The following is a 57671-nucleotide window of genomic DNA, read 5'->3' on the forward strand; positions in this document are numbered from 1 at the left end:
GTCGACCGAGTGCTGCGCGCACGGGAGGCCGACACGTCCAAGCGTGTCCGGGCGATCATTGTCTATCCCATGAACGCGCTCGCCAACAGCCAGCTCAACGAGCTGGGCAAGTTCCTGCGCGACGGCTACGGCGAGGGACACGAACCGGTGACCTTCGCCCGCTACACCGGGCAGGAGACGCAGGAGCAGCGCGAGGCGATCCGCAAGAATCCGCCGGACATCTTGCTGACGAACTACGTGATGCTGGAGCTGATGCTCACCCGGCCCGACGACCGGCGGTCGCTGATCCGGATGGCGCGTGGGCTGGAGTTCCTGGTCTTCGACGAGCTGCACACCTACCGGGGCCGGCAGGGCGCGGACGTTGCGATGCTGATCCGCCGGGTGCGTGACGCCTGCGCGGCGCCCTCGGTGCAGTGCGTGGGCACCTCGGCGACGATGGCGAGCGAAGATGTTGCCGCCGACCCGCGCTCCGTGGTCGCGGAGGTCGCGTCCGAGCTGTTCGGTACGACGGTGCCGCCGGAGCGGGTGATCGGGGAGACCCTGGTCCGCGCGACGCAGGATGTGCCGGGTCCGGTGCCCGCGACCCGGATCACGGCCCCGGACGCGCCCCGCGACTTCGCGGACCTGGTGCGTGACCCGCTGGCGTCATGGATCGAGTCCACGGTGGGACTGCGCCACGACGAGGCCACGGGCCGCCTGGTGCGGCAGCACCCCCGCACGCTGGAGCAGGTCGCCGACCAGCTCAAGGCCGAGACCGGGATGCCGTTCCCGCAGTGCACGGCAGCGATCCAGCACACCCTGGAGGCCGGCGCCCAGGCCCAAGACCCGCAGACCGGTCGCCCGCTGTTCGCGTTCCGGCTGCACCAGTTCCTGTCCAAGGGCGACACCGTCTACGTCACCCTGGAAAACGAGTCGACCCGCCACCTGACCCGTGACTACCAGCTGGAGCAGCCCGATTCGGGCGGCAAGATCCTGCTGCCGCTGGCGTTCTGCCGCGAGTGCGGCCAGGAGTACCTGACGGTGTGGCGCACCGAGCGTAGCGGCGACATCGTCTACCAGCCGCGCCGCGATGCCACCGCCACCGGAGGCAAGGCCACCGACGGCTACCTTTACGTCTCCTCCGACCTGCCGTGGCCGCACGACCCGCAGACGGCGGTGGCCGAGCGGCGGCTCCCGGACTCGTGGTTGGAGATCGACGAGCACGGGCAGGAGGCCGTGCGCCCTACGCTGCGGGACAAGCTGCCCCGCCCGGTCACGGTCGACGTCTACGGCACCGAGGGCCGAGGCGAACTGGAGGCCACCTACCTCCCCTCGCCGTTCCGGTTCTGCCTGCGCTGCGGCGTCTCCTACGAGCAGACCCGCGGCCGGGACTTCGCCAAGCTGGCCACCCTCGACCAGGAGGGCCGTTCCTCCGCCACGTCGCTGATCTCCTCCTCGATCCTGCGCGCGTTGCGGGACATCCCCGCCGACGCACTGTCGGCGAAGGCCCGCAAACTGCTCACGTTCGTCGACAACCGGCAGGACGCGTCACTGCAGGCCGGCCACTTCAACGACTTCGTCCAGGTCACGCTGCTGCGCGGGGCCCTGTACCGGGCGCTGGCCCAGACCGGACAGGAGGGACTGCGGCACGAGGAGCTGGCCGCGCGGGTCGTCGACGCGCTCGCTCTCGCCCCGCGCGACTACGCCAGGGAGCCGGACCAGGCCCCGGCGCTGGCCCGGCGTGCCGCCGCCGCGCTGCGCGATGTGATCGCCTTCCGTCTCTACCTGGACCTGGAGCGCGGCTGGCGCGTCACCATGCCGAACCTGGAGCAGACCGGCCTGCTGAAGATCGACTACGAGGACCTCGACTGGCTCGCGGCCGAGGAAGCCAAGTGGGCCGGCTGCCACGCAGCGCTGCGCGACGCCGAACCGGGCAAGCGCGCGGAGATCATGCGCGCGCTGCTGGACGAGCTGCGCCGCGCTCTGGCGATCGAGGTGGAGTGCTTCGGCGAGCAGGAGTTCGACTCGTTGCGCCTGGGCAGCGAGCAGCGGCTGATCGACGCCTGGGTGCTGTCCAAGAGCGACCGGCCGGAGGCCGGCACCGCCTACCCGCACTCGGCGGGGCGCGGGTCACGCCGTGCGGACCTTTACATGTCCGGGCGCGGAAAGGTCGGCCGATACCTGCGCCGCAAGGGCCAGTTCCCTGGCCACCCGCACCCAGTCAGTTTGGACGAGGCCCAGCAGCTGATCTCGGAAATGCTGGAGGTGCTGACCGGCGCCGGGCTGCTCGTCAAGATCATGCCGACCGCTGTCGAGGACCGGTTCCGCCGCGGCTCGGCCAGCCGCCGCTGGCAGACGGAGACCAGGCCCGGCTACCGCATCCCCGCCTCGGTGCTCGTCTGGCGAGCGGGCGACGGCACGGTCGGCGCCCTGGACCCGCTCTCGCGCACCTACAACGCCGACGACGCGCCCCGGGTGAACCCCTTCTTCCGCACCCTGTATCGCGACGCCGCGAGCGGCCTGGCCGGACTTTCCGCGCGCGAACACACCGCGCAGGTCCCCTCCGAGGTGCGCCAGGAACGCGAACGCGACTTCCGTGAGGCGAAGCTGAAGATGCTGTACTGCTCGCCCACCATGGAACTGGGCGTGGACATCTCCGACCTCAACGCGGTGTCCATGCGCAACGTCCCGCCCACCCCGGCGAACTACGCGCAGCGCTCCGGCCGCGCCGGACGCTCCGGCCAGCCCGCCCTGGTCACCACCTACTGCGCGACCGGCAACAGCCATGACCAGTACTACTTCCGCCGCTCGGACCGCATGGTGGCGGGGTCGGTCGCCCCTCCGCGCCTGGACCTCAGCAACGAGGACCTGATCCGCTCCCACGTGCACGCCATCTGGCTGGCCGAGACCGGCGTCAAGCTCGGCAGCGCCATGGGCGACGTCATCGAGATTGACGTCCCCGACGAGACCGTGCGCCGCCCCAACCCCGCGCTGCGCCTGCACGACCACGTCCGCGCCGCGCTCGCCGACCAGGACGCCCAGCGCCGGGCCGCCGCGCACGCCCACTCGATCCTGGACAGCCTGCAGCAGGAGCTGTCGGCCACTTCGTGGTGGGAGCCGGACTGGATCGAGCGGACGGTTCGTCAGGCCCCGGAGTACTTCGAGCGTTCCTGCGACCGCTGGCGCACCTTGTACCGGGTGGCCCTGGTGGACCAGGCCGAACAGAACCGCCGCCGCCTGGACCACACCCTCACCCAGCGAGCCCGCGACGCCGCCGCGAGCCGCCGCCGCGAGGCCGAGACGCAGCTCGCGCTGCTCACCAACGAAGGCGCAGACGGCAACTCGATGCTGTCCGACTTCAACCCCTACCGCTACCTGGCCAGCGAAGGGTTCCTGCCCGGCTACTCCTTCCCGCGGCTGCCGCTGGCCGCCTACATCTCGGCTGCCGGCCGCTACCGGGACGGCGACTACCTGCAGCGCCCCCGCTTCCTGGCCATCCGCGAGTTCGGACCGAGCGCGCTGATCTACCACGAGGGCGCCCGCTACCAGGTCACCCGCATCCAGCTCCCGCCGGATCTCACCGGTGACGTGGTCACCGGCACCGCCAAGCGCTGCCAGCACTGCGGCTACCACCACGCCGCCGAGGACAACGCGGACGTGTGCCAGATGTGCAACGAACTTCTCGGCGAGCCCACCACCGGCCTGCTGGAGCTGCACACCGTCTACACCACGCTGCGCGAGCGGATCTCCTCCGACGAGGAAGAGCGCCGTCGCGCCGGCTTCAAGCTGATCACCTCCTACCGGTTCCACGACCACGGAAACCGGCCCGGCCGGGTGGACGCCGCCGTCACCGACCAGGCGGGAACGCCGGTGGCCCGGCTCGCCTACGGGGACTCGGCGACCGTCCGCATCACCAACACCGGCCGCGCCCGCGCCAAGGAGGACGAGCAGCCCGGTTTCTGGCTGGACCCGGTCGAGGGGCGCTGGCTGACGGAGAAGCAGGCCCAGGAAGCTTCCGGCGACTCCAGCGAGATGCCCGCACTGGAGGACTCCGGGCAGCGCCGCAAGGTCCGCGTCCAGCCCTATGTGCAGGACCGCCGCAACATCCTGGTCCTCCAGCTCGCCGAACCGGTCGCGAAGGAGACCGCGCTGTCGCTGATGTACGCGCTGGAGCGCGGCATCGAGGCCGAGTTCGAGCTGGAGGACTCCGAGCTCACCAGCGAACTGCTGCCCCCGGACGACGGACCACGCGACCGCATCCTGTTCGCCGAGTCGGCCGAAGGAGGCGCCGGGGTCCTGCGCCGTCTGCAGGCCGAACCCGACGCCCTCGCCCGCGCTGCCCGCGAAGCCCTGCGCATCGCCCACTTCAACGAGGAAGGCGGGGACCTGGGCGGTATCAACGGCCGCAAGTGCGCCCGCGGCTGCTACGACTGCCTGCTCACCTACGCCAACCAGCTCGACCACCAGGCCGTCGACCGCCACCTCATCCCCGGACTGCTGCTGCGCTTCGCGAACGGCACCGCGCTCGCCAGCGGCGGCGGTGAGACCCGCAGCGAGCAGCACCGCCGCCTCGCGGATCTAGCCGAATCCAGCCTCGAAGGCGAGTTCATCGACTTCCTCAAGGCTGGCGGCTACCGGCTCCCCGACGAGGCCCAGACCTACATCGAGGCCGCACAGGCACGCCCCGACTTCGTCTACCGCCTCCCTGGCGCCGACGTGGCTGTCTTCGTCGACGGCCCCGTCCATGACCACGACGTCGTCGCGGTCCGGGACGCAGCCGCCGAGGAGCGCCTATTCGACCAGGGCTGGGATGTGATCCGGTTCCCCGTGGGCGCGGACTGGACCGCCATCGCCGCCCGCAAGGCCCGCTACTTCGGCACCGGCACCGGAGGCACCAGGTGACCACGACGCCTGTCACCGCACCACCTCCACGGCCTGACGACGAGACCCGAGAAGCACGGAAAGAAGCCCGATGACGATCACGTACACCCCCGGATCTCTGGTCTCCACGCGCGGCCGGGAGTGGGTGGTGCTCCCCGACACCACCGACGACATGCTGGTGCTGCGCCCGCTCGGCGGCTCCGACGACGACATCGCCGCCGTCTTCCCCGCCTTCGAGCACGTCGAGGCCGCCCAGTTCGTCCGCCCCGAACCCGACGACATCGGTGACGCGCGCGCCGCCGGACTGCTGCGCGCCGCGCTGCGCATCGGCTTCCGCTCCGGTGCCGGCCCCTTCCGCTCCCTCGCCGGCATCGCTGTCGAACCGCGCGCCTACCAGCTCGTCCCGCTGCTCATGGCCTTGCGCCAGGACGTCGTGCGGCTGCTGATTGCCGACGACGTCGGCATCGGCAAGACCGTGGAGGCAGCGCTGATCGCCAGCGAACTCCTGGCCCAGGGTGAGGCGTCCGGGCTGGCCGTGCTGTGCTCCCCGGCGCTGGCCGAGCAGTGGCAGGACGAACTGCGCACCAAGTTCGGCATCGACGCCGAACTCGTGCTCTCCTCCACCGTGCCGCGCCTGGAGCGCGGCCTGAACCTGGGCCAGTCCCTGTTCGACCGCTATCCGAACGTCATCGTCTCCCTCGACTTCATCAAGTCCGCCCGTCACCGCGAGGACTTCCTGCGGCATTGCCCCGACCTGGTCATCGTTGATGAGGCCCACACCTGTGTTGCGGCCGACCCGACCACCGCGGGCAAGCAGAGCCAGCTGCGCTACGAGCTGCTGCGCCGCCTCGCCGAGGACACCGACCGGCACCTGCTGCTGGTCACCGCCACCCCGCACTCGGGCAAGGTGGACGCCTTCCACAACCTCCTCGGCCTGCTCAAGCCGGAACTGGCGCACTCCGACATGAACCGGGAAGCCAGCCGCGTCGAGCTGGCCAAGCACTTCGTCCAGCGTCGCCGCGCCGACATCCGCCGTTTCCTCGACCAGGACACCGAGTTCCCGTCCGACCGCTTCTTCAAGGACGAGACCTACCGCCTCACCCCCGCCTACCGCGCGCTGCTCGACGACGCCATCGCCTACGCCGGAGAGCGCGTCACCGACGCGAACGGCGTCGGCAAGCGCGAGGCCCGCATCGCCTGGTGGTCCGCGATCGCGCTGCTGCGCTCGCTCGTCTCCTCCCCGCGCGCCGCCGCCCAAACGCTGCGGACCCGCTCCGCCTCCGCTGTCGCCGCCACCGCCGAAGAGGCCGACGAGCTCGGCCGCCCGCTCACCCACGACCTCGCCGACGACGAGAACCTGGAAGGCCTCGACGCCGCCCCCGGCGCCGACGCCGGTGCCGCACAGCACCGCCTCGCCGAACTCGCCGACCGAGCCGATCAGTTGGAAGGCGCCGAGCACGACAAGAAGCTCGCCGCCCTCATCAAGCACCTCAAGGCCCTGCTCGCCGACGGCTACAACCCCATCGTCTTCTGCCGCTACATCCCCACCGCCGAGTACGTCGCCGATCACCTGGGCGGCGCCCTCGGCCGCAAGACCGTCGTCCGCGCCGTCACCGGCAGCATCTCCCCACAGCAGCGCATCGCCCGCATCGAGGAGCTGGCCGACGCCACCTCCGAGGACCCCGCCGCCCGCCGCGTCCTGGTCGCCACCGACTGCCTGTCCGAAGGCGTCAACCTCCAGCACCACTTCGACGCCGTCGTCCACTACGACCTCGCCTGGAACCCCACCCGCCACGACCAGCGCGAAGGCCGCGTGGACCGGTTCGGGCAGCAGCGCGACGAAGTCCGCGTCATCACCCTCTACGGCAGCGACAACGGCATCGACGGCAAGGTCCTGGAGGTGCTGATCAAGAAGCACCGCCAGATCCGCAAGGACCTCGGCATCTCCGTTTCCGTTCCCGACGAGACCGCCAGCGGCGTCACCGACGCCATCATCGAGTGGCTGCTCATGCGAGACCAGCAGCTGGAGCAACTCCCGCTGTTCGAGGCGACGATCGACCGGCACGCCGAGGCGCTGGAGGCCGACTGGAAGTCCACCGTCGAGCGCGAGCGCGCCTCCCGGTCCCGCTTCGCCCAACAGGCCATCCACCCCGAGGAAGTCGCCCGCGAAGTCTCCTCAATCCGTGCCGCGCTCGGCGCAACCGGCGAGGTCCGCACCTTCGTCCGCGACTCGCTGCGCGCGCTCGGCGCCGACCTGCGCGGCGGCACCCCCACCGACGGCGACTTCACCGCCGCCGTCGACGGCACCCCCGCAGGCCTGCGCGACGCCTTCGCCCCCTACGTAGGCGGCCTCGCGATCACGAGCGGCCGGCCCATCCCCTTCCGCACCACGCCGGCCATCGCCCGCGGCGAAGCGGCCCTCGTCCGCACCGACCCCGTTGTCGGCGCACTCGCCGGATACGTCCTCAACGCGGCCCTCGACCGCCAGTTGCCGGAGCCTCACCGCCCCGCCCGCCGCTGCGGCGTCATCCGCACCCACGCGGTCACCACCCGGACCACCCTGCTCCTGGTCCGCTACCGCTTCCACCTCACCCTGCCCTCCCGCAGCGGCGACAAGCAGCTCGTCGCCGAAGACGCCCGCCTGCTCGCCCTCCAGGGCTCACCCGCCGACGCCACCTGGCTCACCCCCGACCAGGCCACCGCGCTCCTCGACCTCACCGCCGACGAGAACACCGCCCCCGCCTTCGCCGAATCCACCATCGAACGCGTCCTCGACGGCCTGCCCGACCTCGTGGAGGAGCTGGAGCGCCAAGGCGACGCGCTCGCCGCCGAACTGCGCGACTCGCACCTGCGCGTCCGCGAACAGACCCAGGAACTGCGCCGCGGCCTGAAGGTCATCGCCCAAAAGCCCGCCGACATCCTCGGCGTCTACGTCTACCTGCCCGCCACCACCACGCCTGCGAACGCCACCACCACCACCGCCGCCGCAGGGGGAGCCCGCTGATGTCCGCAACCGCCAGGAACCAGGTCTTCACCGCCGTCCACACCATCGGCGCCCTGCTCCCCGCCGACATGCTGCTGCGCATCTCCGAGGGCAAGGACGTCTCCGGCTCCACCCCCGCCGACTACCACCTCGTCGGCAGCCGCAACGTCCAAGACGAAGCCGAACGCCACTGGGACTACCTCAAGGGCATCTGGCGCGACCTGCGCGCCAAGCTCCCCTACGCCCCCGACGCGGCAGCCCCCGCCGACCCGACCGGCCTGGGCCAGACCCAGTGGCTCGAACCCCTCTTCGCCGAACTCGGCTTCGGCCGCCTCACCCGCACCGCGACCGGCATCCCCAGTGATGACGGCACGAAGACCTTCCCCATCAGCCACCGCTGGCAGCACGTCCCCATCCACCTCACCGCCTGGAACACCGACCTCGACAAGCGCCCGGCCCCGGGCACCGTCCCGCCGCAGTCCCTCGTCCAGGAGTGCCTCAACCGCACCGACGCCCACCTGTGGGCACTCCTGTCCAACGGCCGCCAACTCCGCCTGCTCCGCGACTCCACCGCCATGACCGGAGCCGCGTACGTCGAGTTCGACCTCGAAGCCATCCTCGACGGAGAGCTGTTCAGCGAATTCGTCCTGCTCTACCGGCTGTTGCATGTCTCCCGCTTCGAAGTAGCCGAGGGCGCTGCGGCGTCCGTCTGCCGGCTGGAGAAGTGGCGCACCGAGGCCATCGAGTCCGGTGTCCGCGCGCTCGACCAGCTCCGCGAAGGCGTCCGTACCGCCATCACCACCCTCGGCACCGGCTTCCTGCGCCACCCCGCCAACACCGAGTTGCGCGAGACCGTCGATGTCCGGGCCCTTCACTACGCGCTGCTCCGACTGGTTTATCGACTCTTGTTCCTCTTCGTCGCCGAGGACCGCGGCGCCCTCCTGCATCCCGACGCCGACGAGACCGCCCAGCGCCGCTACCGCGACTACTTCTCCTCCGCGCGACTGCGTCGGCACGCCGAACGCCGCCGGGGTACCGCCCACGGTGACCTCTATCAGGCCTTGAACGTTGTTCTGACGGGCCTGGGTTCCGAAGACGGCCGCCCCGAGCTGGGCCTGCCTGGCCTCGGCGGCATCTTCGACGATGCGGACGCCGACAAGCTGCTGCACGGCCTGAACCTCGCCAACGAGGACCTGCTCACCGCCATCCGGGCCCTCGCCATCGTCTACGACACGCAGGCGAAGCGGAACCGCACTGTGGACTACCAGCACCTCGGCGCGGAGGAACTCGGCTCCGTCTACGAGTCACTCCTCGAACTCGTCCCCAAGCACGACGCCGCGGTGCCCAGCTTCGAACTCGTCGAGTTCGCCGGCAACACCCGCAAGACCACCGGCTCCTACTACACCCCGACCTCGCTGATTGAATGCTTGCTCGATTCAGCTCTCGACCCGGTCATCAACGACGCGGTCAAGCGCGGCGAAGACAAGGCCGCGCGAGCAAGTCAGGCCGACCCGCGCGACGCGATCGTTCAGGAGCTGCTGTCCCTCACCGTCTGCGACCCTGCCTGCGGATCCGGCCATTTCCTCGTCGCCTCAGCGCGCCGCATCGCCAAGCAGGTCGCCGCCGTCCGAGAACAGAACCCCGAACCCACCGTCGGCGCGCTCCGCGCCGCGCTACGCGACGTCGTCGCCCGCTGCATCTACGGCGTCGACCTCAACCCCATGGCAGTCGAACTCGCCAAGGTGTCGCTCTGGTTGGAGGCGCTGGAGCCCGGAAAGGCACTCGGCTTCCTCGACGCCCACATCAAGCGTGGCAACGCGCTCATCGGCACCACGCCCGGGCTGCTCCAGAACGGCATCCCGGACGACGCGTTCAAGCCCATCGAGGGCGACGACAAGAAGCACGCGACGGCGCTGAAGAAGCTCAACGCCAAGCAGGCCCCCGGGCAGGAGCAGCTCTTCGAGACCGAACTGGAAGTCAAGGTCGCCAACCTGGTCTTCGCGACATCCCTGCACCAGATCTCGACCGCAAAGGCCGACGACCTCCGAGACGTGCGCAAGCAGGCCGAGGCATACCGCGAGTGGGAAAAAGACACTGCCTACCTGCATGCCCGGCACGTCGCGGACGCATGGTGCGCCGCCTTCGTCTGGCCCAAGCGTGCGGACGCGCCACAGGCCCCCACCAACGCCGTCTTCCGCGCCATCCAGAACCCCTCAGCGGCGGGCGCAACGGCGGCGGCAAACGCGGAGATTGTCCGTCTCGCCAAGCAGTACGATTTCTTTCACTGGCACCTGGAGTTCCCCGAAGTATTCCGCGTCTCGCAGACGGGGGAGGGAGTCGAGCCCGCCGGGTGGAGCGGCGGCTTCAGCTTCATCGGCGGCAATCCACCATGGGAGCACATTGAACTCAAGGAACAAGAGTTCTTCGCCGCACGCGATGCCGCGATCGCAGAAGCAGCTGGTGCCAAGCGGAAGAAGCTCATCGATCAACTCCCGATCATGAACCCCGACTTGGCCAAGGAGTTCGAGCAGACCAAGCGCCAGATCGATGGACTGCGACATTTTGCGAGCAACTCCGACATGTACCCGTTGTGTGGGCGAGGGCGAATCAAGACCGATCCCGTCTTCGCGGAGCAGGGACGGCGCCTGGTCGATCCGAGGGGTCGCTTCGGGATGATCCTGCCGACCGGCATCGCCACAGATGCCACCACGCAGCACTTCTTCAAGGACATTGTCAATCAAGGTTCACTCGTCGCGCTCTACGACTTCGAGAACCGCAGCGGCCTATTCCCAGCCGTCGACTCGCGTATGAAGTTCAGCCTGCTGTCCCTCGCCGGGCGTGCCACCCGCGAACCGTCTGCCACCTTCGCTTTCTTCCTCCAAGACCCCACCGAGCTCGACGCCCCCGACAAGCGCTTCACGCTCACGCCCGAGGAGATCACGCTCCTCAACCCCAACACCGGCACTTGCCCGATCTTCCGAGCCCGGCGCGAGGCCGAGATCACCCTAGGCATTTACCGCCGCGTCCCGATTCTCATCCAGGAACGCGATGAGCAGCACCCTCGGGGCAGTAACCCCTGGGGCGTGTCGTTCACGCAGGGCTTGTTCAACATGACCAGTGACTCGCACCTCTTCCATACCCGGGAGGAGTTGGAACGCGACGGCTGGTCCCTCGTCGGGAACGTCTTCGGGCGCGGCAACTCCCGCATGCTGCCGCTCTACGAAGCGAAGATGGCTCATCACTTCGACCACCGCTGGGCCACCTACAATCCCGACGGCACGACGCGCGACCTCTTCCTCCATGAGAAGGAGGACCCGACAACCGTCGTTGCGCCGCGCTACTGGGTCGCAGAGCACGAGGTTGACGTCAAGCTGGCCTCCAAGCATTGGGACCGCGACTGGCTCCTTGGCTGGCGTGATATCTGTCGAGCCACCGATGAACGGACTGCGATCTCCTTCGCGTTCCCCAAGTCCGGTGTGGGTAACAAGATTCCACTCATGTACGTTAGTCAGCCGCCGTGGCTTGCGGCCGCGCTAGTAGCTTGCCAGAGCTCCATCGTCCACGACTTCGCGAGCCGCCAGAAGATGGGTGGCGTCACCATGAACTTCTTTATTTGGCAGCAATTGCCGGTCCTCACGCCAGAACGTCTTCGCCCGTTTCAGAGGTTCATCCTTCCTCGAATCGTTGAGCTCACATACACCGCATATGACATGACGCCATTTGGTCGAGACCTCGGCGACTCCAGCGGTCCCTTCCACTGGGACGAGGAGCGCCGCACGGTCATCCGTGCCGAGCTGGACGCGCTGTTCTTCCTCCTCTATGGCATTGCCCGCGACGACGTGGACTACATCATGGAGAGTTTCCCGATCGTCAAGCGCAAGGACGTTGCCAAGCATGGCTCCTACCGCACCAAGGAGCTGGTACTTGACCTGTACGACCGCATGACCGCCGCCGGGCCGACCGTGGAGAACCGGCTCGCCGACCCGGATGGATTCAGCAGTCTGACCCCGCCCCCAGGCCAGGGCGAGCGGTATCCAGATGCTGGAGTCAGCTGAGCACTGCCAGTAGTCCAGGGCGAAGACCGGTCTGGAGTTACTCCCCCGACATGATCTAACGCAGAAGATCAGGAGCCGTATCCATGGCAGCCGTGACGAAGCAACGCGCCGCCGAGCTCGTACTCGGGCTCTTCACCGTGCTCGCGTCCCGCCCAGAGGGCATGCGTTCAGTCGAGGCGATCGCGGAGACCCAGCGGCTGCTGCCCCCAACTGACCAGGAATTGGCGCGCGATGGCAAGAACACCTGGAACAGGTACGAGAGCACCGTCGGATGGCAGACCTCTGGTCCGGTGAAGTACGGATGGCTGATCAAGAACAACGGCCACTGGACGCTGACGGAGGAAGGTCGGCAGGTCCTTCGGCGCTACCAGTCCGATCTGGATGGATACATGGCGGAGGACGACCGGCTCTACAAGGAGTACCTGGCGTCGCGCCCCGTCGCTGGCGGCCGCGCTTGGCTGGTTCGAGGGTCGAACGTGTCCGGCTTCGACCTCGTCCAGCGCCTCTGGCTGCCCGATGGGCTCGTATCTCTCCAGGCATCCCGACTGCGCAATGGCGCATCCGTTGAGACCAGCAAGAACTCACTGCGTGACTGGGTCGAGGAGGACTACGGGGCGGCCACCAGCTACAACCAGAAGCAAGAGCTGGTCGAGGCATTGCACACGTTCCTGTCGCGCATGCGGATCGGCGACACGGTGTGCGCGCTTTCGAGCGGGAACCTCTACTTGGGCGAAGTCGTGGGCGACGCCGTTCAGGCAGCCTCTCCGGACGGACGGTCCAACCTCCGCCGGCCCGTGCGCTGGCGGGACATCGCATATCCGTATGACGAGCTGCCCGAGGAGGTGCAGCAGAAGCTCTCCATGCAGCACGATGTCGTCGAACTGACAGCAGTGCTGGACCTGCTCAACGCCCTCGGCCTCAACCCTGAACAGATCGAGGAAGTCAAGGCAGAGGCAGTCGAGGACCCCAGCGTTGAGCTGCCAGCGCTCCCCACGCGAGAGCTGGATCTTCCGCAGCCCACCCAGGAGCTCGCCGACCGGCTGCTGATCCACAACCTCAACTGGCTTGGCGAGGTCCGCGACCTCCTCTGGGACGAGCGACAGATCGTCTTCTACGGACCACCTGGTACCGGCAAGACGTTCCTTGCGCAGGAGATCGCGGCCTTTCTCGGTGGCGGACCGGAGCAGGTGAAGCTGGTTCAGTTCCACCCGGCGTACGCATACGAGGACTTCTTCGAGGGCTTCCGACCGCGTGAGGACGCCGTGAGCGGGCAGGTCGGCTTCCGGCTTACCGCGGGTCCGCTGCGGGAACTCGCCGACTTGGCCTCTCGGGAGGGCAATCGGCACGTGCCGTACTTCCTGATCATCGACGAGCTGAACCGTGCCAACCTGGCGAAGGTCTTCGGTGAGCTGTACTTCCTCCTGGAGTACCGCAACCGGTCCGTCCGGCTGACCTATTCTGCTGAGGACTTCGCCCTCCCGCCCAACGTCTTCATCATCGGCACGATGAACACCGCCGACCGGTCCATCGCCCTCGTTGACGCGGCGATGCGCCGCCGGTTCGCGTTCGTCGAGCTTTCCCCGCGCGAGGAGCCGACCAGCGGGCTGCTGCGACGCTGGCTCGAAGACAAGAAGTACGGCAGCGAACCAGCCGACCTACTGGATGAGCTGAACCGCCGCATCGCCGACCCTGACTTCCGCATCGGCCCGTCCTACCTGATGAAAGCGAGCGTCTACCGCGACGCCGACGGGCTGGCCCGCACATGGCGCACGAAGATCATTCCGCTGCTGGAGGAACATCACTACGGAGAAGGTGTCGACATCGAAGCCCGCTACGGGCTCACCGCTCTCCGCCGCGGCCTCCATCGGGCCACTGCAAACGCCAATGCGGATTCCGCTGCGGACGGAACCACCGGACTGGCCGCGGGCGCCTTCACGGATGCGGTCCCGCCGACTCCCCAGGCGGATCCTGATGACGACGGTGCCGCGTGACACCTGGCCCCCCACTGATCGAGCTGCGTGAACACGCACGCTCGACGGCGTTTCTCCTCCCGGACGCGGTCGGACGCGCTCTCGCGGACTCCCGGATCGTGGAGGCCACGCCAGATCCTTACGAGCCGGGCTGGTGGCAGTTGAGGGCCGGCAGCACCGTGGGCGCGGCGACATTCACCGTGCCCGGGGGAGCATCGATCACACTGCGCATCACCCCGAAAGTGCGCATCGCCCGACTCTTCTTCCTCCTCGGCTACGCGCTCAACCCTAAGGGTTGGCGCGACGAGACCGTCGAAGTCGCCGAACACGCAGGGCTTGTCCCGGCACTCGCGCATGCCTACGAGCGCCAGCTCGAACGCGCCCTGCGCCAAGGCGTCCTCCAGGGCTACCGCACCACCGAGGAGGCCTCCCTGCTCGTGCGCGGACGCATTCGGCAGGCGGACCAGCTCGGCCGCCGCTACGGCCTCACGCTCCCCGTCGAGATCAGCTACGACGAGTACACCGTCGACATCCCAGAGAACCAACTCCTGCACACCGCCGCTGAGCGGCTGCTCGGCCTGCCAGGCATTCCGCGCCCGGTCCGCAGCCGACTGCTGCACCACCGTGCACGCCTCGTCGACGTCACCCCACCGGTCCGCGGTCACACGCTGCCCGAGTGGCAACCAACTCGCCTCAACGCTCGCTACCACTCCGCCCTGCACCTCGCGCGGGCCATCCTCCGCGATGCCTCCGCCGAGCACGCATCAGGCAGCCTCCGTATCGACGGCTTCCTGTTCGACATGAACAAGATCTTCGAGGACTTCGTCTGTACGGCACTACGCGAAGCCCTCCACAATCGCGGTGGCCGGACCGAACTTCAAGCCCGGGGCGTCTACCTCGACCAAGCCTCTGCCATCCGGGTGAAACCGGACTTCGTCTGGTATGAGGAGAGCGGGCGGCCACTGGCCGTCGTGGACGCCAAGTACAAGGCCGAGCGGCCGGAGGGCTTTCCCGACGCCGACCTCTATCAACTCCTGGCCTACTGCACCACGCTGGGCCTGCAGGCCGGCCACCTCGTCTACGCGAAGGGCAACGCCCCACACGCCGCGCATGACATCCGAAATGCCAACATCCGGATTCATCAGCACGTTCTTGATCTCGACCAGCCCCCGGAGCTTCTCCTCGCCGAAGTCTCCCGGATCGCCGCCGTGCTCGGGAGCCACCACGGCCCCGAACAGAGGCGGCCGCCGGACCAGTCGCATGCCTGACGAACGCGGCATCGCTCAAACGCACCCTCTTCATCCACGAGTCAAGGAGATCAAGTGCCGATCCCTCCGCAGGACTTCACAGTCCCGGATCTCGACACCGTGCTGAGCCAGGCGATCCCGTTCGACAAGGAGCGCTGGATGCCCCTGCTGCCTGACGCCACATGGTGGCCCGACGAACTGGACGCCTGCCCGGAGCACGGACGATGGCCCCGAGTCGACCGGCGAACCGTGTTCACCATCGCCCGGCGCGCCGGGACCGCCCAGGGCAACCGACACCTTCTCGTGGCCGCGCTGGTATGGGGAACAGGCACAAAGGCGCAGTCGGTGCACCGCCGCGGTCAGATTTTCGCCCACACGGCCGCGGCAGAGATCGACGCCCGACTCGGCGTCGCGCTCACGACACTCCGGGAGAAGGGAGCGGCGGAGGCGTACTGGGCGTTCAACAACGAACAGAAGATCCCGCATCTGGGACCGGCCTTCTTCACCAAGGTGCTCTACTTCGCTGGAGAAGCGGGCATTCCTGGCCCACACCATCCGCTCATCTTGGACAGCGTCGTCGCGGGAGCCCTCAAGAACCTCGGCCTTGTCCACACAGCCTGGCCTGACAACGGCTGGACAACGGCCCAGTACGGGGAGTATCTCGGCGCTCTCCACGGCCTTGCCACCGAGCGATCTGTCCAGCCGGACCAGATCGAGGCGGCCCTCTTCCACCACGGCAAGCAGGCACCCAGGGCCAGCGCCTGAAGGCGCGCTCGCCCTGCCGCTTCACGGAGGCGAGCGGCTGGGCTGGAACACCACCCTCACGCCGACACCCTCTGCGACCTGCCCCAAAGTCGCTATCGTGACGTCCATGGCCTCCACGCACCTGGTGATCATCAGCAACCGCGCCGCCCTCAGCTGGGTCGTGACTGAGCAACGCATGGCGTTCCCTGCCGGGCGCTCGAAACGGGCCCACAGACTGGAGCCTGGCGACCAGGTCCTCCTGTATGCGACCCGCGCCTGTTTCGGGAATCCAACTCGGGACGTTGGGCGGGTGATCGGGCAGGCTGCCGTGGCCAGCACCGCACAGGTGCTCACGGATCCGGTCCGGTTCGGCGAGCGGACCTTCACCGAGGGCTTCCGCCTGGACTTCCAGGGCCTAGCCCCGTTCCGTGAGGGAGTCGCGTTGCGCGACCTCGTCCCGCAGCTCGCTGTCTTCCCGGACCCGGCGACCTGGAGTGTGTGGATGCGCCGTACCGCCCTTGCCCTCCCGCCGGCGGACGCGGAACTGGTGACGGCGGAGCTGCGCCCGCTACTTCGCCCCTACGGCGAGGTGGCCGAGCAGTACCGATGGGAGCCTGCGGCGCATGCGCGATCGTGAAGCGTGCAGACTTGCCCGGAGAGCGTGAGCGAGCAGCGGGGCTGTCTACGTCAGCCTGAGATCCTGGGGTTGGCGCGTCGTGCCGGTCCAGGACAGCCCTTGGGCGTGGATCAAGACAAGGGAAGCGAGCGGGGGGCATGACCGCGGGTGAACACGCGAACGTCGTAGCGGCGAACGCGCCGATGGTGACGGTGGGGATCGACTTGGCGGGCGACACGGGAACGACGGGGGTCTGTCGCGTCACCTGGGCAGACGAGCCAGTCGTCGAGCTGCTCGCAGCGAGGAGCGACGACGACCTCCTGGCAGCGATGCGGAGCGCCGACAAGACTGGGCTGGATTCGCCGATCGGATGGCCGGTCGCGTTCACGGCCCTGCTCACCGCGCACCAGGCCGCCGACCAGCTGCCGCCCGCCCGCTCGCGCTACCTGCCCGACCATGGCGGGCGCGACGGGCTGAACAGGTTCACTCATCGCCTGACCGACGACGTGGCGTGGAAGCGCACCGGTGCGGGGAAGCAGCGCCCTCTCTCGGTCGCAGCCGACAAGCTCGGCGTCGTCGCCATCCGAGCGGTGCACCTCCTGGAACGCCTCGCCGACGCGGGCCCCGCCATTCCCCGAGACGGCTCCGGCCCGGTCGCCGAGGTCTACCCCGCGTTCGCCCTGATCCAATGGGGACTCGCGAGCAAGGACAGTTACAAGGGTCCCAAGCCCACCGCGTTCGCCGCGCGAGCAGAGATCCTCGCCGGCCTGACACAAGGACTGCGTCTCAGCCTCACTGACGACGTGCGTGACCGGTGCATTCGCAGCGACCACGATCTGGACGCTCTGATATCAGCAGTCGTTGCCCGCGCCGCAGCCTGCGGAATGACCCACCCGCCCGCGACCGAGCACGAGCACACTGTGGCCGCGGCGGAGGGCTGGATGCACCTACCCGTACGCGATCTTCCGCTCTCTGCAGTGCGGCACGGGACAGGCGCCTGAGCTGCATCGGTGCCCGCCCATCTGGGCACTCTTACGCGGCCATGCGAGAGCCCTGGCCTACGGCGAGGAGCTGCGTGGCGGCGCACGCAGGAGCGGGGGAGAGTCTGATCGACACGTCCTGCGGGCTCAACCGGGCCCATCGGCGGATCACCACTGGTCGCGCCTCGATCCGTCTCGGACAGGCCCAGATGCGGTAGAAGGACCGCGCAGGGAACGCCGCCCACCGCGTCGGCGCAGCGCGCTGGTGCTGCGCCTGGGACTATCGCCCCGGTCTCAGCGGCAAGATCGTTATGCACGGCTTGTGGATGACCCTGTGGATAAGCCGATTGGTTCGATTGTGCGAGTAGGGGTCCAACGTGCACGGATGTTGGCGACGCCGGACCAATAAGTAAGACGTTGTTCCGTCAGTTCAGTCCACTTCGTCCGCGTGCTCTTCAACTCTCCCCAGGCGCAAGTGCGCGAATGGGAGCGACGGCTCTTTGACCTGCGGTGATCCAAGATCGTCGAGCACCTCGTTCGCTCGCGCGTCCAGCGGGGTCTCGGAGTAGTGAGGCGATGCTTGATCGGCTACGGGACGGCTTGCTGGCCCCGAATTGGCCCCGAGGTGTTCCCTGCGTGCTCAGGCAGCCGCCTGACCTGCGACGTTGCATGGCGGCGGACGAGTCGGCCATGCACGCCGGGTTCTTCCGCCCCACCTTTCTGACCTGCACCGATGGGGTGGCAAACCGGTTATGACCTGCGGAGATGGCAGTCATCAGAGGCAATCAGAGGCAGTCACCCTGCTTGGCCCCCAGATTGCTGGCCCCGAAAGGGCCGTAGGTCTCGGCTGATGCTGTGAGCGCTTGCCTGCCTCCGAGCAGTGCCGGACATACGAATGCCCCCAGGAGTGGAGTCCTGGAGGCTTCGCTGGCACCGATTGGAGGTCGGTTCCGGACACCACCCGCGGTTTTGACGGGCCTCGGTGTTGGCGTCCTCGTCTTTGCGAGACAGCCCCAGAATGCCATATCCGACCCCCTCTCGGCACTCCCGAGAGCACGATTCTGCGCTCTCCGCGAGGCAGCCAGAGGCAGCCAGAGGCAGTCACCCAGAACCTTTCGGCATCCACCAGGTTTCCCAGTGCTGCTGCAGACTGTCGTCGACGGGTGAAACGAAACCGTCGCCGACACAGACCTGATCTTGCTGGGCGACCTCACCGGCCGGTATGCCGTCGGCGCCTACAGCCGGTCTGCAAGGGACGGCACGGTCGCCCTGCGAGACCATCGGCAGGGAGCTGCTGAGCACGGTCACCGGATCACCGCCGCCATCGCGTGCCACGTCGCTCGGGCCGGCGGCAGCGTCGACTCCTTTGCTCGGATGCTGCTGCACCCCGACCACGAGGGAGGTCGGCACGCTCGGACGATTTCTGCCCGCTCGGGCCACGCTCGACTGCAGGGGTACATCGAGCGGGTCTGGGCCAACGCCGTCGCCCTGGTCGGCAGCACCGGGCGACTGGGCCGGGACTCTCGTGCGAGCAACAGCGGTTGGCCGCTGTTCGCGATGTAGCCCGAATACGCCTGTCGGCCCCGACTGCCCCGAAAATTGGGACTGCCGGGGCCTCGACGGGGGCTATCTTGACTTCCATGCCCGTGCCTGCTCTGCACAACATCACCGCGCTCCACCTCTACGTGGACACGCACATCATCGACGCGACGGACGACGCCGCGACGGAGCTGCGGCGGCTGGGGGAGGAGGGATGGGTCAGCCTCAGCGTCACGGACGCGATGGACACAGAACTCGCGGACGCACCGCCCGAGAAGTGGGCCGCGCTCACCGGACTGAGCGCCCAGTACCCGGAGTCGTACGGCCCGGCCATCGTCGGTCACTCTCGACTCGACTCCTCCGTCGTCGCCAGTGAGGAGGACAAGGAGCGCTTCGACCGCGTCTTCGCCATCCTCTTCCCAGGCACCGCGGGCCCAGCAGCTGTACGGGATAACCACGTTCGTGACGCCATGCACGTCTCCACGGCCGTGCGCTACGGGGGCAACGCCTTCATCACCCGTGAGAAGAAGCTGCGGAACAAGAACGCTGTGATCGCGGAGCAGTTCGGGGGATTCCACATCTGGTCGCCAGAGGATGCTCTCGCTGAGGCAGCCGCGCGGATTCGTGGAGTCAGGGAACTTCGTCGCCGCGAGCCTTCGAGGGAGACCCTGCCTGCCTGGCCTGACGACGCGACTCTGGCTCGATGGACCAACGGGCCGTGAGGGGAGGGGAGCCTCGTGCCCGAACGGCATGATTCCCAGTCATCCCGTGGCCGCAGCAGCCCGCGCAGTCCCGGTCCAACCCCTCCCCCGTGGGGTCGGTCGGGGCCTTATCCCAGTCAGCCAAATGGCTGATCCTGCGCGCCGGTCTGCAACGCGTTCCCGCGCACTGATCGGCCTCCTCCCACCCTGGGCTTGATCTGACTGAAGGACACCGGAGGCTTCGCCTTGGTCTTCCACCTCGCAGGCTGCCCACTGAGTACAGCAGCTTGGCTTCGCCACGCCATCGCGGCAGCTGGTCGTCTCTCGGCCCCGGAGCCCGGCGAATGGGTAGAGGCTTCCGACAGAGTGTCCGCCACCAGCTTGACGGATTCACTCGCGCGCCTGGCGGAGCCGGACGACTGGGAGACGGTGACACTCCGAGTGGTCGCTGAAGACGCGGTGATCGAGAACGAGAGCCTGAAATACATGTGCACCTGTGGTGCCTATGAGGCCGACTCAGGCGCGGGTCACTAGCAGCGCTTCGCCGTGCGCCAGGCGCTCGGCGAAGTCTGTCGCCTCCGGGAAGGTAGAGGAGGAGAGGCGCAAGCCGGCCGCACTCAGCGTGGCGACCACCTTGGCCGCCAGCACGGGCCGCTCGGGCTTGTTCTCCTCCATGAGTCGGATCGACACCCACACCCTGTTGTCGTTGCCAGGGGAGACGAGTATGGGCCCGCCCGGCGCTCCGTAAGGGATCTGTGCTGTGGTGAGCGCCGCGACCGTCGCAGTGCGCGTCTCCATCGCGGTGCGGGCATCCACAGCACGCGCGGCCGTGTAGATCGCCTGGCATAGTTCACGCGCGGCGTCACGCGCTGCTGGTACGGAGATTGTGTATGGGCCGAACCTCACGGTCTCAGCCGCTGGGTCATAGCCGAAGCCCCAGAATTCACGAGCAATGTCGCGCGGGAGCTGTCCCTTGTCTCGTGCCTTCTTCTGAGGCCCGAACTTCCCCATGCCCCGTGACCACTCATCGAAGTGTTGCAGGCCATCCCGGACGTGCTTGATGCCAGGGAGGCTTGTCTCGAAGCGCTGCTCCGCCTTGTCCAGAGCCTCGATGACGCCCGGGTCCATGGAGAGGTCCGCGAGGGCCCACCGTTCCAGCGCCACGGCTGTCATGAGCTGCCGGAGGGCGTGGACAAGGAAGCGTGCGTCCATCTGCTGCGAACTGAAGAAGCCGAGCCGCGTCGGTTCCTTCATCCGCTGAGCGGTCAGTAGCACCATGTTCTTCCACCACTGCGACTCAGAGACGGCGATGGCGTACGGGGCGTCTGCTGGCGACCAGTCGGTCGGCGGCGTGCTGTTCATTGGCTAAGGATGGACCGGCCCGCCGCCTGGCGTTTGGGATTTTCGGTGTGTGTGCCGACGAGCCAGGTCGGTGTATTGCGGGCGAGCGGTTGCGGCGAGGCCCCCGAACTGCGCGGAAGGGGTGTCGTACTAGCGGAACCCGACCCGCAATGGGCGCCCCGCGTGCGGCACGGGGCAGACCAGGTCCTTCGGGAGCGCGCTCAGCGGCAGGCGGCTACCTCTGGCCCCGGCTCCTCAGGGCCGTGGCCATTGGCGGCTGGGTGAGGGTTGCCCCTTCCCGGCAATCGATCATGGAATGCCGTCGGTCTGCACGCTAGGTCGTCGGGCGCCTTTCTTCTTGCTTCGCGGCGAACAAAGCCGCCTTCCTCCCCAGCGTTCCGCCCGCCGGCCCTCCAAGCTCTCCTTTGCCGGGAGGGGGCCGGGGCGATCAGCCTCCAGGCCTGCCGGGGCGTGCGCCCGTGCGCGCAGTGCGGTCCGTAGGCGGGAAGAGCGCCGCAGGGGGCGCGTCCGCTTCGCGGACTCGGCGTATCGGCGCAGGTGGGACTGGGTTCTCCGTTGACACCCCTCCCCATATTCGATAGATTTACCTATGTCGAAAGGGGGCAGGGCAAGCCCCCGAAACTCCACCACCACACTCTGAGGGGAACCTCTGCATGAGCATCGTTGTGCCTCTATCCACCCTGGCGGCCGAGTTGCGGCCCTATCTCGACGCCAGCCTCGACGGCGCCGGCCGCCTGGTCATCGTGCTGCCCAGCAGTCGGGACCGCCTGGTCATCAAGCCGAGCGCGATCCGCACCCCGCACCCCCAACTGCTGTGGGAGGTGCGCACCTTCCTGGACACGGCGACCGGCGCGCGGGGATACCTGGACTGGCCGGACGAGCTCCCGCCCCTGGTCGCCTTCGTCCATCGGCGGGCCTTCTCCCTTGAGGAGGTCGGCCCGCAGTACCAGCTCGTCATTGACACGCTCGCTCTCCACGGCCTGAAGGCCGAGGTCATCGCCGCTGACGGCGGGGGCTACCAGATCCGGGTAGAGGTCCCCCGGCGCTGGTACCAGGCCATGGGGCTGCGGCCCGCTACCCACCTCCTGATCGGCGCGCCGGAGGTGCTGCCCGCACGGTCCCAGGAGGTTGATGGCTGGCACGTGGAGCACCACGCGCCGGGCCACTTCATCGCCGTCGTCTACGACACGATCCCGGACGGCCGCGCGGAGACGACGTGGCGTAACGCCTCGCCGACGCTGCTGGCCGAGTACCTCGCGGAGTACATCAGCACAGCGCGCTGAGCGCGCCCTGGTTCCGCTGCCTTCGCGCAGTGCGACGGCCGGACCCGGAGGGCAACCGGGTCCGGCCCTTCTCTACCGGCTCACCGACTCCGAGGATTCGCCTTGATCACCTTTACGGACCTCTTCTGTGGCGCAGGCGGCGCTTCCACCGGCCTGGTTCACGCCGGTTGGAAGCTCATTCTCGCTATGAACCACTGGTGGACCGCCATCGAGACCCACATGGCGAACCACCCGGACGCCGAGCACGCCTGCGAAAACGTGTCGACCTACGACCTACGCCGCATCCCGAAGACCGACGTTCTGTGGGCAAGCCCGATCTGCACCGAGATCTCGCCCGCCGGTGGCCGAGCCCGCGCGAAGCGCAAGCGGAAGCTCACCGTCGAGCAGATGCGGCACCTCACCGAGGAGGAGATCCGCCAGCTCAAGGAAGAGTTGGAGTCGATCCCGGATGCAGCGTTCGAGCGCACCCGGGTCACCGCCTTCGACGTGATCCGCGCGATGGAACTCCACGACTACAAGGCAGTGCTGGTGGAGAACGTCGTCGAGTTCGCGCTCGACTGGAAGCTGTTCGACCTGTGGCTCGCCATGGCGGCCCGGCTCGGCTACAACTACCAGATCGTCTCGGTCAGTTCGGCGCACGTTGGCGATGACACGAACCTGGCTGCACCGCAGTGGCGCGACCGCCTCTACATCGTCTTCACGAAGGAGGGCATCCGACTGCCGGACGTCGCCCCTCGCCCCCTGGCCCACTGCCACGAGTGCGACGAGGACGTGTACTCCGTCCAGGCGTGGCGCCCCGAGCACACCGAGACCCGGATCGGCAAGTACGGCCAGCAGTACGACTACGCCTGCCCGAACCACGACAGGCCCGTGATCGTCGAGCCGTACACCCGACCGGCAGCCGCCATCATCGACTGGACCAACCTGGGCACCCGGATCGGCGACCGCAAGCGTCCGCTGGTGCCCAGCACCATGGCCCGCATCCGCAAGGGCCTGGAACTGTACCCGGCTGACCCGTCGCTGATCACCCTCAACCACTCCGGGCACGACGGCCGCGCCTTCCGCGCCGACCAGGCTCCGCTGCCGACGCGCGCCACGAAGATCGGCGAAGGGCTACTCGTCCCCACCAGCTACTACGACCGCGCCCTGTCGAGGGCAGACCTGGCTGCGCCGCCCTTTGTGATCACCTACCGCAACCACGGTGGCGCGGCGGGCGTGGACAGGCCGCTGACCGGCATCAACGCGAAGGGCAATCACCATGGGCTGGTCATTCCCTACCGCAAGGGTTGCATCCCGAAGCCCGTCGAACAGCCCATTCACACGATGTCCACCCGCGACTCTGCAGGACTCCTGCTCACCGCCGCCGACGTCGATGACTGCTACTTCCGCATGATCCAGTGGCGCGAGCAGATGAGCGCCCAGCGCTTCCCCGCGGACTACATCGTCATGGGCGACACCCAGGAGGAGAAGACGATGCAGGCGGGCAACGCCGTGTCGTGCAACGTCGCCCAGTGGCTCGGCAATGCCCTGAGTGCGGTCCTCTAACGCCTCGCGCCGGGTCGGGTCCGTCACCCTGACGGGCCCGGCCCAGCCTGAGGCCCAGCACGTCCGACAATCACCGAAGGAAGGCGCCATGCCCACCTACAACCCCTACCCTGCCCTGACTCAGGCCCTGCGCGTCGTCGGCGCTCAGCCCGTCGTCGACTGGGGGCTGAGCGACTACATCGTCACCGTCGCCCTGCCCGACGGCCGCGAGATCGTCATCTCGCCCCCGCAGGAGCCGAGCGAACCGCACCCGCCGCGCGCCTGGACCGCCGACCTGCACGACCGTCAGGCCGACAGCGCCGAAGTCATCTACGACTCCACCGATTCCGGCCCCGATGCGGAGCATGCGGGCAGCCTCGACCCGCTGTTGAGCGCGGTCCGCAGCCACCTTCCGTCCAACTAGCCGATCCCGGCGACCACCCCGTCGGCGTCAGGAACCGTCCAACTCTGGCGCGATGCCGCCGAGGCGACTGCTCGGGCTGTCGAGGAGCCGCCGACACCGCCGAACAGCGTTGACGCCCTTCCCTATGATCGATAGATTTACCTATGTCATTGGGGGGTGTGGTGAACCCTCCGGACCCCACCTGGTGCGCGGCAGGGCAAGCCCCGCACCAGGGCCTCCACTGCCACGCGGGCGGACTGCGGGCTGCGCTCCAAGCCGCCCCGACCGAAGGGGACTTCATGGCCCACTATGTACAGACGCCGCACGGCGATCCCGGATTCGACCGCTGGGTGGCGCAGGCGATCGCCCTCACCAGGCGGCTGCGCCTCGTCGCGCCGAGCGACCGGCCGCATCCCGCGCCCCTCGCGAGCGATGCCGACGCCGACATCGAGGCGCTCGCCACCATGCTGGGCCTGCTGGCCCCGGCGCCCACGGGAAGCGGTGGGCAGTAACGGCCTGCACTTGCAGGATGGCCATCCGGCTCCATTGTGGCGACGGGACCGCGAACCGCCGCCGGTGCGGCTCGCCGCCTGGGGAGAAGTGGGGGCGGCGCGGCAATCAGCCGCGCCGCCCCCGAAGACTGGGTGGGGCCGACGATACGAACACAGGGTTCGTGCCAGCGCCGCCGAAGGCCCGCTGACTCGGGCAAACCGCCGACCCCGTTCTCCATCACCTACCGAACAACTGGGCCGAAGCCCCGCTCTTCTGCAAGGGGTGCCCACAGTGTACGGCCCACAATGCGACAGGATGGACCCACCATGACGACGACCAAAGCGCAGTTCGAGCAGCGACTCGGGGCACTCACTGGAGACTGGGTCTCCCGCACGGACCTCAGGCACCTGGCGGGCATCTCCGAGAAGACCCTCAAGCTCTGGCTCGGCAGCGAGCCGTTCACCGAGGACCAGATCCAGATCGGCCCGCGCGGCGTCCTGCTCTACGCCCGCGACCCGGCCGCTACCTGGATCAAGGGGAAGCTGTTCGAGCAAGGCAAGGACGGGAGTGCTCCGTCGGGTCCGCGACTGTCGGCCGAGCCGACGCGCATGCCGCACGCTCCCGGCGACCGGTGGCGCTGGACCGACATCGCCCGACTCCGCGGTGTCACGCCAGGAGCGGTGAGCAACCTCGCGAAAGCGTACGAGGCGCACGCCGAGCACCCGTTCCCGCCGGCGGAGGCCGACCGCAAGCGGTCAGCCGAAGCCGTTGCCGCCTGGTTCCTCTGGTACGACGAGGAGCGACCCGGATACGCGGAGCGAGGCAAGCAGGCCACCCCCAGCGCTCCCGCGGGAAGAGTGGGCGAAGTCGTCGCGATCCTGGAGCATGCCGTCGCGGCACGGCAGTCCCTTTCCGCCGAAGCGCTCGCCCGCAGCTTGGACGTGACGCCCGCCGTCGCCGCTCGCTACCTGGCCCAGGCCGAGGACGTCGTCATGTCGAAGGCGGGCCTGATCGCGCGCAGTGCCATCGCCGCCATGCTGCCCGACGCGGCCCAGCTCACCCCCCGCCAGCGAACCGACAGGGTCAAGACCCTCCTGCGACGCAAGGGCGCCCCCAGGAGCGTCCTCAGCGTCGGGAGCGCCGACTACTTCGACCGCACCGAGGTGACGCGGCTCTTGACCGCGGCCGCGAGGTGACGGCTGGGCGGCGAAAGATCCACGGCCTGCGGTGGGCGGGTGGTGTGGTCCTGTTGTGGGGTGGGTGGCCCTTCCCGGCAATCGATCATGGAATGCCGTCGGGGTCTGCACGCTAGGTCGTCGGGCGCCTTTCTTCTTGCTTCGCGGCGAACAAAGCCGCCTTCCTCCCCAGCGTTCCGCCCGCCGGCCCTCCAAGCTCTCCTTTGCCGGGAGGGGGCCGGGGGCGATCAGCCTCCGGGCCTGCCATAGCGTGCGCCCGTGCGCGCAGTGCGGACCGTAGGCGGGAGGACGACAGCAGGGGGCACGTCCGCTTCGCAGGCTCGGCGTATCGGTGCAGGTGGGACTGGGTTCTCCGTTGACACCCCTCCCCAGATTCGATAGATTTACCTATGTCGAAAGGGGGTAGGGCAAGCCCCCGAAACTCCACCATCAACACCCCAGGAGGGGACTGTGGCCGAGGCACTCAACTTCATCGTCTGGAACGAGGTCGCCGACATGCTCGGCGAGTTCGACAACGCCGCCGACGCGGACGCCTGCGTCGAGCGCGAGCAGGCCGCCTGCGCGGAGATCTGCGGGACCGACGGTCGGGACACCAACGGGAACGGCGCATTCGCCTGCGGCGTCATGTCGCCCCACGGCATCCACGTGCAGGTCGAGGACGCCAACGGCGTCGACCGCACGAGCGACCCCGCGATCCGGCTCTGACCAGCACGCCAACCCGACTCGCGCCGCAGCTGACTGCAGCGCGCACAACGGCACGGAGACCACGATGGCATTCGGCACCCCTGTGAACATGGACGACCAGACCCAGCTCCGCCCCGTCTTCGACCCCCGGCTGTACTGCTACAGCATCCAGCTCTGGGTCGACGGGCAGCCGGGCGGCATCCACGGCCTGGTGGAGCAGTTCCCCCACCCGGACGACGTGATGGACACCCTCAACGCCTTCCTGGAGGAGAACCAGATCCGCCACATCACGAGCGAGGAGTACAGCGCGCTCTGCCGCTCGCTGATCGAGGCCAAGGACGGCCCCGAGTGGGCGTTGATCCAGGCGATTGAGCAGGACCCGGAGGTGGCTGCCCTGTTCGGCTTCCTGGAGGAGGACGAGGACGGGTGCGAGAGGGAGTACGACGAGGACGAAGGGGAGATCGCGGAGTAGCCCACCGGCGCAACCTGGTGGGCCGAGGCAGGCCCTCGGCCCACCACCCAGGCCACGCGAGACGGACGGACGGGCAGTGCCCCGATCGCAGGTTCGACCCCTGCCGTGGCCGCGCACAGGCAGCACGCGGGACAGGGCAAGTCCCCGTGCGACTCCATCACCCAACGGGAGTTCGTATGAGCGGCACCAACGTGCACCGACTCACCGTCCAGCGCCGTCAGAGTGAAATCGACCGCGACGTCCGGCGCCTCTACCGGCTGGCCTACGCGGCAACCCACCTCTCAACCAGGGTCCACCACCAGATCATGACCGCCGATCGGGTCCGGGCCATCGCCGTTCGCATCAGGGCGGCTAACACCGTTGCCGTGCGTATCACCGGCCGGCCCGGCGTTGCCGATCACGCCGAAACCGAATACGCGCTCCAACTGCTCAGCGACGCCGCCGAGAGCGTTCCCGAGGTGACCGTCGAGCTGCTGTCCATCGCCCACAGGGCGCGCTCAGCGGCGCGGCAGCCCGGCCTGAAGATCCCAACCCGCTTGAACCTGGGCGACATCGCCTACGAGGCCCGAGCCATGGCCCTCGACCTGCCCTTCATTGGCCTGCCCCTGCGCAGCCCGCGCGGCCGAGCCGCACTCGCCCGAATCAGGATGCGAGCCGCCGAGTACGGGCTGACCGAGGGATAGTCCGGGCCGCAGACAACGGCTGCGCCCACAAGTCGGCGCAGCGCCAGACCACGCAACACGGAAGAGCTGCAGTCAACCATCGCAGCGCGCAGGTTCGAATCCTGCCGTGGTCACGCAGTACCCGCAACATCCGCACGGCGAGGACAGGGCAAGTCTTCGCCGCTCCACCTACCGGTCCCGGAGAGACAACCATGGAAGCAGAGCAGAACCCCGCACCGACACCGGGCGCAGCCCTGGCGAAGGCCCTGACCCACTTCTTCACCGAGTGGCCGACAGGCGGCGACGACGCCAAGGCCAGGACGACCATCACCATCACCGACCCGGGCCACCCCGCGCACACCCTGTACCTCCGCGTCGAGGAGACCAACGCCCTCACGACGCTGGTGATGAACGAGGACGCCTCCTACCGCAACAGCCACCCGGACATCGACGGCCCGTGCGGGCACTGCGGCAGCACCCGCGAGCCCGCTGGAAACGGCCCCGCCGGCGAGCCTCGGCGCCGGGCAGCCCCAGACGGACCGGACTGCGCCGGGCGGCTCCAGGAGCCGGACACGACGGACAGCAGCGACTACGCGCTCGCCACCGTCCGCCACCTCGTCCCGTGCGCGGACCAGCGCATCATCAAGGCAGCCCGCGATGCTGTCAGCCACGTCCCGCAGCTCCATGACGGCGCAGCGCTGATCGGTCTGGAGACTGGGGCCATCAGCGCGGCATACCTGGGCGGCGACTGCGCCGGGATCCCGCTCTACTGGGACGCTCGGGCCACGACGCTGGTCTACGCGGACGGCTCGCGGTTCCCGGCCGACCTGGGCGACTCGGACTACGACCGGCTCCTCACCGCTCTGAGCGAGTCGGTCCCCGCTCAGAGCGGATCGCACTTCCTGCGCGTCACGCTCGTCCGGGAGCCAGTGGGGGAGCCGATGCTCGTCACGGTCGAGGCCACCATGCACGGCCCCTACCTCGGCTTGCCAGCCACGCTGCCCCAGGACCGATCCTCCACCTACCTGTTCACCCGCCAGACCGTCTACCAGATCATCGACGACCTGGACGCGGACACCCGCGAGGTGACCGCCGCCTGGGAGGGGGACGCCGTCCGGTTCACCTGGACCACCGCCCACGACGGCGACGGTGGAACCCTCCTGGTCTTCCCCGACGCCCACCAGCGTTACCCGATCGGCCACGGCATGTGGTGCTGGGAGCCCTGGGGCAGCCAGCTCTTCGCGTCCGAGCGGCAGTACGCATTCGTCCTCGGCTGCACCACCTACGACAGCGACATCCCGAGCCCGTCCGAACCGATGGACGGCAACGACTACCTCCGGCGCAACTTCGAGTACTACTACCTCCGAGGGCGCGCGGAGGCCCGCCGCCTGACGCTCCACCGCAGCGACTCCTAGCTCCACCCGCCGCAGCGCGAGGTCCCTTCCGGCCCTACGGGTGCTGGGAGGGACCTCGCCTTTTGCCAGCCCGCAGGGGCTGGGACGGAGGTAGTGTCGAGTCTCAGCGCCTGTCCGCAAGGCGCCCTCGGGAAAGGGGAGCCCGTGACTCAGCCCGCCATGGACGAGCAGCCCATCGAAGAACTCACTCCAGAGTGGATCGACGCGGCGGTGGAGGTCGTCACGCCGGACGGATCAACCGTCGGCTTTCGCCTGAGCCGGTACGAGAAGACCACCAGAGACGGAGAACCGCTCTGGATGCTGTTCAGCACCGAGCAGCCGTGGCGGATCGAGGTCGGCGCCGGCGCGGTACTGCGCCGCACACCAAAGCCCGCCGGAATGCCGGGCCCCGCTGGGGGCTTCGGTCCCGCCCCCGTCGTCTCGCCAGCGCCGGTAACAGCTCCCGCGGCACCCACGCCAGCACCGCTGAGCCCGCAGTCGTGGGTGATCGCTCCACCCGCCGAACAGCGCTGAACCACCGCTGCGCAGCCCCGCCCTGACTGGTAACAGTCAGGGCGGGGCTGCACGCGTTCTTCGTCCCGTGCGCGCCTCCTAAGGCGTCACGGAGCCGGCCTGAGAGGTAGGTGACGGCGCCGATGCAGCCGCCGCGTCGCCGGGCGTGCCGCTGGCCTTCCGTGTCGCCTTGATCTCCCGCACCTTCGCGACAGGGATACCCAGGCGGTCGGCGACGTCGGAGGCGTTGGCCAGCTCCAACATCTCCGCCGCAGCGTCCGTCAACCTCTGCTCAAGCTGCCCGACTTGCTGCACCAGCTCGCCCCTGATCCTCGCCGTGTACTGGTCGATCCGAGCCTGCGCTGCTTCGCGGAGACCCCCGATCTGATCGTCCACCTCGAACCACGTCGTCGCCAGGTCTTCCAGGCGCTGCTCCCGCTCGCGCGCCCCCGCTGTGCGTGCCCTTGCCTTCTCGCGTGCCGCGACCGCGCGCGAGCCCCTGCGTTCCGCCATCGTCTCGTCCTCCCCAGACTGGCCGGTGCCCCTCCCCTGACTGATCACTGCACCGCCATTGTCACCCGCCAACGGCCGGTCCGGAGCGGCCACGAGCAGCCCGATCTGCTGGCGCATCGTCAGCTGCCGCCAAACCGCCGCGGATCCATGATCGTCTTCCTGTGGACAAGCCGGACCTGCGGCCGTCCCCAGGTTGCGCTCAGGAGAGCGCAACCTGGGGACGGCCTATTGCGCTGCGCGGATCGTGAAGGCAGTTGAGGTGCGTCGGCTCGGCGGCTCGGCTCGTTCCTCGCCTTCTCCACCCTCCCCTTCCACACCTCAACTGCCTTCACGATCGAAGCTCTTGCATTCACAATGTCACAAGGTATGCTGAGCATATGATGACCATTCACAAGCTGTCCGCTGGTGATGGTTACCTGTACTACTCGCGCGAGATCGCGACCGGCGACGAACGCCGCACGGGCGAGAAGAAGATCAGCGACTACTACCACGCCGACGGCAACCCACCCGGCATCTGGGTAGGCTCGGGAATCACCGAACTCGGCGTGTCCGGCACCGTTTCCGAGAGCCAGATGGCCGCCCTCTACGGTGAGGGACTGCACCCCGATGCCGACCGCATCATCGAGCGGGCCGTCGCGGATGGACTGACGTCAGCGCAGGCCATGCGGCTGGCGCGACTTGGCCGGCGCTACTACCGCTACGACCAGACTGAAGGCCCCCTGGCGGCCCAAATCCAGGACGCCTTGGAGGCGTTCGAGGCCAGGAAGGGTGAGATCGCGACCGAGGAGGAGCGCAAGCAGCAGCGCGGCAAGGTCGGCGCCATCGCGTTCCGGGCAGACTTCGGCCGCTCGCCGAAGGACGCTGAGGAGCTGAGCCGCTACATCAGCGCGAACACGGCTTGCAGCCGCCAGGCGGTGGCCGGCTTCGATCTGGTCTTCCGCAACAAGTACGCCTCCGTCCTCTGGGCACTGTGCGACGAGGACACCCGGCTTGAAGTCGAGGCGGCCCACGAGCAGGCCATCGCGGAGACGCTCTCGTGGATCGAGGAACACGCCCTCGCCACCCGCACCGGTATCAACGGCGTCGCCCAGGAGGACGTCCGCGGGGGCATCATCGCGGCGCGCTACCGGCACTACGACAGCCGCCGCGGCGACCCGCTCCTGCACGACCACGTGGTCGTGGCCAACAAGGTTTTGGGCGTCGATGGCAAGTGGCGCACCATCGACGGCAAGCTCCTCTACGCGATGGAGGTAGCCGCCAGCGAGTTCTACAACCAGCGCGTCGTCGAGGAGATGTGCCGTCGCCTCGGTGTGCAGGCGGAAGAGCGGGAAGTGACGCCAGGCAAGCGGCCGGTGGTCGCGATCTCGGGCCTGGATGACGACCTGATCGAGACGTTCAGCAAGCGCGCCCAGGACATCCGGAAAGACCTGGCGGTCCTCTTGGCGGGCTACCGTCGTCGGTACGGCAAGGAGCCCGACACCGCCGCACGAATGGCCCTGATCCAGCAGGCCGCGCAGCAGACGCGACCCAAGAAGAAGGCGGCCCGGTCGCTGTTCGAATTGCGTGCCGCATGGCGCGCGGAGGCTATCGCTCTGTTCGGCGATTCCCGCATCAACGCGCTGCTTCAGCGCTGCCGACAGGCCGTCAGCCTTGCGGACGGCGGTCGCGATCCGGTGGCGTCCCTCGACCTGGACCAGCTCGCGGAAGGCGTGCTGGGGGTTGTCTCCGAAGAGCGGGCGGTCTGGGCTGAGCGGCACGTCCTGGCGGAGGCACGGCGGCACGTCGTCCGGGCCACCAAGGGGCGCGGTGACACCCGCGGACTGGCCGAGCGCATCACGCAACTGGTGCTCAGCAACGGATCCTTGGACATCACCCCGCCGGACATCAACCCGGCCTTCGCGCCCCTGCAGCGCGCCGACGGCGCCAGCATCTACCGCCGCAAGGAGTCGCGGCTGTTCACCTCCGCAGCGATCCTGGCCGCCGAGGCACGGATCCTGGACGCCGCGCTGTCCGCCGCCATCCCCGCCGTCTCGGCGGAGGCTTTTGCAACGGCATCGAGGGCGTTCGCCGGGCCGCAGCTGGATGCCGGGCAACGGCGTCTTGTCGAGAGCTTCGCCTGCTCGGAGCGGCTGGTGCAGGTCGGCATCGGCCCCGCCGGCTCGGGCAAAACCACCGCGCTGCAGCTCGTGCGCGACGCGGTCCAGGCATCGGGTGGACGGGTGATTCCGCTCGCTCCCTCCAGCCGCGCCGCCGCCGTGCTCAAGGCCGACCTCGACGTCGACGCCCACACCCTGCACAGCTGGATCGTGCAGCGGCAGCGCCTCGCTGAAGGCAGCCGCGTCCAATACGACTGCCAGCTGCGGCCCGGCGACGTCCTCGTCATTGACGAGGCCGGGATGGCAGGCACCCGCCGACTCGCGCGCATTGTGGATGACGCCATCGCCGCCGGCGCGATGGTCCGCCTCATCGGTGACCCCGCACAGCTCGGCGCGGTCGAGTCCGGCGGCGTCCTGCGGCTGATCGCCCGCGAGGTCGGCGCCGTAGAACTGGAGCAGCTGCACCGGTTCCGCGCCGAGGGCGAGAGCGCAGCTACCCTGGCGCTGCGCGACGGCGACGCGGCCGACGCGTGGACTTGGCACCTGGCGAACGGGCGGATCGTCGGCGGCAGCAGCGAGGACATGCTCGACGGCCTGTTCCAGGCTTGGCAGGCCGACACGGAGCAGGGCCTGCTCTCCCTGATGATGGCCGACGACGACGACAGCGTCCGCGAGCTGAACCTGCGCGCCCAGAGCTTCCAGGTCGCCTCCGGCCGACTCGACCTGTCCCGCTCGATCCCCCTGCGGGACGATGCGCAGGCCGCCGTCGGAGACCTGATCGTCACCCGCCGCAACCAGCGCCGACTGCTGACGCTGGGCGGAAAGGACTGGGTCAAGAACGGCGACCAGTGGCAGATCGAGGCCCTGGACGACAAGGGCAACGCGACGGTCCAGCACACGGGACACCGCGGACGCGTGATCCTGCCCGCCCGCTACCTGCGTCGGCACGGCCAGCTCGGCTACGCCTGCACCGTTCACCGCGCCCAAGGGCTGACGGTCGACACTTCCCACGGCCTGGTGACCGCCCGGACCAGCCGCGAGTCCGCGTACGTGATGGCCACCCGCGGACGACTGTCCAACCGCCTGGCGGTCGTCACCGACGAAGGCCGGAGCATGCGGGACGTGCTCGACTCCGTCGCCCGCAGCAACAGCGCGTCGGTCTCCGCCCACGAGGCCATCCAGGCAGAGCAGGAGCGGACCTACAGCATCGGCCAGCTGGCCGCCGAGTACACCGACGTCTACGCCCGCGCGCAGTCACACCGCCTCCGCGCCCTTGCCCGCCGGGTCCTTGGCACAGCAGCTGAGGAGTTCATCGCCCTCGACGCCTGGTCGGCCGTCGAGCGCGCCCTTGCCCGGGGCGAGAACAGCGGTTGGGACGCAGGTCGCCTGCTGCAAACCGCCCACGCACAGCGGGACTTCCGCAGCGCCGAGGACCTGTCCGCCGTGCTCTCCTGGCGGATCGACGCGGTCGTCGAGGAGGGCCGACGGGCCGCCGAGCGCGCTGCTGAGCGCGAAGCCGAGGCCGGCGGCAGCCGCCCACTGCGAGACCTGACCAACGAGCAGCTGGGTCGGCTGTTCGAGCGCGCACAGCAGCGTCGCGCCGACGCGCTGGAGGAACTGCAACGCGCGGAAGCGGCCGTGGCAGGTCAGCCCCGTCCGGTCGTGGTCGACGGCCTCCCGCACCCGGCCTGGCCGCACCGCACCTACGGCCACTTCACCCGCACCCAGCTGGCCGATGCCATCGCCGACGCTCGCCAACGGAGGCGGCGGGCCGAGCGTGAGGGTGACCAGCAGGGCGAGCGCTCCGCCGCCGCAGAGCACTCGCTCCTGCGCCGGGAGCAGCGGCTTCGGCGGACGATGCGGCCGCTGGACCGGATGCGCGAGGACTGGCAGCGCGAGCCCCGCACCGGTTCCAGTCGAACGGCACACCAGCCGCTGGAGACCACCGTCGCCGAACTGACGGAGAACCTCTACCGGCACGAGGCGGCGGCGGACCGCCTGCGCCTGGCCCAGGTGATCGCGGACCGCGTGGACGCGGAACGCCGTCTTCGGACGCGGTTGCCCGACGGGCCTGCTCCCACGCCGGACCACTCCGGGGTGCTGCCGGACTGGCTGGCGCCGTCGGCAGCCCTTCGCGACCAGGACACCCCGGCCGGGTGGCGTCAACACCTCGTGGAGCGGCGGATCATCCTGGCTGAGCGGCTGCAGCACCAAGGCCTGTCGCTGTCGGCAGAGCCGCCGGCGTGGAGCCGCCCCCTGGGACCGGTCCCGAGTGCTGACGGCGAGCTGCGCGCCCTGTGGGAGCGCACGGCCGCGCTGGTCGAGGTGTGGCGTCAGCGCTACGGCCTGGACGACAACGCCATGGGATTGGGCCCGCAACCAGAGGAGCCACGAGACGCGCACGCCTGGGCCGTGTTCCAAGAGCGGGTGGAACTGGTCGGTCGCCGCACGCGGGCGTGGGCAGCAGCGGTCGCCCGCCCCGATGACCCCTCCCAGGGGATGCGCATCGCCGCCCGCACGGCCGAGAACGTGTTGCTGCGGTTGCTGGAGACGCGGGTCGCCGACGAGCAGGACCGGGGCGCGGTCTCGGCCGCGGCCGCCGCGTTCGCGGACGTGGCCCTGTTCCGTGCGATGGCCTCCGAGGAACCGGCGGAGGAGTGGGTGCAGCAGATCCCGACGCCGGACCCTGAAGACCCGGGCCAGCAGCAGCAATGGCGAGACCTGGTAACGGCCTTGGCGACCTACCGGATGGTGCATCAGACTGATTCTGCTGACCCGCTGGGCGAATCCCCGGACGACGAGGAGCAGCGCCTGGTGTGGTCGGATCTCCAGGCCGCGATGACGCTCTTCCAGCGCGCCCGGATCCAGCAGCGACTGGCCGAGATCACGGCCCTGCGCGACGCCGAGCGCGCCCACCGCGGCCTGGCTGCGCATTCGGCTACCCGCCCGGACCCTGAGGCCGCCCCCGGGCGGCGAGCCCGCCAACGCGCCGAGGACGAGCAGCAGCGTCAGCAGCGCCCCGGACCGGCTTCTGGCCCCCGTCGGGGGCCAGGTATCTGAGAATCACAGAGGAGAACGGACATGGATGAGAGCACGAACCCGCTCAGCGCCGAGCAGCGCGGGGAGCTGGCCCGCTGGGCGGCCGAGCGCGAGGCGCGGCTGGCCGCCCGCGGGGTGAACGCCCCGGAGGGGACGCTGCAGGAACGTCTTGCGGCGCTGGACGCGGAGTTCGACAAGAACCCCGACAAGGAGAACCCGCTCGTTGCGGAGAACCACGAGCTGCGGCGGCTCGTGGCGATCTACGAAGACGCCACGCGCGACCTGCTGAGCGGCAGGCTCCTGGTGCCGGCCGAGGGGTGAGCCGCTACCTCCTCATGCCGACGCCGTACCCCGCCGCTGTCTCGGGTCGGTGCTGCTGCAGCTGCGCCTCCGCCTCGGCGTGACGTCGCGCACGCGCCGAGCCGGAGGCCTGTCCTTCCAACTGCTGTGCCGCTTGCACGTTCTGGGTCGCCGCGAGCAGCAGGGCATCGACCAGCGCACGACGGACAGCAGCCTCAGCCGCGCGTTGACGTTGGTCCATCCGGATCCGGCGCTGCAACTCCACGGTGACGCGCAGCAGCTCATCCGAGGTCTGCTGAACGAGCAGGCTCCGAGCAACCAGCGCATCGTCCACCGGGCGGTCCGCATCGCGGAGGTCCCGCACCCGGTTCAGCGCCCGCTGCGTCGCCACCACCTCAGCGGCGGCCTTCCCACGGGCCGCGCTCAACTGCGCGTCGGTCATCAGCACCAGCTGCCCGGCCCCAGCGAGGCGGATCACCGAGGCCCTGGCCAGCTCGCGCGCCAACTCCTCCAATCGACCATCCACAGGACCGCCACCAGGTGGGCTGCTCATCTCCGCTCCCTTCTCCAGCCGAACATGAAGACCTACGGGCTCACAGCCCGGCCACGCGTACCGGCGGCCCCGCCGGGAAGCGCGGGGCCACCGATCGGGTGCACTTACATGCGCGGACCGTGCGGAGTGGCGCGCTGCTGCTCTTGCCGCTGCTGCTGTTCCCGCTGCTGAGCCCTGCGCCCGTCCGTCTGCTGCTGGCCGCCCTTCCCGGCGGGAGCCGTCCCGGCGCCGGGCCCCCCAGCGCCAGGGCTGCTGCTCTTGGGCCCACCCGTGGCCTTGACCGCAGCCGCCCAGGCGCTCTGCACGACGTCCTCCGGCAGTGCAGCGCCGCTGGCCGCAGCCATCATCCGCAACGCCCGCAGGAACGGCTCTGCCATCAGCGCTCCCCGCTCGGGTGTCGCAGCGGCAGGCCCCTGCGCCATCAGGTCCGCCGTGTCCTTAGTCTTCGTTGCCAGTTTTTGAAGCGTGGCCGCAGCCGCCTGCTCTCGGGGATTGGACGCAGCCGAGACAGCGAAGGTGGCCTTGTCCGCCAGCCTCTTGGCCTGGGCGGTCAGCACCGCCTGCGTGGACGCCCCCGGGTCGGCGTCGGGCTGACGCTGCACTGCCGCCGGCCTCGGCTGGCCGGGGCCCGGCCTGGCAGCGGAACGCTGCCGCTGCGGCAATCCCGGTGCACTCACCTGGTCGCCCGGGATCGCCTCCGCGACGACCGCAGGTGCCTCGACCGGGTCGGCAGGGGCTGCGCTCGCCGGTGCCGGAGCCCGCTCTGCCGCCGGCGCAGCATCGGGCTGCCCGGCTTGCTGTGCCTGTGCGAGGATGCGCCGTGCCTCCTCGCGGTCGCGGACCAGCACGGGCCGAAGACGATCGCCTTCCTTCCGGCCGACGATCCCCAGCCCCTCCAGCCTCCCCATGACCCGGAGGGTCTGCTCCGAGTCGATCGAGAGCCGCCTCCTGACGAGCAGTTCAGCCGCGAACGGCGCTCCGACCACGAAGTCGACCGCTTCGCGCAGCTGCTCCCAGTTCTCGGGCCCCTGTGCTTCCTCCTGGGGGGTCGATGCGGCGGCGTTGCTTACCGGAGCGGTCGCGGCCGGGCGGTTCGCCTCTTCAGCCTGCGCGGTATCGGCGGTGGCGGCGGGCTCTGCGCCCAGGGCCGTAGCGGAGACGGCTGCCTCCTCGGCGGTGCCTCGTTCGGGTTCGTAGTAGGTGCCCAACGGGCTGTTGATGTGCTCGGGGACGAGACCGCGCAGGTGGGAGATGCCCTCTTCGGCGGCGTGGTGCAGCACCCGCAGAGCGTTCCACCGCAAGCCGTCACGGTGACCGCCGTGCTCCAGGCGGTCCAGCAGGCTCCGTGCGGAGTGCGCGATGATCTCCAGGGTCCGCACCCACAGTGTGCGGCCGGTGCCCAGGGTGGCGTGATCGGCGGCCAGCCGGTGAAGCCCCGCGTGAGCCCCGTCCAACGCCTGCCGGGCGGACTCGAAGACGGTGACGATCCGCCGCCACAGGGGATGCTGAGCCCAGTCCGCGATCCGGTCGGCGGCGGTCTGGTAGTTGCCCCTGACCGTCTCGAAGCTGCGGGCGATCAACGACAGTTGATGTCCCGAAGCGCCGTCGTCCGCTCGGTCGGGGAGGCGGCTGGCGATGCTGTCCGCGAGCCACTGCCAGGCGCTGCGGAGCTGAGTGGCCAGGTCGATCCGTTGCCCTGCGGGCAGCAGTCCGGTCAGCCGGTCGGCCCGGGTTGAGGCCGCGCGGTGCAGACGCCACACTGCGCGCCAGGCCGCCGAATCGCGCATGCCGCCGCTGTCCAGCCGCCGCGCCAGCAGGTAGGCGCTGTGCGATACCGCCCGCGCGGCCCACGCCTGGATGGTGCGGTCGAGCCCGTGGGTACGGACGTCCCGGACCAGTGCCTCCGCATGGGTCATCACCGCGTCGCGCACGGCTGACCGCAGCGCCTGGCTGGCCTGGTGAACGTCGCGGATGGACTGCCACTCCGGGGTGCCCCAGTACGCTCCGGCCTCCGCTTGAGCGGCGCCGATAGCGGCGTCGAGCTCAGCGGCGTCAGCCGCGTCCACCGACGGCTCCGTGCCCTGTGGCTGAACCGGCGCACTGTCGAGCGCTCCCAGCAGGTCGGCCAAGTGGCTGCGCAGGTCCGCGTACTGCAGCTCCAGACGCTGCTGGTCCTGGGGGCTGAGCCGTGCAGGAGACCTGAGCGCCTGCACGATGCTGGCGAAATGCCGGTCGAGCTCGTCCGGTTCGACGGCTCTGGGAACAGGCGGTTCGGCCACCACTTCCTCCAGGCTGGGCACGGTGGGCGCACTCTGCGTGGGTGCGCCCTGGTCAGAGGGGGCGGCGTCATCGGTCGCCGCCCCGCTCGGCGTGCTCGCGGGCGGTACCTCCGCCGCTGCGGGCCGGTCCGCCCGAGCTGGGTTCTCCGGGAGCTCCACCACGAAGTCGGGTTCGTTCACCAGCTCGGTGTCGCCGACGATTCCCTCTCCGATGACGTCGACCCAGGGTTCGGCCTCGACTCCCGGGTCGTCGTGCGAGAACTGAGCGAGCTCGTCGTCCGCCTCCACCGCGGGGTCCGGCACGGTGGGCGAGTGCGGCACCGCCCCGGGAGCGGAAGCTGCTGCGGCCTCATCCTCCGGTTCCCCCTCGTGCAGCGGCGCCGACGAAGCCTCCGGCTCCACCAGTGCGGATGCCGGCTCGGGGGTGGCCTCTGACTGGGGGACAGGTCCGGGCGCCACGGCGGGTGCGGCGACCTCCGGTACGGTCGTCACCTCTGCTTGCGACGCGGGCTCTGCCTCCGTCGACCGTGTGGGGGCCGCCTCCTGCTCGACGGGAACGGCCGTGTCCTGGGTTTCGGGCGGCGAGGCGGTGGCGCGCTGCCACTGCTCGTACAGCTTGGCCAGCTCGGTGCGGGGCATGTCCTTGGACGACTTGTGGCCCTGGTCGATGTACCACTCGCCGAACGCCCTGGCTTCCTTCGCGGTCGCGCCGAACTCACCCTCAGCGGCCTTGCGCACTCCCGTACGCCACGCTGCCTGCGCGAGCTTTGCGCTCCGGTCCGGCCTGTTGTCGGCCTGCTCCGAGGGCGCGAGGCTGCGCAGCCTCTCGGCGACCGCCTGCGTAGTTGCTTGGTCGGCGGCCGGTGGCTCTGGGGCGGCCTGCACCGGCTCCGGCCTTTGGGCTCCGAAGGCAGCCTCGATCTGGTCCGCGACCGCAATGGCGTTGCTGAACAGCGCGAGCAGCACGTGCCGGTCCACAGGCGAGGCGTACTGGCTGCTGGCGGTCAGTGTCCTGCCGACCTCGGCGACCGCCTCCGCTAGCTCACGAAGTCGTCCAGCCAGCAGAGGGGCGACGCTGGCGCGATCCTGCGTGACCTGCTCCAGCTGCTCCCACGCGGTCTGGATCCGGGCAGCGAGCTGTCCTCCGGCGGCGTTGGCAGGATGGGTCAAGCGGGCGGCCGTCATGGACGCCGCCCACGCCTGGTGCGTCTCGCGCAGGCGGGCGAGCTCCGCCCCAAACAGGGCCATACCATTCCAATCGGGCCGCTGCCCGTCCGCGACCGCTCCGGTGGTCTGGGGGGCGGCATCGCCGCTCGCGACAGCGGCGGCGGCTTCCGCGGCCCCTTCGGCAGCGACGCTGCCTGCCGCGTCGCTGTGGAGAGCGGCCGTGCCGAGCGATGCGGTCGCATCCATGCGGTCCGCAGCCCGTCGGGCACCCCCGATCGCCTTCTGGAGAGCCTGACGGTCAGCGACGTCGGCGAACGACTCCATGTCCCGCAGTGACCGCCCGGTCGCAGTCGCCACCTCGTCGAACCGCCGCAGCCTCTGGGCCGTCTCCTGCACGTCGATCTCGCGTGCGCCGAGGAGAGCCAGCATGAGGTCCAGCCACGGCTCCTGGATCTGCTGGGCCTCGTTGATGACTGGGCCATCCGTGAGACTGCGCATCTCCCGGGCATGCTCATTGAGTCGGCGCACAGTGGGCGAACCGCTCCAGGCGGTGAACGCCTGCCGAGTCTCGTCCAGGTCGGCAGTGAAGTCCTCCAACGTGGAGTACGGCTCAGCAGCGGGAACTGCCGGTTCGGTCGCTGGCGTGGCGTGGGCCACTGGGAAGCCCGCAGGCTGCACCGTCTGGCTCTCCTCGACCACGGCCCCAGGCTCCTCAGGCGCCGTCTCAGTCACCTCCGCCTCAGCTGCTGCAGTCGACTCCAGCCCCTGCTCCGGCAGTTCGGCGGCTTGCGTGGTGTTCTCGGCAGTCGCGTTGTCGGTGGACCAGCTGGCGGTGTCGGCGGCAACGTCCGTGAGTCCAGCGAGGGTCGTGGGCAGGAGCAGCCGCGGGACCAGCTGGGTCAGGTCGGTGTGGTCGTGCACCCAGGTGTAGGGGCGGGCTTGTCCGGAGGCCAGGCCCAGCACGCCCGCGATCATGGTGGTGCCGCCAGACACCTCGGCCGCCCCCTGGGCCACGAACGGCAGGCGCTGCGGGGAGATGCTCCAGAAGGCGTCACCGGCCGTGATCTCCGACAGCGGAACATGCTGGGTGTGGTGGTCCGGCAGTACGGCGCGGATCGTCCGCAGCCGCTCCAGGGTCTGCTCCCCGGCGGCGCGCTCGCGGGCCGTGTCGGGGTCCACGAGGCTTTCCAGGCTGATGAGTCCGTCGTCCGGTTCGTCGGCGTCGCGTCGGTTGCGGGCGATCAGGGTCTCTGCCTGCCCGGTCAGGTGGGCTTGGAGGGACTCATCGACCAACGTGCGAACCAGGTCGCCGCTTATCTTCTGGACCTCTTGCTGTACTGCGCGGAATCGGTCGTGCTCGCCGATCACGCGGAAGCCGTCCTCGGTCCTGGCCAACGCGTTGCCCGTCGTCCAGGCGGTGTTCAGGATCTCCTTGCGCTGTTCGGTCAGCGCCGGCCGGAGCCAGGCCAGGGCCTTCGCCCATGTGATCCGGCCGGTGCGGACCTCAGTGCCTCCGACGGAGACGGTGATGTCCAGGCCGCCGGTGCGGGACCACACGCTGCCTGTCTCAGCGTTCCCGTCCTCGCCGGGACGGGCGGGCATCCGGAAGAAGCCGTCGAACACTTGAGGCGTGTGCTTCCTCTCACCGTCGCTGTGGAAGATCCACTGGCCGAAGCTGTGGTCCGAGATCCGGCCCAGGGCGACGGCGATGTCGCGGTCCGTCAGCGGCTCGGCCTCGCTGACGGGGGTGCTGGCAGCTTCGGCCAGCTCAGCGAGGTGCGCTGCCTCTTCCGGCGCCGCAGCTTCGGCGGACTGCTTCGGGGCCTGGGCCTGCTGCTCGTGGTCGGCGATCAGTGTGCGGATGCGGCCGTAGGTCTCCAGCGCCGTGGCGTTGAGGCCGAGCTCCGCGATCAGTTCGCGGGCTGCGTCGAGCTGGACCTCTACGGGGGCGAGCGCCGCGTCCACCCCAGGGTTCGACTCGCCTCCCGGGTGCAGTCGGACTCCGGCGAGCCCCACCACCTGGTCGAGGGCGTCGCGCACAACGCTGCTGTTGATCTTGCGGCTGGCGGCGGTCTGCTCGGCGTCGTCCAGAGTCTGCAGGACCAGGATGAGCGCCTCACGCGCGAATGCGTTGCCGATCTCCGGGATCCGGTTGTCGGCCACCAACTGCTGGTCGAGCGCGTCGAGTGCGGCCGGATTCCCGGCGAGCGGCACGATCAGCCCGTTGTAGTGGGTCGACGCCCGGTCGGCGATCTGCTCGATCCTGCCCTGCAGCTCGGTCGCGATGTCCTCGACCAAGCTGGAGGCAGGCTCGTCATCTTGGAGGGCGGCCAGGACGTGACGCAGGTTCGCGTGGAACTGGGCCCACGGGTTGTCCTGTCGCCAGACATCCCCGATCTCCTGTCCGCGCCCCACAGCGTTCACGATCTCGGTGCGCAGGTTGGGGACCGGGCTCTTCTCCTCCCTTCGCAGCCCGGCGACACCACGCTGACGGATCTTCGCCGTGTCCCAGGGCAACGGTGCCGGCTCGGCAACGCCCTCGGCGCGGGCCAGTTCCTCGTTCTCGTTCGAGCTGTCGGCCCCTTGAGCTGGCGCCGTGGCGGCCGCCGGCTGTTCCTCCGCGACCGCAGCGGGGCTCTCTGAGGCGGCCTTCGCTCCCTGCGCGGAGACGGCGGTCGCCGCGGCCTCAGGTGTCTCGGCCTCCGCATCCAGCTCGGTGAGCGCATCCGTCACGGCCACCTCTTCAGCGGGGGCGACCTCCGTCGCGCGGCTCGCGGATGCTCGCGCCATCAGGTTTGGGTCCATCAGCCGGACCCAGTCGAGCGATCCGAGTTCGAGCCTCGCCTTGGCCCGGGTCACCGTGACGTAGGCCAGGCGAAGCTCCGAGGGCGGAGGCAGGATGACTTCCCCAGTGCTCGTGTCCTCTTTCGGCTGCGGGAAGTCAGGGCCGATGCGGACGTTGTCCCATTCCCTTCCCTTGGATTTGTGCGCGGTGCTGACGACCAGCTCCGGCTTGCTCTCCTCGTCGACCGCGTCCTCGGGAACGAGGCTCTCGATCATCCGCAGCAGGCCGTCAGGCCGGTAGCGGTCCACGAGCCGGACGAGGGTCTGCAGTGCCTTGGCGTCCTCGTCGGTGTCCGCGAACTCGCGAACCTCATTCCAGTTGGCGAAGGCCGAGAGCTCGGGGTGCTTGGTGCGGCGCCCGTTTTGCAGGTCCTGCGCGGCCTTCGCTATGGCCTCGATGTCGCCGCCGCCGCCGACGAGCGCGACGCGCTTGCCCTGGTCGAAGCCCTCGATGACCGCTCCGATGGCTCCGATGTTCGTCTTGGTGAGGATGGCGTCGGGCTCATCAACGTCTCCGATGCTGCTGTCGAGGCTCGGGTTCCCCTCCAGCACCAAGTCGGCGTCGAGGAGCCGGAGGTAGGCGTTGCCGACGGCCGCCACCTCGGGACCGAAGCGCCAGCTCTGCGTGAGCGGCAGGGATTCGTCGGCTGGCCAGTCCTTGAGAGCGTCGATCGCGCCCCGAAACTCGTAGATCGACTGGTGGCTGTCGCCGACGACGATCTTCTGCGCCTGCTGATCGGCGACGACCTTCTCCAGTACCGGATTGATGTCCTGCGCCTCGTCGAACATGATCAGGTCGAACGGGAGCCGCGGGCTACCCAGGGCCCAGACCTTGATGTAGTCGTCGGGCTCGAAGATGAACCTGTTGCTCTCCGGGTCGGCCTTGTCGTCCCAGATCTGCTGCGCGAACCGCAGGAGCCGGCCGGTCACCGGGCTGTCCGCCCAGCGTTCGCCGAGGTGCTGCGGGCCGAGCTCGGCGTCGGCGCTTTCGCGGTAGCGCCGTACGGCGGTCAGCGCGATCCGGGCGACCTCCTGCGGTTCGAGGCCCCCGTCCTGGAACTTCAGCGGCTTGGTCAGGCCGAGGAGCGGCGCGACGTCCTTGGGGAACCGCGCGCCACCGTTCCTGCCCGCTCGGGAGACTTTGTCCCACAGCGGCGTGTTGCGCAGCGCGGTCCGGGCGTAGGAGTGGCTGGTCCCCGAGGTCACCCGTCGGGGGAACTTCCGGCGGGCCTCGTCGGCGATGGCCCGGTTGAATGCGATGTAGGCGATGCGCTTCTTCGGGAGCCTCTCGGTGAGCATGAGCAGCGTCGAAGTCTTGCCGGTGCCGGCGAGCGCCTGAACGGCGACGTCCTTCCCCGCCAGGACAGAATCTATGATCCGCTGCTGCTGCGGCGTGGGGGGGTATCGGCCCGGCTTGGAAGCCTCGGCTGCAGCAGCCTCGGCGTCCTTCGTGCGGAGGTAGGCGCGGATCTCGGCGATGGCGCGTTCCCGGTTCGCTGGGCGGCCCGAGTAGCGCCAACGTCCTTCCCGGAAGGTGAAGTTCTGACCGCTCTTCTTGAGCTGCTTCCGCAGGTCTGCTTCCTGCGGGAAGTAGTCGCCGCCGGTTCCCGTGACGAACGTTGCGCCGCCTTCGGTCACGATCTTGATCCGGCTGGACCACGCACCCTCAGCCGCGGCTTCGGCAGTTTCCGGCATGTTCTCCTCCAGCGTGGACACTGCTGACTCACGGCTAGTCAGCTCTGTGGACTCCTCGGCGACTCCCGGGATGTCGGCGCCAGCGATCGCTTCGGCTGCTGGCTCGGCGAGCCGCCGGGCCTGCTCCTCGTAGGCCGGGGCTTCCGCAAGTTGCCGCGCGTGGCGGCGGATGCGCGGCATGACCTGCTCCACCGTGGCGACGGATGCCACCGACACGGTGTCGGTCTGGTGCTCAAAATCCGGCATGAACCGCACGGAGAAGTTCTGGCGGTCGAAGCCGGGCTGCCGGATGACGTACCGGCCGCCAGGGACCGCAACGTCATAGTCCCCGCCCCAGCGTCCCCGGTAGCCGAGGTACTGCTCCGAGGGCAGCAGCCCGAGCGCCTCCTCCAGCGTGCGCTGCCGCAGCGTGGGTTCGGTGCCGCCCGTCTGCTCCTGCGAGCCCGGCTGCCCGGGGCTCTCGGTAGCCGGCTGCACCAGCTGCGCGTCTTCCGACGGCGCAAGGTCTGCCGGTGCGGTGTCCGGACCCGCTTCCTGAACTTCCTGAGCGCTCGTCGTACCCACGGACTCGTGAGCCGTCTCGGCCTGGGCCTCCCCGGTTTCGGTGGGGGGCTCTGCGACGTTGTCCGCCTCGGCAGCCGCGCTCGTCTGGTCCGTCGGGAGGGCACGGAGCGCGGCTTCGTAGGTTCCGGCCGCCAACTCGCGAACGGTCGCCCAGGGGATCGGCTCTCGCAAGGGGAGGATGCGCGCCCCCTGCATGGACAGCAGGTCTCCGGCGAACCAACGCCCCTCCACGCTGGTGGACAGCAGGTTGGTCGGGGGGAGGATCTGGGCACCGCGCACGACAGGTTCGTCGTCCAGCTCGTCGCCGCTGTCCTCCACGGACTGCAGGAGCAGCAGTGCGTCGTCAACGGTCCCGTCAGGCAAGGACAGTGTGGCCATGACGGCGAGCCGGGCATCAGCGCTGGGCCCCACCTGCTCGTAGAGGGGCAGAGTGTCGATCCCGGAGATCAGCGCGTCGAGCCCGTGCGGCACCGCTGCGGGGCGAGGACTCGTCGCGGGGTCCTCGTCCGGGGCAGGCGCCGTGGAGTAGAGCGCGGCGAACGCGTCCGCTGTGATGTCCGTGCGGGCGCTGGGCCGGCTGCTCAACCCGATCCAGTCCTCGTATCGGGTTCCCGCGCCGGACACCGGATCGGTGACGACCAGGTAGCTCAGCCACTCGTCGAACCTGGCTCGGGCCTCTTCCTCGGTTCCGCTGTGCAGCCAGGAGAGGACGCTATCGGCGTCGGACGCCGCGCGGACCACCCAGTCGCGCGCCTCCTCGTGGATGCGCGCGTCGTGAGTGGCCGTGTCAGCTGCGCGTTCCCGGGCGCGCTGCGCACGAGCGGCTTCCTTGGCCTCCTGCTCCATGCGGTAGGTCAAGGAGAGACGAACGATGTGCGTCTCGGTCGCGCTGATGAGCTCGTTGGCCGGGGCGCGCAAGGCCGGAGAGATTCGGGCCCGTTCCTGCTCCATCGCACGGATAGCGATGCCCGTGGCGTCTATGGCCTTGCCGTAGGCGGCCAGGGCCGCGGCGAACTCTTCTTCCCCGCCCAGCGCGACGCGTCCGGCGGTGTCGGCAGTCTCCCAGGTCTCCTTGACGGTCTCGTGCAGGTCCGCGTCAGCGAGCGCCAGGATCTCTGTGCCGCGCAGGAGCTCAGCGACAAGGGAGTTGATCCGCTCGACCGCCACTGCCAGCTGGCCATCGCTGTAGGGGCCCGCCAGCAGCGGGTCCGCCGAGGTGGAGGTCGGTGCCACGGCGGCCTCGGACACGTCGTCGTCAGCAGGTGGTGCGGGTTCGGCCAATGCTGCAGCAGCATCGGGAGGCATTGCGCCTTCTCCGGCGGCCGCCGCAGGCTGAGCGGCAGACACCGGGGTGGCGAACAGCTCCTCCCATCGCCCATCGTCGGCGACCGTGGCGGAGATGCGCGACGCCAGTAGGGTCGCGTACTGCGTCATCGCGCGCAGGTGCGGGAGCGCCGCCGGCGCCCGGTACTTCTCCACAGCGAGGTGCTGGGAGATGGTCTGGGTCGCGCGGGCCAGCTCGACGGTCCGCAGCGCCACGGCGTCGCCCGGGTGGGCGAACGGATCCAGGTTGGATCCCACAGCGCCTTGACGCAGGTCTTCGAGCGCGGCGTGGACGGCGCGGCCGTCTGGACGACCGTCGCTGCCCATCAGGCGTCTGCCCGCCGGGGTGTCCCTGAGACTCCAGTAGGCGGAGAACGCAGCCCGGAAGTCTTCTTCAGCCTCGGCACGAGTGGCGTAGGGCTCGCCAGCCGGGATCCGGATCTCGACCGGTGGCTCCTGCGCCGCGGTCTCGATCATCTGGTGACTGCGGCCGAGCTTCGACAGTTCCTGCACGAGGCGGCGGATGCGCTCGTTGCGCTGGTGCATGTCGGCGAGCGCGCCGGAGCGGGGCAGGACCCAGTGGCTTTGCTTCCCCTTGTACTTGAAGCCGAGTCGGTCCAGCAGCCGCCGCACCTCGGTGTCGGCGGGCAGGTTGGTGGTGCCGCGCACGATCGTGGTGCGGTAATTGTGCTCGATCTCCAGCGGCGCCGCGCTGCTGACGGCCGGGACGGCGCTCTCGGGCAAGGCCTCAGGCACCTCCGGTGTGTTCCCCAAGGCCATCTGCCGCTGGGCAACGCCATGTCGGACTTGCGCTGCCGCGGCAGGCTGCAGCGACGCCGCCCGGCAGGCGGCGGCGTGTTCGTATGCCGTCCGCACCAGCCGGACAAGCACCTGCTGGTCACCCCGTTGGCGGAATGTTTCCTCCCGCAAGCTCAGAACGAGCGCGTAGGTGGTGTGCGCGAGCTTGGTGGTCTGCCGGGTGACCTCGTCCAGCGTGCCGTCCTCGGTCGAGGCCAGCTCCACTGAGCGCAGGGCTTCCTGGACCTCTTCCATGGCGGCGCGGGCAGCGGTGAAGGGGGCATCCTGCGGGCGGGAACCGTCGCCTTCGCCGAGCTCGCGAGCGGTGGCCGTGGCGAGCCAGGTCTCCCAGGCGCTGACAAGGCCCTCGGCCCCTTGGGTGAACGCCTCGCTGTCTTCGTAGGGACTGCTCTCGGCGGCTGCGAGCTGGTGGGCTGACAGGTGCTGGTGGTGCTGGAAGGCGCGCTGTGCGACATCGCGCAGGATGGCACGCGTCTCGCCCTCCGCTGCGTCGGCGGCCCCCATGGCGAGGGCGACGACCTGCAGCCACTCGGGCAGCCCGGCGGTCAAGCGGGTGTCGGGCATCTCGCGGCGCTCCCACATAGACCCGCGCAGAGCGGCTTCCGCCTTCCCTCCGCCGCCGGACACCAGCGGCCAGCGGTCGTACGCCTGGAAGAGGATGCTTCGGCTGTGGTTGAGGTGGGTGCTGTCGCTGTACGGGGTGGGGCGTTCCTTCGCGGGGTCGCCGCGGCCGAGGACCGCCAAAGACTCCGGGTCCAGCGCGGACGCGTCCATCAGCTCGTCGGTCAGATGGTTGCCGAGGGCCTGCATCCGGGCCAGGTGGCGTTCGGTCCGAAGCTGCAGCCGCTCGGCGAGCGCAGCCACTTCTCCCTCACCGCTGTCGACCAGGGCGGAGGCAGCCAGGGCCAAGCGGTCGTAGATGCCGAACGTTTCCTCCGGCGACAGCTGGGTGCTCTCGTGTGCCGCTGTGAGTGCAGTGGAGAGCTCCGCGGTGAACTCGTGCCCCAGCGACGCCGATTGCTGCCGAAGGATGCCCTCCAGCTGGCGCCCGGTGGCGGCGACGAGTTCCCGGCCGGCGACGAGCTCGGCCGCGTCGACGTAGTGCCCCAGCACGACCGAGGCCCACTCGATGTTCGGCAGCGAGGAACGGGGCGAGTCCGTGTCCGAGGCAGCGACTCGGGCCTGCACTTCCGCGTCGGCCCCGATCAGCGGCTCCGGTTCCTCGACGTCGAGCGCGGTGGGATCGACGACGTCGTACCGGGCCCCGTCAGCCAGGGCGAGAACGAGCCCGGTGGCGGTCTGCTCGACACGAGCCCCGTCGGCGATGAGCTGCGCCACGCCAGCGGCCAGGTCCGCGCCCAGGGTCGGTTCCGCACTCAGCCCACCGGGGCCGGTCACCGTGTACTGGCCCAGCGGGTCCAGGAGCGCTGCCGCGTCCTCGGCCGCCTGGTCATCGACGTTGACCGGCTCATCGGTGGAGGCCCAACGCCGGTACTCGGCGCTGCCTGGGTCGGCGACGGTGGCGCGGTACCGGGAGGCGTGATCCCGGATGGCTGTGGACAACTGCCAGGTGTCGCGGACCGCCTGCGGGTTTCGCTGCTGGCGGTCCCACTGCTCGGCGACGGCACGGATCTGGCGTGCGAGGTCGTCCACGACCAGCAGCCCGGTGAGGTGGTCGAATCCGAGCAGTCGACTCTGGCGCGCTCCCGTGCTCTCGGTCAGCAGCAGTTCCGCCGCTTGCGCGAGGCCGCGCTCCTCCGCAGATCCACGGTCAAGGTGCGCCCCGAGCTGCTCCGTCCACTGGCGGTAGGAGCTGGTCACGGACTCCTCAGCCGCCCAACTCGCCGCGCGATCGACGTACGGGGCAGTGGGCGGTGACCCGGGCCTGGCTGACGGTCCGCTGCTGTCGGCAGAGGCGGCCTCCGAGGACGAGGCAGCAGGAGCGACCGTGGTGCTGGCCGCAGGTTGGGATGGCGCGGCTGCCTCTGCCGGATCGTCCTCCGTGCGGGCCCGGCCTTCGGCCTGCGCCTGGATGTCCGAGTTGATCTGGGCTTGCTCGGAGCGGGCGCGCAGGAGCCGGTCCATCTTGCCGAACGGCTTGCCGACGAGCTTCTGCGCACGGTCGATCTCCTGCCGCAGCTCCTCCACCACGCCTTGCAGGGTGGTGTGCAGGCGATCGAGTTTGCCGATGTGGTTCTCGATGCGTGTGATCAGGCCGACGGGCGGCTTCCCCGGCGCGAGCGCGGCGTTGACGTCGTCCACGGTGAAGGTCGCCTGCGGAACCTCAGCCAGCCCTCGGATGGTGAACTCGATGAAGTCGTGGCCGTTGTTGACCCGAGCCATGATCATCTGGCCGGAGACCGTAGCCACGTGCTCGTACTGGCTGCGCCCCTCCCGGCCGGCGCGGCGCTGCATCAAGGACAGCTGCGTTCGCAGCGCGGTGGCCGCCTCCGTGCGCTTGGTGACCTCGGTGCCGCTCGGAAGCTCGGCGCGGAACTCCTCGGTGTGGTTGGCGGCACGGCGCTCAACGGCCTTGCCGACCAGGTCCGCGAAGCCCTGGGCAGCGGCGAGGGTCTCGTCGGCGGAGTCGACCACGTTGCGCAGGTGCTGCTCGGTGCGCTTCCAGTTGGTGTAGGCGGCCTCCAACTGGCGGACCTCTTCGTCTGCCGCCGCCTGCTTGAGCAGGAGCGGGTTGCCGGTCGCGATGGCCTTGATCTCCCCGAACTCCAGGTAATCCCGACCGAGATCGCCGTCAAGGGCCTGCTCCTGCTCAGCCCGGTCGCGGCCGGTACGGACCTGGTCGGTGAAGCGTGCCTTCCGCTCGACCGTCTGCCACATGAAGGAGTCGAACGAGCCCTCCTTGACCCAGCGGTAGACCTGCACGGGGATCTGCTGCAGGTAGTGCTGGTTGAACTGCCGCACGATGCGGCCTTCTCGCTGGGTGACGTCACTGGGCCGCCACGGGCAGTCGAGGTGGTGCAGCGCGATCGCGCGGTCCTGGACGTTGACCCCGACGCCCATGGTGTCGGTGGAGCCCACCAGGATCGCCACCTTGCCCAGGCGTGCGTCGCTGAACAGCTGAGCCTTCTCTTCCGCAGTGTTGGCGTCCTGCGCGAACCGGATCAGGTCCTGGGGCACGCCCCGGGCAACCAGCTCGTCGCGCAGGTAGTGGTAGGCGATGAACCGTCCCTCCTTGATGGCCTTGTCGGAGGGGGTGCCACGGTCGGAGAAGACCAGCTGCAGCGCGCCCGTCAGCGGGTTCGGCGCACCGTCGCGGTCGGTGTACTTGCGGCCCTTGTGCTCGTGGTAGATCGCGGCGATCCGCTCCACGGCGGCGTCGAGCTTGCCTTGGCCGTCCGCTTCCCAGCCGACCATCCGCAGGTCCAGGGCGGCAAGGCGGCCGTCGTTGCTGATCTTGAGGAGGTTATCGACGGAGGCATCGACCTCTCCCGCGCGGACGATCTCCGCTCGGTCGGCGATCTCCGCCATGAACGCCTTGTCCTGCGCGGTGGCGGGGACGACCACGGTCTCGGTGTACTTGTCGGGGACCGGGAGCTTGATGTCGTCTTTGGTCTTCACGTCGGCCATGGACTTCCACAGCCGGGAGAAGTTCATCGCGTTACGGAAGGCTCCGATGCGCTCCTTGATGCGCGGGATGCCCTCCGGAGAGATCTCCGGTGCCATCGTCTCCGTGAGGTACTGCGCCTGGAAGGAGGAGAAGGCGGAGAGGCCGGCCCGCTCCAGCAGATCCGGGCGGAAGTAGTTGAGCATCACGTATGCCTGCGGCATCGCGTTCGGGAACGGCGTCCCGGTCGAGCCGATGGCGACCCGGTTGTTCGGGTTGCGAAGCTTGACCATCAGGTCCCTGGACTGCGCCGAGACCGTGAGGGAGAGCTCGGAGTTGTTGGCGCCGATCTCGGCGTTCGCGAAGTCCTGGACTTCGTCGACGACAATCCCGTCGATGCCGGTCTGCTCCCAGGAGATGCCGGTCATCGTGTTCTTGACCAGGTTCTTTTGCGCGCGCTGGGTGTGCCGCTTGAGGTCTCCCTGGAGGCGCTTGATGGTGTCCTTGGTGCGGCTGCTGACGTGCCGCAGCTCGGTGCTGTTGGCGGCGGCCACGTCCAGGGATTCGGCTACGAGCGGGTCGCCGCCCGGGTTGAGCCCCGGGGCGAGCGCGTCGTCGCTGCCGGTGAGGATCTTGTGGATCCGGGCGCGGTACTCCGCGGTCTGGTCTGCGACGAACTGCTCCTGGCCGCGGCCCGAGACCGGGATCCGCTTGAAGAGACTCTGCGGAAGGATCACCGCGTCCCAGTCGCCGTTGGCGATCTGGGCGATGTAGGCCGCGGCCGTGTCCTTGGTGAAGTCCGCGCTGTCGATCGCGAGCACGCGCGCGGTCGGGTAGCACTTGAGGAAGTCGTTGCGGAAGTCGCCGACGGTCGGGTTCTTCACGACGACGCACGGCTTGCTGACCATGCCCAGGCGCTTCATCTCCATGAGCGTCATGGCGATGGTGTAGGTCTTGCCGAATCCGACCTCGTAGTCGAAGAAGCTGTGACCGCCCTCGTGCAAGGCACGGGCCACGCCGGCGCGCTGGTGCGGGCGCGGCACGACCTGGTCGGAGAGGCCGGGGAAGGTGAGGTGGTTGCCGTCGCCCTGGTAGGGCACCCAGGAGTTGAAGCGCCTGTTGTAGGCGTTCAGCACGTCGGTTGCGCGCTCGTGGTCCTGCCAGAGCCAGTCACCGAACAGCCTGTTCAGCTCCTCCGCCTTCGCGACGGCCTGCTCGGTCTGCTCCGCTGCTACACGCTTGGCGTTGGCGATGTCCTCCGGAGAGGCGTCCTCGTCCAGCTTGCCGGGGTGCACGACCAGCGAGTTACGTCGCAGCAGTCGCTGGAAGAGCTCGACGGCGTTTCGCTTCGCCGTGCCGTAGACGACCGTGGCCGCACGCGACTTGAGGACGCCGCGCGGAGCGGTGACCTCCCAGTCGGCCCCGGACTCGCACGCCACGTCGACGAACTGCGACTGCAGCAGCTGCCGGATGAAGTCCTGGTAGTGGCGGGGCGCGATCCAGGTCGCGCCGATCTGGATGTCCTCGATGTCGCCCGGCGTCTTGGGCGGCGGCATGGTCCGCCGCAGGGCTTCGGCGTTGGCCTGGAAGGGGTGCTGCTCGCGCCGCTCGGGTGAGACCATCCGCAGGACGGACTCCACCTGCTCCAGCTTCTCGCCCAGATCACCGCTCAGGTAGTCCGCGGCCAGCACGAGCTTCTGGGTGCCGGGCTCGTTGAAGACCAGGTCCCCGAGCGCCTGGCGGGCCTCGTCCAGCGACTCCAGCCCGAGCAGCTCGGCGATCTCGCCCAGGCGCACCTCGCGATAGCGGTTGAGGCTGATGGCCAGCGCGTCCTGCGGCGTTTCGGCGGTGTTCTGCTCCTGCTGGGGGTGGGTGACAGCCTTGGTGAAGATCGCGGACTTCTTCGCGGTCCCGGTGTCCTGGTCGTAGATTTCGAGCGCGTAGACGCCGGCGGCGTACGGGTCGGTGCGGAAGGTGCCGTGGGCGGTTCGCGGGTCGCGTCGGCTCTGCCGGACGTTGAGGAAGCCGTACTTCGCGGTGTGGGCGTCGTAGTGGTCGTTGAGCTGGGTGCGAAGGGCAGTCGCCCCGTCCTCTGCTCCGCTGGTGGACTCGGCGCTCAGCAGGGAGACATAGGTGTCGCGCAGCCGCAAGAGTGAGGTGAGCTCGTCGCCTGCGTTCTTGAAGACGGTCCTCTCGGTGAGCTCACCTCCTGCGATCTGCAGGAACGTTCCGTCGTGCTGGTCGATGACGGTGCCCTCGAAGCGGTCGAGGTCATTGCCGAACATCTCCTCGGCGAACCGCATCCGCTCGACCCGCCGCTCCACGGCGGCCCGCTGTTCGGCGGCCGGGGACGCGCTCATGGTGAGCCCGTCCTCGTGGGCCTTCCGGGTGACCCCCGCGAGCGCTCGGGTCAGCGCCTGACCCAGGTCCACGCCTTCGGCCGGGCGGACGGTGATGTCCTTGTCGGTGAACTGGCTGCTGGTGACGGCGTGCGTGCCGAGCACCATCTCCGGGTGCCGCTGGAAGTGGGAGTTGACCAGGATGCTGGTCTCCTCGTCCAAGGCCACCCGGGACAGGCCGACCCAGTCGGGAGGCGTGACGGGCGGCTCGCCGTCGCGCCGCCGCAGGATCAGCAGGTCGGTGACGGCCTTGGTCCCCGCCGCCGCCCAGTGAGCGCCGGCGGGCAGGCGCACCGCGCCCACCAGGTCGGCCCGGTCGGCGATCTCCAGGCGGGCGGTGCGCCCGGTCGAGTCCAGCGTGTAGCGGCTGGTCAGCACCGCCACCAGTCCACCGGGACGCGTCAACTCCAGTGCCTTGACGATGAAATGATTGTGAGTTGCCAACCTGAGCGGGTTGTGGAGCGGGTCCGTCATCGCGATCTCGTCGAACGGGACATTGCCGATACTCGCGTCGAAGTAAGCCTCGGGGTAGCGGGTGGCGACGAAGGACTCGTTCCTGATCTCGGCGTCGGGGTACAGCGCTCGGGAGACTTCGGCCGTCACCGGGTCGAGCTCGACACCGGTCATCTGCGCCGAGTCGGGAGCGAAGGCGATGAAGTTCCCGCTGCCGCTGCCCGGCTCCAGGACGCGGCCGCCGGTGAAGCCAAGGTCGGCCAGGGCCTTCCATACGGGCTCGACCAGGGACGCATCGGTGAAGTGCGCGTTGCGGGTCGTGGCTTCCGCCGCGTGCCACTCGGCTTCCGTCAGCAGGCTTCTGAGCTGTCCTCGAAGGGCGGAGAAGTCGTGTTGGCGTGGGTCAAAGATCCCGGGGACTGCGCCCCAGGAGCTCCACCGGGCAAGAACAGCTTGCTCTTCCGGCGTCGCCGGGCGACGCTGCTCGCGCAGGTCGTGCAGGACACGGATGGCGGCGATGTTGGCGCGAACCCGGGCCATGCGCCCGGAGGGAGCCAGATCATGCTGCCCGGCCGGGCGGAAGCGTGACGGGGGCGCGGCCTTCTCTACGGTCGGCACGTGGTGGGAGACAATGCGGTCGACCGCGATCGGGAACGGTTCGTCGTCCTCGTCCACGTCCTGCACCAGGATGTCCCCGGTCACCGGGTCGGGGCGGGAGCGCACGATGGCCTCGATGAGGTCGACTGCCTCGATGAGGTCGTCAGGATCGAGGGCGTGCTCCTGATCGGTGCTGGGGTACAGCACGCGGACGCCGGGCGTCAGTTCCTCCGTGTGGCCCGAGGTGGCAGTCCAGACGACGTCTGCTTCCTCCGGCGGCCGCGGGGCGGGACCGACCGGCCGGGTGGGCTCGGGGTCCGGGCCGTTGACGATGTCCTCGGCCAAGGCCTCCTCGGCGTCGCCGTCGCCGCTGCCGGGAAGGGTTCCGTCCTCCAGCCCGTCCCACAGGCGGTCGAACAGGGTCTCCGCCCACTCCTGGTGCCGCAGGTCGATCGGCGCGGCCACCTCGTGCACCTTGCCGTCATCGCCGACGCGGACGATGAGGAAACGGCCCTGCTCGGACGGGTCTGCAGAGGGGTGGTCGGGGCCGATGACGTACAGGCGGTACTGGCAGGCCGCGTCCGGGACGCTGGTCACTGCGCGCAGCAGAATCGTTCCTGCGGCCGTCTCGGCGTCCAGCTCGGAGAGTCGACGGGGTGTCTGGTACACGGTCTTCCTCCACGTGCGTCGTTCGAGTGCTTGTCGGCGGGGCCGCGGCGGCTAGAGCTGCCGCCCTCGGGCGCGGAGGTCGTCGACTGAGGTCCCGAGCACGCGCAGCCAGGAGGGCGTCAGGTAGTCCAGGAGGGCGCGCAGTTGCTCGTCGTCGAGCTCGTCGAGGGTGGTTGTCCCGTCGATCAGGGCGTCGGCGGTGCTGGCCAGCCACTCGGTGTGATCGCGGGTGCGTTGGATGCGGGCCTCGAACTCGGCGTCGCTCTCCAGTCCTTCGTCATCGTTGTCAAGTCCGGCACCCGGCTCGGGGGGCAGGCGGACGAGCTCTGCCAGGACCTCGTACTCGGCGGTGGCCTTGAGTAGGCCCAGGCGACCGACCCGTTGCTCGTGGGTCTCGTCGGCGGGGACCTGGTCGGTAACGACCAGGGAGTCCCACAGGTCGCCAACCTGCTGCTCGACCTGTTCTCCGAGGTTGGTGAAGAAGGTGATGGGGTCGGGCAGGGCGGCGTAGCGCTGGGGCAGCCAACGACGCCAGTAGGCGCGGGCCTCGCGTCCGTATCGGTTCATCGTCATGAGGGGGTTCTCCTCGGTAGGTCAGCCCTGCTCGGGCCGGTCGTTGTCGCCCGCCTCGGAAGGCGGCGTCTGTGGGGTCTCAGTGGCCCCCTGCTGAGGGCCTTCGGTCGGCGGCCCGTAGGCCTGGAGGACTTCCTCCAGGTACGGCTCTTCTCCGATCCACGGCTGGCGGTGCCGCTCCTTGTGCTGGCCGTTGCGGCAGCTGCCGAGCCAAAGGCGGCCGATGCGCTCGATCGCGCGCGAGAGCGCGTCCTGCCACAGGTAGGGAGCGGAGCCAGCGTCCTCCTCGGCCGCGTAGGCAGATTGGTGCGAGGTCCACAGGGCGGTCAGCTCCTCGACCAGTGCCCCGTGCTTCCACCAGCACTGGCGCGGGATCTGGTCGTTGGTCACCTCGTAGCGGTCGGCCAGCCACAGAGTCCAAACGACGAACTGGGGCCACAACACGCTGCGCTGCTGCGGCGTGAGGTTGTGCCAGGAGACAGCGGCCCCCGGAACCCATGCCAGCTCTGCCGCCTCGCCCTGCTGCGTCGCTACCTCGGCCGGGGCAGAGCGCTCTTCGAGGATTCGCAGGCGCTCGTTGAACAGCACGTGCTCAGCGTCGTTGTTGGCCAGGTCCGCGACGATGCCGCGGATGTGCTCGAAGATCTCCTCGAATCCGCCGCCCCCGCTACTCATTCACGCCTGCCTTCTCCGACAGCGCCGCGCTGTCCGCCACGATCTGACGGGCGGCTCGGGTGGCGTCCTTGATCTCTTGGGCGCGCGGCCCCTCGTGGGCGCGGACGAAGCTGACGTGGACGGCGGGCGTGCGGCGGTGGATGACCAGGCCGCCGCGTTCGGGGATCATTCGGATGTCGGCGGGCTCCAGGACGGGGCGGCGGCGCAACGACGTGGAGACGGAGATCCGGTCGCCGTCATCGGAAATGGATTCCACGTCCTCGTCGAACTCGCCGGTCAGCGCGGAGTACGACTTGAGCTCTTCGGGGTCGGAGATGCCGCCGAGGAACAGCTTCACCGTGCCGGCCGCGTACATCTTCCTGACCCCGAGCGGTCCCCAGCGCTCTTCCGCTTGGGCGTAGGACTGGAGCACCGCGAGGATGAAGATGTTCTGCGAGCCGCTGACCGACATCAGGGACGGGATCTCTGGCAGTGGCGCCACGTTGGCGAGCTCGTCCAGGAAGCACCCGAACGGGATCGGGAGCCGGCCGTTCGGCGCCCGACCGGCGATGGCCTTGGCCCGGTCGAACAGAGCCTTCGCGAAGGCCGCGTTCAACGGCGCGAAGGCGGAACCTTCCTCTTCCTCTCCGATCAGGAACAAGGTGCCGGACTCGGTGAGGAACTTGTCGATGTCGAAGACCTCAGCGTCCAGCGGCGGGGCGAAGATCTCGGCCACGGCGTCGTCGTACAGGGCGATGAACGACTGCTGGGCGGTGCGCCAGGTGGCGCTCCGCTCCTCTTCCGCTGCTGTGTGCTGACCGGCCAGAGCCTGCGCCAGGCTGTGCTTGCCCTTCTCCGCCAGAAGGTCGACGGCCTCGCGGTTGTCCGGGTCTGCCGCCCAAGCCAGGACATCCGCCACCGGTCGTCCGTTGAGCGCGGCGGCATGCAACCAACAGGTGATCAGCGTCTTCGCGTTCAGCGCGAAGTAGCCACCGTTGGAGACACCCTCATCGCTTTTCGTGGTCGCGACCAGGGTCTCGGCCCGCTTGCGGGCAACCTGATAGCGCTCGCAGCCGGCGGTGAGCGGCCAGCGCAGTTGGTGGGGCCAGCCGGACAGCCCGGTGGGGTCCAACACCCATACCGGCCCGTGCTCCTTGCGGAGTTCGGCCGTGTTGTAGAGGACATCGGTCTTGGAGCTGGTGGCAAGGACTGTGCCCTTGAACTCCAGGATCTCCGGCAGGATGATCTGGCTGGTCTTGCCCTCGCGCGGCGGGGCGACCAGGATCACGGACTCCTCGATCGTGATCCACAGATGAATCTGCGAGGGGTCGGCGCAGCCGATGTAGACCGCTACGTCGCGGATTTGGATCGCTGTCGGGTTCTTCTCGTACAAGTCCGGCCGCAGGGACGCGGCGCGGGCCAGGGCCTGCTTCTCGCCCATCGCCTTCTCCAACTGAGCTGACGTGGCCTTGCCGTCCGCACCATCTGCTCCCCGGCGCTTCCACCACCAGTAGGTCTTCCACGCGCCGTAGACGGCGGCGACGAGCAGCACGGCGAAAGACACCCAGTAGGCGATGGGCCCACCGACCCCGTCCCGGCGGGGCCAAGCAGCGGCAGGGTCGCCGGGATGCACGAGGACGCCACGCAGCGCCGTACCCGCGACGTCCCAGCTCACTGCAGCGGGGCGACCGTGCGCCAAGAGACCGGATACGACGGCTGCGGCCCACAGCAGCACGGTGAGCAGCAACAGGGCGATCATCGGCACGATCCACACCGCGTCGCGGCCAAGCCGCAGTCGTGCCGCGGTCTTGGGGGTGGCCGCCTTCGGCATCATGCTGCGGCCCCCTTGCGCATGGGCACCATGGGGCCGTGGCTCTGGTCGCTGCTGG

30 protein-coding genes and 1 tRNA gene (2 of these 31 only partly in view) are annotated in these 57671 nt (G+C 69.3%); 22 read left to right on the forward strand and 9 right to left on the reverse strand.

Going from position 1 to position 57671, the window contains the following annotated elements; genetic code table 11:
• The 8 genes from TR49_RS10505 to TR49_RS10540 all read left to right on the forward strand — a co-directional run.
• Positions 1 to 4881, forward strand: the 3' portion of a protein-coding gene (locus tag TR49_RS10505) for a protein kinase domain-containing protein (RefSeq protein WP_052434168.1). Its footprint begins 1440 nt before the window's first position; only the last 4881 of its 6321 coding nucleotides appear in the window; its start codon lies beyond the left edge, outside the window; its stop codon occupies positions 4879 to 4881.
• A gap of 70 nt (positions 4882 to 4951) precedes the next feature.
• A complete protein-coding gene (locus tag TR49_RS10510; RefSeq protein ID WP_042379943.1) occupies positions 4952 to 7864 on the forward strand; it encodes a DEAD/DEAH box helicase in 2913 nt (970 codons plus the stop codon).
• Positions 7864 to 11898: an Eco57I restriction-modification methylase domain-containing protein gene (locus tag TR49_RS10515; protein WP_042379946.1), complete on the forward strand. Its 4035-nt coding sequence runs from the start codon at positions 7864 to 7866 to the stop codon at positions 11896 to 11898. Before TR49_RS10510 ends, TR49_RS10515 begins: the two co-directional genes overlap by 1 nt.
• Before the next feature lie 83 nt (positions 11899 to 11981).
• Positions 11982 to 13889 carry an AAA family ATPase gene (locus TR49_RS10520; RefSeq protein ID WP_084724771.1) on the forward strand — a complete coding sequence of 636 codons (1908 nt, stop codon included), beginning with the start codon at positions 11982 to 11984 and terminating at the stop codon, positions 13887 to 13889.
• Positions 13890 to 13987: 98 nt separating this feature from the next.
• Positions 13988 to 15136, forward strand: coding sequence for an McrC family protein (locus tag TR49_RS10525; protein ID WP_369405304.1), 1149 nt, complete (start codon positions 13988 to 13990; stop codon positions 15134 to 15136).
• Positions 15137 to 15190: 54 nt separating this feature from the next.
• On the forward strand, positions 15191 to 15880 hold the full coding sequence (locus tag TR49_RS39815) for an 8-oxoguanine DNA glycosylase OGG fold protein (RefSeq protein ID WP_052434169.1): 690 nt from the start codon (positions 15191 to 15193) through the stop codon (positions 15878 to 15880).
• A 307-nt stretch (positions 15881 to 16187) separates the two neighbouring features.
• Positions 16188 to 16496, forward strand: a complete 309-nt coding sequence (locus tag TR49_RS45435) for a hypothetical protein (RefSeq protein WP_236653310.1) — start codon at positions 16188 to 16190, stop codon at positions 16494 to 16496.
• Positions 16497 to 16633: 137 nt separating this feature from the next.
• The gene (locus tag TR49_RS10540) at positions 16634 to 17476 is read left to right on the forward strand and encodes a DUF429 domain-containing protein (protein WP_236653311.1); all 843 of its coding nucleotides are present in this window, start codon (positions 16634 to 16636) and stop codon (positions 17474 to 17476) included.
• Positions 17477 to 18556: 1080 nt separating this feature from the next.
• Here TR49_RS10540 and TR49_RS43685 read toward each other — a convergent pair.
• Positions 18557 to 18865, reverse strand: a complete 309-nt coding sequence (locus tag TR49_RS43685) for a hypothetical protein (protein WP_160311568.1) — start codon at positions 18863 to 18865, stop codon at positions 18557 to 18559.
• A 230-nt stretch (positions 18866 to 19095) separates the two neighbouring features.
• Between TR49_RS43685 and TR49_RS10550 the strand changes: the two genes are divergently transcribed.
• Positions 19096 to 19716, forward strand: coding sequence for a hypothetical protein (locus TR49_RS10550; protein WP_042379956.1), 621 nt, complete (start codon positions 19096 to 19098; stop codon positions 19714 to 19716).
• 495 nt (positions 19717 to 20211) lie between these two features.
• Here the strand turns inward: TR49_RS10550 and TR49_RS10555 are convergent, their stop codons facing one another.
• Positions 20212 to 21057, reverse strand: a complete 846-nt coding sequence (locus TR49_RS10555; protein ID WP_042379958.1) for a hypothetical protein — start codon at positions 21055 to 21057, stop codon at positions 20212 to 20214.
• Positions 21058 to 21710: 653 nt separating this feature from the next.
• Between TR49_RS10555 and TR49_RS10560 the strand changes: the two genes are divergently transcribed.
• From TR49_RS10560 to TR49_RS41350, 11 genes are all read left to right on the forward strand, one after another.
• Entirely contained in the window at positions 21711 to 22340 is a 630-nt protein-coding gene (locus TR49_RS10560; RefSeq protein WP_042380201.1) for a hypothetical protein, read from the forward strand.
• 102 nt (positions 22341 to 22442) lie between these two features.
• On the forward strand, positions 22443 to 23885 hold the full coding sequence (locus TR49_RS10565) for a DNA cytosine methyltransferase (protein WP_042379959.1): 1443 nt from the start codon (positions 22443 to 22445) through the stop codon (positions 23883 to 23885).
• A gap of 88 nt (positions 23886 to 23973) precedes the next feature.
• Positions 23974 to 24288, forward strand: coding sequence for a hypothetical protein (locus TR49_RS10570; RefSeq protein ID WP_052434170.1), 315 nt, complete (start codon positions 23974 to 23976; stop codon positions 24286 to 24288).
• A 278-nt stretch (positions 24289 to 24566) separates the two neighbouring features.
• Positions 24567 to 24779 carry a hypothetical protein gene (locus tag TR49_RS42635; RefSeq protein WP_152627179.1) on the forward strand — a complete coding sequence of 71 codons (213 nt, stop codon included), beginning with the start codon at positions 24567 to 24569 and terminating at the stop codon, positions 24777 to 24779.
• Positions 24780 to 25085: 306 nt separating this feature from the next.
• The gene (locus TR49_RS10575) at positions 25086 to 25955 is read left to right on the forward strand and encodes a hypothetical protein (protein WP_042379961.1); all 870 of its coding nucleotides are present in this window, start codon (positions 25086 to 25088) and stop codon (positions 25953 to 25955) included.
• A 450-nt stretch (positions 25956 to 26405) separates the two neighbouring features.
• Complete coding sequence (locus tag TR49_RS10580; RefSeq protein WP_042379964.1) at positions 26406 to 26660, forward strand: hypothetical protein; 255 nt, start codon at positions 26406 to 26408, stop codon at positions 26658 to 26660.
• Between the two features lie 64 nt (positions 26661 to 26724).
• The gene (locus tag TR49_RS10585) at positions 26725 to 27111 is read left to right on the forward strand and encodes a hypothetical protein (RefSeq protein WP_052434172.1); all 387 of its coding nucleotides are present in this window, start codon (positions 26725 to 26727) and stop codon (positions 27109 to 27111) included.
• Between the two features lie 176 nt (positions 27112 to 27287).
• Positions 27288 to 27794: a hypothetical protein gene (locus TR49_RS10590; RefSeq protein ID WP_042379967.1), complete on the forward strand. Its 507-nt coding sequence runs from the start codon at positions 27288 to 27290 to the stop codon at positions 27792 to 27794.
• A 46-nt stretch (positions 27795 to 27840) separates the two neighbouring features.
• A tRNA-OTHER gene (locus TR49_RS42640) sits at positions 27841 to 27907 on the forward strand.
• Positions 27908 to 27985: 78 nt separating this feature from the next.
• Complete coding sequence (locus tag TR49_RS10595; protein ID WP_042379969.1) at positions 27986 to 29188, forward strand: hypothetical protein; 1203 nt, start codon at positions 27986 to 27988, stop codon at positions 29186 to 29188.
• A 159-nt stretch (positions 29189 to 29347) separates the two neighbouring features.
• Positions 29348 to 29701, forward strand: a complete 354-nt coding sequence (locus TR49_RS41350; protein ID WP_236653312.1) for a hypothetical protein — start codon at positions 29348 to 29350, stop codon at positions 29699 to 29701.
• A 78-nt stretch (positions 29702 to 29779) separates the two neighbouring features.
• On the opposite strand, the gene TR49_RS39825 is transcribed toward TR49_RS41350, so the two are convergent.
• Complete coding sequence (locus TR49_RS39825) at positions 29780 to 30310, reverse strand: hypothetical protein (RefSeq protein ID WP_052434173.1); 531 nt, start codon at positions 30308 to 30310, stop codon at positions 29780 to 29782.
• A gap of 137 nt (positions 30311 to 30447) precedes the next feature.
• Between TR49_RS39825 and mobF the strand changes: the two genes are divergently transcribed.
• Together mobF and TR49_RS10610 are read left to right on the forward strand one after the other, a co-directional pair.
• Positions 30448 to 35349: a MobF family relaxase gene (mobF, locus tag TR49_RS10605; RefSeq protein ID WP_236653313.1), complete on the forward strand. Its 4902-nt coding sequence runs from the start codon at positions 30448 to 30450 to the stop codon at positions 35347 to 35349.
• A 21-nt stretch (positions 35350 to 35370) separates the two neighbouring features.
• On the forward strand, positions 35371 to 35649 hold the full coding sequence (locus TR49_RS10610; RefSeq protein ID WP_042379973.1) for a hypothetical protein: 279 nt from the start codon (positions 35371 to 35373) through the stop codon (positions 35647 to 35649).
• A 4-nt stretch (positions 35650 to 35653) separates the two neighbouring features.
• Here the strand turns inward: TR49_RS10610 and TR49_RS10615 are convergent, their stop codons facing one another.
• From TR49_RS10615 to TR49_RS10645, 6 genes are all read right to left on the reverse strand, one after another.
• On the reverse strand, positions 35654 to 36142 hold the full coding sequence (locus TR49_RS10615; RefSeq protein ID WP_042379975.1) for a hypothetical protein: 489 nt from the start codon (positions 36140 to 36142) through the stop codon (positions 35654 to 35656).
• A gap of 143 nt (positions 36143 to 36285) precedes the next feature.
• Positions 36286 to 54555 carry a helicase-like domain-containing protein gene (locus TR49_RS39830; RefSeq protein WP_052434174.1) on the reverse strand — a complete coding sequence of 6090 codons (18270 nt, stop codon included), beginning with the start codon at positions 54553 to 54555 and terminating at the stop codon, positions 36286 to 36288.
• Positions 54556 to 54606: 51 nt separating this feature from the next.
• Complete coding sequence (locus tag TR49_RS10630) at positions 54607 to 55128, reverse strand: hypothetical protein (protein WP_236653314.1); 522 nt, start codon at positions 55126 to 55128, stop codon at positions 54607 to 54609.
• Positions 55129 to 55149: 21 nt separating this feature from the next.
• Positions 55150 to 55803 carry a hypothetical protein gene (locus tag TR49_RS10635; protein WP_052434175.1) on the reverse strand — a complete coding sequence of 218 codons (654 nt, stop codon included), beginning with the start codon at positions 55801 to 55803 and terminating at the stop codon, positions 55150 to 55152.
• Positions 55796 to 57616, reverse strand: a complete 1821-nt coding sequence (locus tag TR49_RS10640; protein ID WP_042379977.1) for a type IV secretory system conjugative DNA transfer family protein — start codon at positions 57614 to 57616, stop codon at positions 55796 to 55798. Before TR49_RS10640 ends, TR49_RS10635 begins: the two co-directional genes overlap by 8 nt.
• Positions 57613 to 57671 carry the end of a putative type IV secretion/conjugal transfer ATPase gene (locus TR49_RS10645; protein ID WP_236653315.1) on the reverse strand. 1309 nt of this gene lie beyond the right edge of the window, so the window shows 59 of its 1368 coding nt (coding positions 1310–1368); the start codon falls outside the window, past its right edge; its stop codon occupies positions 57613 to 57615. The genes TR49_RS10640 and TR49_RS10645 overlap by 4 nt, the downstream gene beginning before the upstream one ends.

Origin of the sequence: Streptacidiphilus melanogenes (assembly GCF_000787835.1) — a bacterium.
GTDB classification, from domain to species: domain Bacteria; phylum Actinomycetota; class Actinomycetes; order Streptomycetales; family Streptomycetaceae; genus Streptacidiphilus; species Streptacidiphilus melanogenes.

What these genes read in the sequence shown, in the direction of transcription:
- TR49_RS42635 (WP_152627179.1), top strand. Translation starts at nt 24,567, where the DNA reads ATGGCCCACTATGTACAGACGCCGCACGGCGATCCCGGATTCGACCGC.
- TR49_RS10635 (WP_052434175.1), bottom strand. Translation starts at nt 55,803, where the DNA reads ATGAGTAGCGGGGGCGGCGGATTCGAGGAGATCTTCGAGCACATCCGC.
- TR49_RS10555 (WP_042379958.1), bottom strand. Translation starts at nt 21,057, where the DNA reads ATGAACAGCACGCCGCCGACCGACTGGTCGCCAGCAGACGCCCCGTAC.
- TR49_RS10550 (WP_042379956.1), top strand. Translation starts at nt 19,096, where the DNA reads ATGCCCGTGCCTGCTCTGCACAACATCACCGCGCTCCACCTCTACGTG.
- TR49_RS39825 (WP_052434173.1), bottom strand. Translation starts at nt 30,310, where the DNA reads ATGCGCCAGCAGATCGGGCTGCTCGTGGCCGCTCCGGACCGGCCGTTG.
- TR49_RS10520 (WP_084724771.1), top strand. Translation starts at nt 11,982, where the DNA reads ATGGCAGCCGTGACGAAGCAACGCGCCGCCGAGCTCGTACTCGGGCTC.
- TR49_RS10575 (WP_042379961.1), top strand. Translation starts at nt 25,086, where the DNA reads ATGACGACGACCAAAGCGCAGTTCGAGCAGCGACTCGGGGCACTCACT.
- TR49_RS10590 (WP_042379967.1), top strand. Translation starts at nt 27,288, where the DNA reads ATGAGCGGCACCAACGTGCACCGACTCACCGTCCAGCGCCGTCAGAGT.
- TR49_RS10560 (WP_042380201.1), top strand. Translation starts at nt 21,711, where the DNA reads ATGAGCATCGTTGTGCCTCTATCCACCCTGGCGGCCGAGTTGCGGCCC.
- TR49_RS10630 (WP_236653314.1), bottom strand. Translation starts at nt 55,128, where the DNA reads ATGACGATGAACCGATACGGACGCGAGGCCCGCGCCTACTGGCGTCGT.
- TR49_RS10510 (WP_042379943.1), top strand. Translation starts at nt 4,952, where the DNA reads ATGACGATCACGTACACCCCCGGATCTCTGGTCTCCACGCGCGGCCGG.
- TR49_RS10640 (WP_042379977.1), bottom strand. Translation starts at nt 57,616, where the DNA reads ATGATGCCGAAGGCGGCCACCCCCAAGACCGCGGCACGACTGCGGCTT.
- TR49_RS41350 (WP_236653312.1), top strand. Translation starts at nt 29,348, where the DNA reads ATGGACGAGCAGCCCATCGAAGAACTCACTCCAGAGTGGATCGACGCG.
- TR49_RS10540 (WP_236653311.1), top strand. Translation starts at nt 16,634, where the DNA reads ATGACCGCGGGTGAACACGCGAACGTCGTAGCGGCGAACGCGCCGATG.
- TR49_RS10595 (WP_042379969.1), top strand. Translation starts at nt 27,986, where the DNA reads ATGGAAGCAGAGCAGAACCCCGCACCGACACCGGGCGCAGCCCTGGCG.
- TR49_RS10515 (WP_042379946.1), top strand. Translation starts at nt 7,864, where the DNA reads ATGTCCGCAACCGCCAGGAACCAGGTCTTCACCGCCGTCCACACCATC.
- TR49_RS10570 (WP_052434170.1), top strand. Translation starts at nt 23,974, where the DNA reads ATGCCCACCTACAACCCCTACCCTGCCCTGACTCAGGCCCTGCGCGTC.
- TR49_RS10585 (WP_052434172.1), top strand. Translation starts at nt 26,725, where the DNA reads ATGGCATTCGGCACCCCTGTGAACATGGACGACCAGACCCAGCTCCGC.
- TR49_RS10610 (WP_042379973.1), top strand. Translation starts at nt 35,371, where the DNA reads ATGGATGAGAGCACGAACCCGCTCAGCGCCGAGCAGCGCGGGGAGCTG.